The sequence below is a fragment of the Pseudomonas sp. 32A genome (assembly GCF_052682255.1).
This window is the reverse complement of the sequence record NZ_JBQYLY010000001.1, coordinates 6,050,590-6,108,260: the sequence shown is the minus strand read 5'-3', so window position 1 is coordinate 6,108,260 and position 57,671 is coordinate 6,050,590. Positions and strand designations below refer to the sequence as shown.

The window sequence follows — 57,671 nt, the reverse complement described above, 5'->3', positions numbered from 1 at the left end:
GCGGTATCGGATCAGCTGGCGGGTCACTTGTTGGTAATCGCCTGGGCGGCGCCACTGGCTCGACGATCGGTGCAGGTCTCGGCGGCGCCGCGGGTGGCGCGCTAGGGAACAACCTGGCGGACGATGAGAGCAATCATCGATCTGATGGTAAGAAGCACAATGGCAAGAACAAGCATAAACACAAGAACAAGCATCGTTAGTTTCTGACGCTATTACCTCGAAGCCCGGCCCAGCGCCGGGCTTCTTATTTCTGGCGCCAAAAAACGAAAAAGCCCAGCAATCGCGCCGGGCTCAGATGTGGAAACCAAGTAAAAAATATGAGCCGTGCTACTTAACCCTTGCAAAGCTTCTGTGGCGACAGCGTGCCCCCGACTTTTTTCGGCCATGCAATCGGCAGGTTAGGAACAGAGACAAGCTCGACTACGCCAAACATGCACACAATCACCGCATTTCCATCCGCGTTGGGTGCGCTGCTGAGTCCGACCAGAACCTCGTAGTCTTTTCCGGGCTCCAGTTTGAATACTTTCGCTTGGCCTGGGCACATAGCGTAAGTGCTGCCGTAGCTGCCGGCCGACGCGCCTAATGTCGCAACCTGAAAGGATGCATCTGTTTTAACGCGGTACTCAGCCACCATCTCGGTGTACAAACCTTCGGCCATCCGAACGGCTCCGATGTACTGCTGAAGTTTGGGTGAAACCCTTCCCGGCATTCCAAGATTGGCCGGCTTAAGTGGGTACTGAGGGTAGTTAATGCTCGGCTGGCCGTCCTCTGAGAAGCGACCCGCTTCAGCCATTTTGTGGCGAGTTTCCGGGGCACAGCTGCCAGTTACGCTGTCGCCAAACACGTTGGAATTGGTGATCACACGAACTCGGGCCGTATTGTCGGACTGAGGCGGATCGACATAGGGAACAGAGGGGATCCCGCCACAACCAGCAAGGGCGATGGACGAAACAAACAGCAGCAACCAGGTATTACGCATCTACTACATCCTTGAGTTTACCTAAGATCCATCGTGTTCGAATCAGACTAAGAACCCTCAGTAAAAAGCCTGACTGGGCATCCGCCAACCAAGTGAGTTGCGGAGCAACATTTGAAATTGCAGAGCGGAAACAAAAAAGGACCTGCCTGATAAATCACGCAAGTCCTTGAATATTGTGGTGCCCGAAGCCGGAATCGAACCGGCACGCCCTTACGAGCGGGGGATTTTAAGTCCCATGCGTCTACCAGTTTCGCCATTCGGGCGGTAGCGCTATACAGCGAGCCAAGCAGCTTCAAAAGCCCTTGAGCGTTGCAGCAGGCTAGGGAATATATAGATCCAGCCCCCTCGATGCAAGGTCGGGCGCGGGCTTTTTCAAACAAACAGGCCGCTCCCCGGCAAACAAAAAAGCTCGCCAGATCAGTGATCTACAGATTTCGGCCGCAGTGGTGGGCAATAGCAGCGCCGGCCGCTTGTGCAACGGCCGCACTCGCCACCAGGCGCATCAGGAAAGATAAGTCATTACCGCAATGACCACTGAAACCCAAATCAGAGTCATCAAAAACGACAGCGCAGCCAATGTTTTGCCCATTTGCCTACTCGCCCCGATGCAAACCGCTTCAGTGAATCAACTCTTTTGCCTTCTCCAGGCACTCGGTGGCGCTGTCCAATGCCTCGGCCGCCTTGGCTGAAGCGGTGTTGCCATCGTCGGCGCGATTGCCGGTGATGACAAACAACACATCGACACCGACCTTGGCAACCGCCGCCAGGTAATCTGCCCGTGGAAAACGCACGCCGTTTTCATAACGCCCCTGGGCATTGGTCTCAACGCCTCCGACCTTGCCCAGCGCCGCTTGAGAATAGCCAAGCCTGGCACGTTCTGCCTTTAACCTCGCCCCAATGCTCATGAAAAACGTCCTGTGTGGGATGGTGAATACGATACCCCGCACAAAAGGTTAGTTCCTTGACCGAACTGAGCCGCTATTTATTGCCTGATCCCTGAAAACCAGCGCCCCCCGTTTTACGGCACCTGCGGCGCCGGGGAGCATCTGATACGCTTTTTTCTTGTGCATCTGCCCCTGTATCGAAACCCGTCCTGCCCTGACAATACACCCACTCCCGACACGCCCGTGGAGCCCGACAGGAACCGTCCTGCCGGCCCGTTCATTTCGGAGGCCTTATGGCTAAGATGGCATTTTTCCTGTTCGGTTTTCTTGCGCTGACCATTGCGATTGGTCTGCTTGCCACCATCTCACCGGTCTAGGATCCCTCCCCTCGCCTGACGTCAGAGGGAGTTTCAGCCGGCAAAAAACATCGGATACAACGACAGCACCAACAATCCCGCCATCGACCAGTTGAACAGCCGCAACCAACGTGGCTCGCGCAACACATTGCGCAAGCCGCTGCCACAGCCGGCCCACACACAAACACTGGGCAGGTTCACCAGGGCAAACACCGCCGCAATCAACAGCACGTTGGTGACATAACCGTCGGCAGGCGTATAGGTGGTGATCGCACCCAGCGCCATGACCCAGGCCTTGGGGTTCACCCACTGAAACGCCGCCGCGCCGAGAAAGGTCATGGGTTTGCGCTTGTCATCGGTGTCATCGGACATCGCACTGGAGGTCGCAATCTTCCACGCCAGGTACAGCAAATACGCCGCCCCTACATAGCGCAATACGGTGTAGGCCCACGGCAACGCCTTGAACACTTCACCCAGCCCCAATCCCACTGCGATCACCAACAACATGAAGCCAATGCTGATGCCCAGCGCATGGGGAATCGAGCGGACAAAACCGAAGTTCACCCCCGACGCCAGCAACATGGTGTTATTCGGGCCAGGGGTGATTGAGGACACAAAGGCGAACAGCGCAAAGGCTGACAACAGGCTTGAAGACATAAGCATGGCGCGACATCCGAACGAGTACTGTGGCCGTGACAGTAGAACGTTGCGCCAGCCTGCGCCCCGTACAGCTACGGGCAGATAAAGGCATACACTTCGTCAGGCCTGCCAACAAGCGCCTTCCCACCAAACTGCCATTGGTTTGCCTTCATTGATCGGTATACTTGCGCACTTCTCTGCACCTGTGCCGAACACATCCTGAAAGGACACTCGATGAGCAACTACCTCGACCGCGCGCTGACTGGCCTGCGGACCCTGGGCATCAATCTTCTGCAGCCGGTTCCAGATGCACCGGTCCTGGTATTGCTGGACCGCGTGGCCCAGTACGACACCGCCAAAGTCACCGCTATCGCTGCCGTGCTGCAACAGTCGACCACCTTCAACAGCGTGGTTCGCGAACAGATCGCCGGGATGGATATCTCCACACGCTTCATGGACATCACCCAAAGCTTCACCTCGATCCGCGAAGACGCGGCCGCCATGGCCGGCTGGATGGATGACGGACGCCTGGATACGCTGGAGAAACTCAAGCTGAGCTGGATGAACCTGCGTCGTGGCTCGATCCCCAGCCGCTTCAGCGAGATCCGTGAAAAATACCTGCAGGTGTGCAAGTCGGCCAATGACCAGATCGCCCGGGAAACCGTGATTCTGGAGGCCTACCTGGACTTCCGCATGGCCATGAAAGCCGCCGAGGTCGATGCCCAGCAAGTGCTCGCCACGGCCGGCCAGGTGCTGGAGCAGCGGACCCAGGCCTTGAACGAGGCCAACGCCCAAGTCACCGCTGCCGAAACCCTGGCGCCGGCCGAGCGCGCGGCCCTGGAGCTGCGCCGCGACGAAGCCGTACGCGCCCTGCAGGACGAAGACAAGCGCTACCAGATCGTCAAGGACATCGCCGATGACCTCAAGGTCGGCTACAACACGGCCGAAATGGTCTTCGCCCGGATCAACCAGGTGCATGTGATCAAGGAGCGCCAGTACCAGCGCATGGTCTCGTTCTTCTCTACCAACGAAGTGGTGTTGACCGGCCTCGCCGTGTCGTTCACCAGCAACAGCGGCCTGGCCGAAGCCACCAACACACTGAATGCCACCACCGAAGGCATCAGCAAGGGTCTTGAAGCCCTGGGCAGCACCGGCAACACGCAACTGGAAGCGGCGGTCCAGGCCAGCTACGGCACCACGATCAAGGTCGACTCGGTGCGCGCCCTGGCCGACGCCACCCTGAGTTTCCAGACGGACATGCACGGCCTGACGGAAACCTACCGCGCTGAATCCAGCAACGCGTCCCGTGACATCGCCGAAGCTGTCGAAGAGGCCAAACGCAAGTTCGCCGCATTGCTGACCAAGGCTGCTTGATGAGCGACATTCTCCTCTCCGAGCAACTGGGCGCGATGGCGCTGGTGGATCAACTGCGCCACCAGCAGATGGCCGTGGAAAAGGACCTGAGCCTGCCTCAACGCCGTGCCGAAGTGGCGGCGCGCATCCGTGAGTATTACCAGAACAACGGCATTCAATTCACCGAAGCGCAGATCGACCAGGGCGTGCGCGAATTCTTTTCCAAACGCCTGGTGTTCGAGGCCCCGGAACTGAGTGCGCTTGACCGTTTCTGGAGCAAGGTACTGCTCAAGCGCCATCGCGGCATACTCGCCATTCAGCTCATCGCGGTCACCTTGCTGGTGGTGCAATGCAGCCGGGTGATGGTCGCCAGGCACGAAATCCAAGAGGCTCAACGAGCGGCCATCGCCGTTGAGACGAACGTGGCACAGAAACAGTCAGACATCGCCAGCCTGAAGGCTCGCCTGAGCGCCGTGCAACAGGATCCGGCCTATCTTGAGGGCAGCGATGTGTTCAGTGCCCTGCCCCGCCTGAACACCAAGGCCGAACATGCCTTGGCCATGGTCGATACCTCGGGGGTCGATTACGCCAACGAACAGATTGGCGTGCTGGAAGCGTTTTTGGCCAAGGTCAAGGCGGTCCAGCCGATGACCGACCAGCTCAACGAGTTGACCCGCAAGGTCGCCGACATTCACCTGCCCGCCGCCGACAGCAAAGCGACGCTTGGCATGCAGGCCGAATTGGTCATGATCAAAGACCTCATCGGGAAATTCGAGATCGAAAAAGCCGGCGGCCAACTCAGGGCCCTGCGTGCCAACACCGAACTGATCCCCAAGGAGGTAACCATCCGGGTTGTTGACCGGCCCGGCACACCGTCTGGTGTCGAGCGCTGCTACGACAAGGCGCTGTGTAATTCCAATCCTGGTTCGACCCAGGGCAAGAGCTGGTATTTGGTTGTTGAAGCCGTCGACCTGTCGGACAGGCCGGTGTTGCTGCCCACCGTCAGCACTGAGACCGGCACCGGCGCCTGGGCCAGCCAGTTCGCTGTGCGGGTGCCGCAGGCCGAATACCTGAAGGTCAAGGCCGACAAACTCGACGACGGCCACCTGACCCACCGCGTGATCGGCCGCAAGCCGGCGGGCAGAATGGAAGTCACCTATTTGAGCCAACGGACCACCGACCCGCTCGAAACGATATTGGAGTGGTGAAGACATGACGCCTGACACCCTGATCGGCATCACCGAACGTAACTCCCGCAACGCCGAGCTGAGGATTCGTACGGCCGAGCGACAACTGTCTGAACTGCTCGGCGAGCAACTGGCGCTGGAGCAGGATCTGACCCTGCGCCTGGGCCACATCGCCGCCCTGCACCTGCAACTGGGCGACACGCAGAACGTGCAAGTTGCCTCCGCCCTGAAAATGCGCCAACAGTCTCAGGACTTGCTCCACCGGGAGCTGCGTGAGGCTGAGCATGACGTGGCCCGGGCGTTGGCCAGCAAGGAAAAGCTGCAAGCACGGGCCGACTCTCTTGACCAACAAGCCCGGCTATCCCTGGAGCTGAACCCGGACTATGCGCGTCAGGTCGAGCAACTGGACCTGGCCCAAGCCGCCCACCGCGAACACATCAGCGGTTATGAGGAACTGCGCCAGGAGTGCGCGCTGAAGCGCCGTGGCTATGAAACGAACCTGGTCTACGTCTACCTGCGCGGGCACGCTTTCGGCACCGACCAATACCGGCGAAACCGACTGAACCGCTGGATGGACAACTGGCTGGCCACCAAGGTGAATTACCTCGCCAACCGCAAAAACGAGCTTAGCCTGATCGCCCTTGATGAGCGAAACGAAGCCTTGCAGGCCGAACGCAGCGATCTGATCAGCAACCTGAGCACAAGTGTCGATGCGCAACTGACTCAGGCACGAGACCAACTCGGGCAGTCCTCAATACAGCCCGAGCTCGACGCCCTGCAACAGGTGATCGACAACGCCAAGCGCCAGGCGAATGCTATCCAGGAAAAGCTCGGTAGCTACTTGCGCAACGAAGACCCGCAGTACCAGCGTGCTCGGCAGTTGCTCACTGACCAATTGAAAACCCGCAGCATCGGCGAATTGATTGACCTCGCCAGCCAGACTCCGGACGCGGCTGACGACCTGATCGTCGAGCGACTGCAAACTTCGCATCTGCGCTTGGTAATGGTGTTACAGAAGTTGGCGGAGGCCGAGGATGCAATCAAGCTGTATAAGAGCGACTACCAGCGCGCCAAAGATCTGGAGCGTAGAGTTCGCACCGATGACTTTACCGGTCGCGATGTTTACTTTGACCTGTCGACAGACTTCGAGCGGCTGGTAGCCGGCTACATGACGCAGGACGTGACACTTGGGCAAGTGGTGGATGTGCTTGGCCGGGGCCTTAAAATCGTGCGCCGCAGCCAGGTAGCCGCCGGCTCGACGCGGGGCTATGTCAGCGCATCGATCAGCCCTATCAGCTACGGCGTCATCACCGTCGACAGCAACAGCAATAACAACACCATCAGCCTTCCGTCGTCAGGCAGTACAGGCGGCGGCAACTTCAGGACGACCGACAGCTTCTAGCCTGGCGCAAAGCAAATCCGGGACTTCCTCGTTGCTAGCTGTCAGACAACGAGGAAGTAATCTGCGCAATCGCATCCTGATCCATCCCGTCCAGCGTGCGGTAATGGTTGATGATCAACGTTTCCTTGTCGCTGAGCGCGTCCAGATTGATAACCGCCCGCTCCCCCGTCAGCACGTAGAGTATGTCCACGCCTTTGCGCCGGATGGCTATCAGGTAATCGGACTTGGGCAGTCGAGCACCGCTTTCGTAATGCACCTGGGCATTCGCAGCGACACCGCCAATCGCGCCGAACTCCTGTTGGGAAAGCCCCAGGACCTTGCGTTCTTCTTTCAGGCGGGTGCCGAGCAGATCGTCCATGGTGGGTACCTCAATACGCGTGTTTAACACCTACCATACGCTTATGTGCAGGACGAGGGTCCATTCATTCGGATCGCTGCCTATTGCGTGCGCACGAAGGCGAACATATGCGGCACGTAATCGGCCTTGCCGAGCGGCACACCGTTATGGCGAAGGATGTTATAGGCGGTCATCAGGTGAAAATAGAACTGTGGAATCGCCCAATTGACCGCGTATTCGTGGGCAGTCATGTCGAAAACAGTGCCGTCGGGAAGCGCTATCGAGATAGTACGCTCGCTGCTATCGATGAGTTCGCGATCTGCCGAGGCGAGGGCTTGCAGAGTTTGCTCGATCAACCCACTCGCCTCGCTCAGGGTTGCGGGTGTACTCAGAACCGGCAGCGGTTGATGGGTGAGACGCTGGACCGACTCCTGGGCCTGGGTGCACGCAAACCGGACTTGCGTTGCGAGGGTGTGCATGTCGGGCGCCAGCCGCGCGCTCAGCAGGTTTTGCGGGTCGTAGCCCAACTCGCCGGCATGTGCCTCGCCTTTGGACAAAAGCCCCTTGAGCGAGCGCAACATCTGCGCAAAGCAGGGGGCCGTGATTGCATAGGTCGACATCGTTCTTCCTTGACTGGATGCTGAGCACGGGAGCATGCCATGGCCACGGTCTACGCGGCTACCCGGCAAGCTTCATGCAGCTTCACGTGACGTCGGTAGCGCGCCGACTTACCTTGGCCACCCGCCCCTTTCCAGGGTGCAGAGCGTAATGAAGCCTCGCTATCCTTGCACCGTCTACACCCATTGCTCAGGATAGCGTTCTTGAGCTCAACACCGGCAAGGACGCAGCAGGTTACCGAGGCCGAACGAACATGACGCTCCCTGAAGATAACCCGTTGAAGACAGAAGAGTCTCAGTGCCAGGCGAATCTTTGGTACTGGCTTCCTCTTGGTGTATTGGTGGTTTTTTTAACCATTACTTCGATGCTTTTCCTGGGTGCAAATCCACCTGAATGGATGTTTGTCGCACTCAACTTTGGTTGGGCAATCGTTGCATTGACGCTACTGACGCGGCTGTCGGGTGGGTACTGCGCCAAGTGAAGCGGCACAGTGCGTAGCCATTCAGGTACTTCTTCTCAAGTAAACGCCCGCCGTCTTAGCCCATCAATCTGCGAGAAACAACGTGAAACAACTCACATTTATGGCGTTTCGCTATTGAAGGTCAAAAACTGACCAAATATATTTCGCAGCACCCGAGCGCTCACTTCTATACGGATATTGTTCTGCGCTTGCTCGGGCCCCCGGATGTGCGCAGGCAATAAAACATTGAGGTTTGCCATGCGCTTTTCCAAACTCGCACCCGCCGCCGCCCTGTTCAGCCTGTTCACCCTCACCGCCCAAGCCGCCGACCTGACTGCCCTCACGGGCGCCCTGTCAGCTGCCCTGGGGGGCGCCAGCAACAGCAACAACACCGTCAACGCCAATAACGCCTCCTGCCAGCAACAGATCCGCGACCTGCAGACGAATATCAACGCGGCCAATGCCAAGGGCGATACCTTGCGCGCGACCGCGTTCCAGGCAGCGCTGACTCAAACCAACAAAAGCTGCAGCAACAGCACCTACAACGCTCAGGCGCAGGTGGATACCAATCCCCAACGCCAGCAAAACGTGAACAAGGCTGCGGATGCGATCAACGCCATTGGCGGCCTGTTCAAGTAAGTTGGGATGCAATGAGAAAGGCCCGTGATTGCGGGCTTTTTTTCGTCCATTGCACTTTCCAATAGGCAATAAAAACCCCGCAGACGTTAATCTGCGGGGCTATTTAGAGTCGGGGACGTAATCAGATAAATCCGCCCCCTTGACCTTGCTTCCTCTGTTTAAAATCTTCTCGGTTTTTTAATGGCCAGCAAGGCAAATCGCTTTAACTTGCGGGACGTTTCCTAGAGAATCTTTTGGCCTTGTGGCCGCTGGAATCACTGGCTAGTCTTCGCTCCGTCGCTGCATATCAGCGACCGGGTGTGAGAATCCGGAACCAGTAGGCGCCAAGCGCCACTACCGTCTGTAGCATGCTCTATGGCGGCTGTGTGCGGGCAGACTTCGGTCTGGCCGGAGTCCTACTGTCCGGTATTCTCACCCTGCACATAGCTGCCACCTTTTGTCGAGTGAGACCGACATCAGGATGGCTCACCACCAGTAGGAGCTTATGCATGGACAAGATCGTTCCAGACCCACCGCGTACCACCCGGGACCGCCAAGCCTTTGATCGCGCCTTGAGTCACTACCTCCAACCCGATCCCGTCTCCCACCCAATATTTACCGTTCACCAAGACGTCAGCTTTGAAGACGCAATCGCTCAAATCTCTGAATTGCTGCGCTGTGCAGCCGCAACGGCTGAAGGTGCAGTGCAGGGATCAACAGGAGAAAACCGGGGCATGGCGTGTTCCACCGTTCACCTGATAGACATGGCTAGAACGTTGGCAGATCAGGCGTTGGATTGTTTAAAACCGCACTAAGACAAAAAACATGGGGGCTGAACCACTTGAAATAAAATAAATCAGTCCCCTTTACCCGCCTTTACCCGGAATCCTGATCGCCGAACGCCTCGGCATGACGGTTGTGAATGCCCATGATCTGCCAGCGAGCGCTAGTGAGTCGGCGGCACCGGTTTATTCAAAGGTCTTTCGGGGGAGTTGAGGAAAGAGTTCCAAGCCTCGAAGGCATCGTGATGGCGTAGGGTCGCGGCGTCCCAGTCAGCCCCCGCTACTTCCTTTGCGGAAACCATCATCATCATTTTGCTGGTGGCTGCGTCGAGTTCGACTAAGAGCTGGTGAGATTTGAACCTGAAGTCATCTAATCCGCTCATACATTCGCCTTGCGACAGGTCTAGCCGGAAATTCCGTGTTGTACCCGTCTAACTGAGGACAAAGCGTTGATGCCAAACGTTCCGTAGCGTAGACGAGCTACCGCTTCGCTTGATTTGAGCCCGCTCGGGGAAGCTTCTCGGGCTTCGAGCTGGTAATTGTCCGGATAGCACTCGGGGCTTTCAGCCTCGCCAAATCAAGCCCCCTCGCCAAAGCCTCCGTCATGGTTTCGCCGGGCAGCGATTCAGGTGCCTCCTCAAAAAGCATCTTCTCATCCGCCCTATAAACACCTATGAACAACTCTGTCCTTCCAAGAAGTGACATACGGACTTGAACGTTTAACAGGGTGCCATCGGCCTGCCGCTCGTCCACGGACCGAGTGTTAAGCGAAGGATCCGCCCAATCATGGAAAACCTTGCCTCTTCGTCTCATCTGCATCGCCCTGATATTTAGGCGGCGATTATGCGACTTGTACGAATCTGAACGAAATACCACGCCACAAATATTTATTCGCCCTCTTCCCCCCAAAGTCAGCCGCTACAGCGGCAAGCAACCTTATGCGCGTGAAGAAAGCTGAGCGCGAGCAAGTGTGCCTGAAGTACGGCGGGCACTGCGCCTACTGCGGGCAACGTTTCTGGTACGCGTACCTTTTCCAGCTCCCAATAAAAAACCCCGTGGACGTTAATCTACGGGGTTTCTAAGAGTGGAGGCCGAGGTCGGAATCGAACCGGCGTAGGCGGATTTTCAATCCACAATATTTTACTTGTAAATCAGTAGATTGAATCGATTTAAATCCCGCATTACCGCTATTTTCTAGAGTTCGTAACGCAGGCAAACCAAGCAGATCGCTTTGGGTTGCGGAACTACTATTCGCCCACAATTAGAAATCTTCATCATCTAGTGCTTCCTTTGATTTTCGTTGACGTGCTATCGCAACTCGCGCGCTCTTGAGTAGTTCGTCGTATAACTCAAATGCAGGCTCGACTCGGCTGAGTGACGCGAGCATCTTTACGCAGTGTTGCTCCTGCCGCACGTCCTCGGGGAACGGCTCACCGGGTGCCCCTCCCCGCATGCCAGGGTGCACTGAGGCCTCTATTGATGAGCGAATATCAGATAACGCATCTTCGCCGATGAGCTCGGCCGCGTTAAGGATGTCTCGGATGAATTTGGGGTGATCATAAATGAAGGTCGGGTGGCGTTCGCGCAGCACTATGGCAACGATCCGAGCATGAGCTTGCGTACCCGATGACATCCACGCAAGGAGTAGATCAAGAAGTGGCTCGTCGTAATCGCCGCAGAGACCGGAAATAGCCTCACCAAAGCGTCTCACCCCAATAGTTTCTGGCGGTTCGTGGAGTGCCCAGTCAAGAAGCTCTCTTATCAAACGTGGCCCAGCTTCGACACTCATCAGTCCAAGGCTGTTTTCAGTACGCTCTTTGCTCAGGGGCTCATAAGACCAATCGTTCCGACGCGTCGCCTCGATGAGGCGAGCTTTGACTAACGCGACGACAGCGACAGGATCCTCTTGGATTGACGATGCGAGAAAATCCTGGACCCAGAAGCCGTCAAGCACCTTCAACCCTTCAAGTTTCTCCAATATCTCGCCTCGTCTGCTGATGACATCACCGTTCGGAATGCTGTTTCCGCGAGAGATCAAACTAAACAAATCTTGAGTCGCCGTAGAACTAACTTCGAAATCTGCCAAACAAATGAGTTCGACTGCCAGAGCTGGGCTTCTTACAGATACCCGGCGCGCGAGGCTCGACGCAGCTAGTAGTACACTCGGGGCTTTAGACTCAAAAATACGCTTGAACAACGTGATTTCTTGTTGAGTGTAGGGTCGTAACGGTTCAAATTTCGCGTATGCCTCGGCTAGCTGGGCCAATACCTCAATGGAATCCTTCGACCGATTGACGTATCCCACTAATAAATCTGAGTTTCCCGCCTCCACGGCCATACTTAGCGCTTTACCTATGTATGGGGCAAGTTGACCGACGCGGCCCTCGTTGTTCCTACAAAGCAATTCGATAGCAAGACCTGGTACAAAACTGAGGAGATGGTTCACGAGCAGGGAGGGAGAGCCATAACCCTTGGGGGCTATGCTAACAATTTCTTGCAAACAGTCATGCAGCTCATCGAAGAAGCTTCCTACTTCAGGGTACTCAGCCATTAGCTCGGTCGTCAGGACCTCACGATCTTTCTCATGCTCATCGCGCTCAAGCGACTCATTGAGTTTCCATGTTTCCGCTCCCCAGCCGTCAATAAGCGCACGGAGAAATCGCGTCCTCAAGTCTCGCTTCAACAACCCCATGATGGCGCGAGCCTCTTCAGAAGTATCCGGCCAGCCGTAAAACGCATGCCAGGAAACGGACTGTGCGAGTCGAACAAGTACCACGGGCGATACGTGTACTTCGCGCAGCACTACCTGAAGATCCCGCAAGAGCTTCTGGTGTGCTTTTTTCCATTCTTGCTCAGGAGTGTCGCCATGCATTGGACTACGCAAAGCTTGAGCAATCGTCTGTGCTGCGAGAAACGCTCTTCGAGGCGGGCCTTCCCGGAGGTACTTGAGAAGTCCTGCCATTATCTCATCCCTAACGATTTTTGCAGCGTTCAGAGAAAGTTGGTAGCGGGTTATCGTGAAGGTCGAGCGTGAATAACTTGTTGCCTGAATCTCGGTACCCAACGCTCCCTCAAGGATGGTGAACGGCGTATTAACATAGTTGAGCGAGTTTGGCCTTTCCAGAAGCGAAAATGCGAATCGAATAACCTCTCGCACGTATTCGACGGGCTTATTCAACTGAAAAGTGGCTAATTCCTTAAGGATGCGAATACCGTGGCTCGGTTGCTGGTTCAACGCGCGAGCATCGCCTCGACCTGCGGTCCATAAAAGGTGACATGCCTCTTGGACGTGGTCGTACGTATATGCTGCATTGCGCACCATATTACACACAGCCGAGCTGTCTCCATGCTTTTCCGCAATGAGCCGCTTTGCGAAATCCAGCGCGAACCTAGGCTGGTAGTAAGCAACGGCCTCTACTGCATCTACGTGCGGATTGTTGTACCGACTGCTCCAGCACAGCTTAGGGCTGAGACTGCTCAAAACCACACTATCGTCCGTTTTCCCCTCGCGTAAGCGCCAGTCCAATCGGCCAAGATTGACGAATAGGTGCTTCAGCTGGTCCGCATTCGCGAGGTCGAAGACCCGTGTAACTAGCGCGTTAGCTCCTCCATCCGCATTTAGGTAGTTGGAACGAATGATTTCATCTGCCAACAGGTCAGGAGCGAGCCTCGACCGAAGCCCGCGTTTGAACAGAACCCCTGCATCGCTTAGAAGGCGCATCAACCGACTAGCGTCTGATTCCTCAATCCTTTCTACATTCCACAAGATATTAAGCAGCCCCGGATCGTCCGGAATAATGGGCTGAAGTAGCGCGATGACCCGCAGGATAGCCCTTAGCTTCGCAACGTCCTGCCCCGAAACTAAGGTGACAGCAATTACGTCCTGAAGACGCGACAGCACATAGGTTTGAAACTCTTCCGAATTGCCCAGCAGTGTTAGCGGAACATCATCGCGCGCAACCAACTGCGCAGCCAAGACAGTGACCAGCGGCGTCGTGTAGGTTGCTCGGGCAATTTCGGCAGCGGCTGCGATAGGGCCATTGCACTCGGCGAGAACCGATTCCGCGAGTGCTTGCGCTTCCTCCGGCGTTTGCTGGTGCATATCGACACATTGGACCATAGGCCCCAATAGACTTACGTCAGCCGCTTGAAGACGCAATGCCTCCTTTCCGTAAGGACGAAGCGATAAAAGCAATCGCGTTCTGTTGTCCGGCACCGCCGCGTGTCTGAGGAGGATGCCGAGGTCTTCGCGCTCGTGAGCATCATCGACAACAAGCAGCGTCACGCCGCCGAGGCTGTCGCGCAATTTGTCCAGGTGGTGAGCCCTAACCTCCTCGGTAGGCGACACAAATCGAACTTGTAAGGTGGTATTTTCCGCCAGTCGCTGGGTAACTTCGCGAAGAACACGACTCTTTCCGAACCCAGGCGCCCCAACGAGGCAGGTAAGAAGTACTGACTCGTCTCGGACGTGTTCCAAGACCTCTGAAACCTCTGCGTCGCGACCAACAAGAGCCCAAGAATGATTAAAGAAGCGTTCAGGAACCAGGAACGGCTTGAAGAAGACCTCCTGAGTCTGAATGGGGCCCGGCTCATCAATTCCAAGTAGATCTAGTCGCCGACCATTGAAGTAGCGGTCCACCAGGTCCATACGGTCGTAGATCGAGAGGTCATGAAACTTTCGTGTGATGTCCTCACGATCCCACAACTCCCAGCCAGCATGTACAGCTATGGCATCACGTGCCCTTGGGCTTGCAACGCTAGACAGCAAAAGCACCTTCATATCTGCGACAAATGTCTGCTCAGACACTGCAGTATGGACCTTCTGGGCACCAAACTCATTAACTCGCTTGCACTGAAACGAGTAGGTCCCGAATGAGCCGGAGGCGACAATATCGATGCCATGCTGCTTATGACCTGTACCCCCATAACGATGCACGCTGCCTGCGTTTGGTCGATACATACGGTCTAAGAGTGCCGTGCAGAAACTTTCGAAAGTATCCGGCGGCAGCGCTGAGAGCGGGAGCGGGCGATCGTATGTGGTCGCCGTTTCGATACGAAGGCCTGCCTGCACCACTTTGTATCCGGCGGCCACTAACAGCTCGTTTTCCTTGGCGATAACCAGCCTCTCCAGCAAGGGGATATCCTTCGCTCGTGGGCGAGCGACACCTTTCTCCCAGCGACTTACTGACTGCTGGGTTTTTCCAAATGCTGTTGCTAGGTCTTGCTGCTTTGGAAAACCCGCTGCTATTCGGAGCCGAGCCAACACTTTGCCGAATTCTGCGTAAGGTACCAGCCCAGGAAGCGTTTTCATTTTTTGTACCAATTGAAGTACACACAATTGAGCGTATCACAATTTTCAACAAGTCAAAGCCTCCCCAACGCCCGTCTCCCGAAGACTTGATCACGCCTCAGCCGCCCTCCCCACCGCGTCCGATGATGGATCGGGCGTAGCCCTTCCCCAACGCTCTGGACACGTGGGCTAATCCGCTATAACCCCTTCGCGTTTTAGCAATTTCTAAACAAGTTGAAATCACTGCCTGACAGAGGCACTCCCAGTACCTATGCTTGTACTTTTCTCGGAAGGAGCCGACCCCATGCCAAGTGATTATTCGCTGCACGATGTACTGGAGAAGATGTACACCAACCAACTCGCCCTAGAGGCTGCCTTAATGGAGCTGACATTGCATGTCGAAAAGCAAGGCTCGTCAGAGGCTGGGAATAACGTCCGTGATGCACTTGAGACGATTGGCGAGAATGCGGGCCATATAAAACAGGGCCTGGCAAAGCTCAATAGGAGTAAAAATGGTTAACACAAATTACAATTAACCCAACTTTAAAAAACTAGCTTTCAGCCTTTTAACATGAGGGTTGTTAGTATTACCAATTCTTGACTTGGCGCATATAGCATGACTCGTGTATCCCCATCTGAATCACAGAGAACTCGTCTATTAGAAGCAAATGCATACCGTTGCTGCGTATGCAAACGGCCACATCTAGGCTTGCACATTCATCATATTGATAACAATTCCTCCAACACAGTTGACGATAATCTTGCTGTGCTGTGTGTCGAGGATCACGATCGCCATCACCGGCCAGGCCCTTATTCAGCGGCAGTAAATCACCTAGACCTCAAACCACAGGTGATAGCTAATTATAAAAAATCATGGGAAGCATTTGTCACTGAGGCTCAAAGCAAAACCCCAACGGTTGTTGCTACGCTTTCTACGTTCGGAACCGAGGAGTACATTCACTCACTGCAGTTAGTTATGCAGTGGCCCGATGAAAGAATCGAATACCAACGCTCTTTTCATCTTTTGGATGCGAATTTTGATCGCTTATCGACTGAAGTGATAGCGGAGGTGAAAGCTATTGGGCCACATGTGAAGCTAATTTTAGTAGACGCACCTCTCTCAATAGAACACTGTCCATGTTGCGGCACAGGTTTTAGTCGTACAGTAAAGCCGGCTTTAGTGACACGTTTGACTGATCCCACGTGGGAGACCGACTCCATCTGCTCTATTTACATCAATCCTAACCAGCCTTCACTAGCCATTTCCATAGGCTTACGTGATCAGTTCCTGTTCAGTGCTAGCCTACATTTATGCAACGGAACAAACCTTCATTACAGGAACGATTATTATACTGAGAGTATTCCGATAAGAAGCCACCCAAGCGTTCGCTCGCAGACATCGACTATTGTTCGCTCTGTTTTGACCGAGTGGGAACCCGCAAATATTTTTATTGGGACCGGTGACCCCGACCACCCCACACTTATCAATAAACTTGACTTACCTCCCTGCTGGGAAAATCAAGCTTCTGTGCAATCCAGCCCACCAACGCGAAAAGGTCGTAGGAAGGTATAGGGATTCGAACCCCTTTCTTATACATTCCACGCCGCTAGAGCCGCTTAAAATGGGTAATTCACTCCCCTTCACCAGCCGATAACGACCTACAACGGTCCCAGTTTTGCCCTAAATCTGCCCTAGAATTTTCATTAGGGACGGAGGTGACAAAACATGAAGAGTCGGCACGAAAAAAACCGACGCTAACGGCACCAAATAGGATTGCCAGAGCGATACCCCACCTCACAATCTTGGGTAACCTCCACATTGATTCAATCGAATTTTATGCTATTTCTAGTCTTCCTCATCCGGGACGAGCGGTCCGTCATAAATCGCAGCTAACCGTATCACAGCCTCTAAAACCTGCTCAGGCATCGCTCTTCCTTGTATATTTTGGAGAACTCTATCTCGAACTATAAACCTAGAAGGCTTATTGGCATCTGAAATATTATTCAAGCCTATTCGCGAAGAGGCTCTTAGTGCCTCATTAACTGCCTGATCAAGCTCGCCTGGATTAACTTCAATCTCAAAGGGAAGTTTTTCGAAAACCCCACCGTCAATTATCTCGTCTATTACAGACTGATGCCATACAATACCAACTTGTGGATCTGCTTTTTCAGTCACCCCCTCCCGCCCGACATAAATACCTGCAAGTATTGCAACGTCGGTTTGGAATCGATAAGTCATCCCGCCTACTTGAACGGCACCTTTTGGACTGTAATACAGAACAGGTGAACCAGACATACCACTCTTCGACGCAGAGTCGACAAGGTATTTTGCTTGGCCATCCCATCCATCTTGTACTGACGAGGCGATTGTCGCGCGCTTCCAAACGGGCTGGGAATAGTAGTCTTGAATATTATGAGGATAGCCTGGGATAAAAAGCTCCTCCGTTACCTCTACGTTGCTCAACCATGATTCCCTCACAGATGGATCCGGTACTAGGTAGCGCTGTATAGGGCAAAGATCAGCGGGAATATTGCTGACACTACTATCAAGAAGAGCAATAAATACCTCTTCAACCTCTTCACCAAAACGATGGAGCTCCATCTTTAGATTTTCCGTTGGGTCAAAAGGGATAGCTACTACATCCACTCTTGGCCATCCAGACGGATGAATAAGGAAAAGGCTTTTCTCCTCATCCATCAACGGGAGAACCACCGACATCCGTGACGCACCAAAACCTTCATAGCTAACGGCAAGGTTAACAACAATGTTGTTTGGTACTGCGTTTTGTTCGCTCTGAAACTTTAAATTATCAGGATGGCGACCTGTAAGATTATGCCAAGCGGTCACCACATAGAATTTCCCGTCGCGCTTGTAAACCAAACCCGTACCGATGGCAAGATTCGTTCTTTCAAATCGCATCGTTAAATGTACTACTGAATTACTTACGGCGGCCATATTCGCTCCCTGCTTGTCAAATAGTCACCAAAAGATAGCAATAAGCCACCACAATTCCCAGTGCTTTTTTTGAGGCTTTTTTAGACTTCTCGTCCATTTTTGACGGCCTCCCCTGTGTGCAATGTACGGTCTTTACGGAGCCCCTTTTCCTGTTCATTTTTTCAAAATTCCTAACGGTATCGAGATGCCAGAACCGCCAAGGTGAGGGCCAACCGAGAAATCGCGCTGTTGTCACACATGTTCACGATCGCGCGCGAGTGGGGACTGACCAACAATGCCAACCCTTGCTTCGGCGTACGCCGAAACAAGGAAAAACCGCGGGACTACTATGCCGGCGAAGTGGTTTGGAATGCGGTATATGGAGAGGCCGTGCAGGAATTAAAGGATGCCATGGACCTTGCCTACCTGACCGGCCAGCGCTCTGCCGATGTGCTGAAGGTGGCAGCTACCGACCTGGCCAACGGCTTCGTAGGGGTTCGCCAGGGCAAGGGCGGCAAACTTCTGCGTATTCGCCCGGACGATGCCCGCGAACAATCAGCGCTTAGTCTATTCCTAGACAACCTGCTCGAACGCAGATCGTTAAGTGGGATTAAGACCTCAACGCTTATCACGAACGCATCCGGCCTTTGGATGAGCCAGCAGATGCTACGCAACCGCTGGGATGAAGCCCGGGATAAAGCAGCCATCAAGGCCGGTGCCGACGGAGATCCCGCCCTGGCTGTACTAATCCGTCAGTTTCAGTTCAAAGACATCCGCCCCAAGGCTGCCAGCGAGATAGAACTTGCGCATGCAAGTCGGCTGCTCGGCCACTCCACTGAGGAGATGACGAAGAAGGTCTATCGGCGCGTCGGTGAGATCGTAAACCCCACGAAGTAACAGGCCAAACACACCCTCACTCTGCGCTGTTCTGCCCCCTCATTGCGATCAAAAACGCGTAGGGTTGCGGAACACATTCCAAAAGTTGCGGAACACTTCTCAAATCACAGGCAATAAAAAACCCCGTAGATCATTGATCTACGGGGCTTTAAGAGTGGAGGCCGAGGTCGGAATCGAACCGGCGTAGGCGGATTTGCAATCCGCTGCATAACCATTTTGCTACTCGGCCTCAAACGATCAATGCCTTACAACCGACATTCACCGCATACAAACTTGAGTGGGCTATGTGAAGCTTGCCTCTACTCTATCTCATTGAAAACATTGAAGTTTTTAATGCTTCAGTGCGTTCGATGGGCGCAATTATGTACTCATTTGCCAGGGCTTGCAACCCCTTGATTTCAAAAAATATTCTCTCAAGGGGCTTCGTTTCCTGGTGGGCTACCCTACCGCCCGGCTTCTTCCTTGTCACGGATAACCTGCAATTGGTACTGCGGGTCCGCCTTGATCTGCTGTTCGGTAAACGGCAATGGGCTGAGTTTTTTCTCGGAAAACGCCTGGGTCTGGTCCTTGTAGTATTTCGACGCCGGGTCGCTGGACAGGGAGAACGCCAGCACGCCTTCGGCATTGGGGCCCTTCTCGTCGAAGGTCACGATCTGCAAGTAGCTGCTGCCGCTGACCACTTCGCGCTTGCCGTCAGCCCTTGGCACGCTTTGCATGGCGTTGTAAACGCCGAGCTCTTGCGGCCCGCCGTGGATCGGGGTCTGGCCCGAGACCTGGATGTCACCCCAGCGGCTGTCGGCGGTCAGCCCGCGTTTGGCAACGTCGGCGGCTGAGGCAAGCATCGCTTCATGCAGCGCCTTGGCCACGCCTGCGCGTTCAATCGCCAGCCCACGAGGTGTGGTCAGTGGTTGTGCCGGGTCAAACCCCACTTTCCATGCATCGGGTGCTTGTGCCAGTTGTTCCGCCAGGTTGATGAAGTGCACCAGGCCCACGCCGCTGTCGAGGTTGGCGCGCTGGTCCCAGCTTTTGAGGCTGTCGCACACGGATTTCACGGCGGCGTCGGCACCCGCGCAGTACTTGAGCAGGTCCGGCATGACTTGGCTGGCAAGGTACACCTGGTTGTCCATGACCATGTTCTGCAAGTCGGCGGCTTTGATCGGTTGCTTGTCGAGTTCCTGCAAGCGCTGCAAGGCGAAACGGGCACGTGGGCCCAGGCCGATTTTCTCCTGGCTGATCACCGGCGAGAATCCGGTCAGCGGCGCTTTGGGGTTGGCCATCCACGCCGAGTCATTGGAGTGCTGCACGTAGTCGGTGCGCTGCAGTTGCGGCAGTTGATCGGCCGGGAAAATCCCAGACTGGGCGGCACGCGGGTCCACGTCCCAGGCGCAGGCGCTGCGGGAGCCGTCGAGCATGATGAACTGCAGGCCCACCCGGGGATCGCTGCACTGCGCAAGTTTTTTCGCGCTGACGTTCGGTACCACCGACAGGTTCATGTACAGGCTCTGGCCCTGGTCGTCCGCCGCCAGGGTGTTGACCCACGGGATACCTTGCAGGGTGTGCACCGAGTCTTGCAGTTCCTTGAGGTTGGCGGCGCGGTTCATCGCGTACCACTGTTGCAGAACGCGGTCGTTGCCCAGGTTGGCGTCTCGCAGGCTGAAGGCATATTTGTTATCCCAGTCGAGCTTGCCAGGCCATTGCACCACCGGGCCGAACTGCGAGCTGTAGACCGTGCGGGACTGTTCCTGGGTGCTGCCGTCGGCGGCTTTGACTGTCACCTTGATGCTGGTTTTATCCATGGGCAAGGATTTGCCATCCAGCAGATAGCGGGTCGGGTCTTTCGGGTCCAGGGTCAGTCGGTACAGCGTGAAGTGCTTGGAGGTATCAACGGTATGCGTCCAGGCCACGTGCTGGTTGAAGCCGATATTGATCACCGGCAGGCCCGGCAAGGCGGCGCCCATTACATCCAGCTGGCCGGGAATGGTCAGGTGCATCTCGTAGAAACGCATGCCGCCGACCCACGGAAAATGCGGGTTGGCCAGCAACATGCCGCGACCATTGAACGAACGGTCACGGCCGACGGCGACGGCGTTGCTGCCACGGTCCAGGGCGAAACGCTGTTGATTGGCGGCTGCGACCTCAAATGCCTTGGCATCCACCTGAGCCACGGTATTGGGCGGCGTGGCGCCCACCACCGCTTCGGCAAACTGCCCGACGCCACCTTCCACCAGCAGCCGACGGGTCACCTTGACCAGGTCTTCAGCCGTGATCGGCCGTACCCAAGCCGCCTGGCACTGCGCCGGCAAGCCTTGGGCGGTACGCTCCTTGAGGTAACGGTTGTAGCCGGCAACATACCCTTCGATGCGCTGCTGCATCGCCGGGGGTTGCGCCTTCCAGAATGCCGCAACGGCCTCGGGTGTGTTCAGCCACGTGAAGAACACGTCGTTGGTCAGGTTATTACGCCCTTCCTGGGTTGCCTGCTCGGGGCCAAAGTACTTGGCGCGCTCGCCGTTGACGGTCACCACTTCATTGGCCAGCAGGCACAGGTTGTCCTGGGCATAGGCATAACCGATGCCAAACCCCAGCCCACGCTCATCGTTGGCCCGGATATGCGGTACACCAAAGCTGGTACGCCGAATCTCCGCGGTGGTCTGTTGCTCCTGCACCCGCGCCGTGGCCGAAACACTCAGCCCCAGCAACGCCCCAACCACGCACACCCTGAACAACCCGTTGGAAATAATCACGCAGACTCCACAGCCAAATTAAATACCGTGACGAGGGATAGCTTCGCCAACACCTCAGTTAAGACGTAAATACCGAGAATAATTTATAAAATCGACAGGTTGAACTTGAGGTATTTATGTCTCGAAGATGTTACCGACAAAATTTCTACATCCCGCGCTTCATGATTTCGGCTGCTCGTACGTCTTATTAACTAAGAGCGCCATCATTTTCCTGATCAGGCTCTGATAAGGAGTTTTTGCATGTACAACCCGCAACTGCCCACGGAAGGACACTCATCCATGCATGACGGAGGCTTTGGCACCGGAAACCAGGCGTTCGGCAAAGCGCCGGAACATGGCAACCAGCGCATTCGTCATTTGCTCAAGTGTTTTGGCCTGCGCACCAGCCTGATCCGGCTGAAGGTCATCGACGCCCTGCTGACGGCCGCCGACAACCAGCGCACCCTCGGCGTGCGGGGCGTGCACAGCCATTTGCTGGAGCTGGGCATTCCGTTGTCGTTTCTCAGCGTGCGGGAGGTGCTCAAGCGCCTGTGCACCGAAGGCGTGATCACCCTGAACGCCGACAAGAGCTACAGCCTGCATGAGCAGGCTGCCAAAGTCCTGGAAGGCCGGGCCTGACTCAGAGGTTAGGCTTGACCTTGCGGCGCATCACACCGTTGATCACCACCACAGTAACCGCTACGGCAATCGCGATGTACTGGAACGTCTTTTCGCTGATGACCCCGTTGTTCTGCAGGTAGGACAGGCCAAACATGGTCCCCAGTACCACCAGGGAAATCAGAATCGAGTATTTCAAACGTTGCTTTTGGGTCATGACGGGTTCCTGAAGCTAAAAAATTGTATCCACTTTGTATCGACTGCCACACCAAGCACATACCCATTGGCGGGGATGGATTGGGGTCGGCGGGGTCTCATGTTACAGGCGATGAAAAACTTTGGCTTGCCCAACGCCTGATTGAACCTGTGAGTACCCTAGAGGATTTTGAAATGCTTCGTCGAATCACACTGCTGATTCCCTTGTTGATCATGTTGAGCATGAGCGGCTGCATTATTTTCCCCCACGGCGGCGGCGGTTGGCATGACCATCGCTACTACGACGGCGGACCAGGGTATTACCATCGCTGATCGTCATTCGCACATTTTCTGACAACTTGAACACTGTCCAGGCGGAGCCGCCACCCCTGTTTCCGACACTCAGGAAGAGCGTCCAGGAAGCAGGGAGGTTTTCCTGAAAGGCGCATCCCTGATGAGCGTGCCTCAAGGTGTTCACGATGACCTCAATAGTCCGCAACTCTGTTCTGTCCTCCACCCCTTATCCGTCACCTCCCCCACCTCCGATACCGCTCCCCGATATTCCGCCTTATTCCGATGAAACATTGCAACGCGCAACGGACGTTGAGGATCCCGCGGCTGACCCACCGCCCCCCGATGGCCCGAAAGCCCTGAAGACCGCGCTGGCTGACCGAAAAAACTGGCAGACACTGGCGCAGCAGCTCACTGATGTCGCCACGGTGGTAGGGCCAAACGCGCCTTTTTTGGCAGTGCAGTCTGCGCTGGCAAGCCGGCTGATGGACCTCGCCCCCAATGCGTCGTACACCCCCAATAGTGCTAACGCTGTCAGTCTGGCGAACTTTCTCAAGGCTAATGGCCTGCCCGAGCCAACCACCCATGACGAACTGCTGACCCTGGGGCGGGCATCGCTTGCACGCTCACACCCCCATCCATGGGGAAATCTGGGCGGTGGTTTGTCTTGGCCCCTGCCCTTGAGCACACATCAGCAAAGCGAATTGCTGACAGCCGCCAGAGAGCATGTCGGTAGTTTTCAGCAAGCAAGCCAGCAGCGGGGGCTCCTGGAGTTTCTGAACAGCAACCTGCCGCTCTCCGCCGAAGCCTCAAGCGATCCGGTCAAAGCCCTGGAAGCCCTCATCGGCTCCCCCCGAGGCCAAGCGTTGGGAGAGGCCTTGCAGAACAAGCTGGAGAGCATTTCGACTGATAGCAGTGTGAATGATCACGTACTGGCAGCCATCAATCTCGCTCTGGATCACGAGTCCATCACCCAACCGCATCGCAACAAGGTGGCCGGATTCGATCTGTCACATAAACAATATTGGGGCAAACCAATCTCGGCGATTGTCGCCGGCCTGCACCAGCATTTGATTGATACCGGTAAAACCTCACCCGCCAACGCCTCGCTGGGTACCCACCTGCTGTTGATGCGGGCGGCGCCGCAGTTGCTGATCAAGGATATTCCCGACAGCGTGGTATACGGCAGCCAGACCTGGGCCAACGTGTGCATCGCGGCGGCGGCTGTCGAAGCCAAGTCCCCTGGAAGCGTCGCGAACATGAGCTTTGCCGAGGTGATGATCGCCGCCGACTCAAGTGGTGCCGCTCCCGAGTCAGCGCAAACTGCAGCGCTGTTGGATTGGGCCGTGGCCAATGGGGTGCTTGAGGCGAAAGACGACAGGCTTTACGAAAAAGCAGACATTGATTCCGCCATGGACGCGTTCAACTATCAATTGGGCAAGCTGAAACACGCCTCCGCCCTGCTTGACGCCCCCATGCCCAGCCGTAAGCAGATGGCGCTGGACGCGCTCAAGGAAAAATTTGGCGAGGGCGTACCTTTTGAAGAAAAGGTGTTGCTCAAGCCCAACAAAACCGCCAACAAGACGATCCCCATCCGCGGCCCTTATTCCATGCTGGACCTGACCATGCAGGGCGAGAAAATAACGGCATCAGACTGGGCGCTCAAACCGGGAACGCACGGTATCGACCTTGACGCTTTCGCTGCCTTTACCCAGGGACCCGGCTTCAACGTTCCCGTCACCTTTGACAACGCCATAAGCCAGACCATAAGCGACTATAAAACCGTCAAGAAATATTCCATCTTGAATGCCCTCGCCAACCTTCCACCGGAGGACAAAGAAAACCTGCGGTTAGGAAAGCTGAACTTCTACAAAGAAAACTCCTACAGAATCAGCTGGACCCCATTCGCAGGAGAAACCCTCTTCCATACAAGCAAAAAAATTCTGGTAACCACACAACACCAGAACAAGCCGTCCACCTATGAGTTCGATACCGAAAAAGGCAGCATCAGAAAAGTCAGCAACGCCATCATCACGCGCCAGGACCAGAAGATCGCCAACGAAGTAACCCGAATAGAAGAGTTCTCCACCTTCGGTTCCAGGCGCGACTATGTAAAGCAAGAGAACCCGCTGGAGGGATCCAATCCCAACCTGTTCAGGAATTTCCGGGCGGAGTACCTCGCGGATTCAATTGTCGAGGGCCTTGACCTCGATGCGATTAAACAACGCGCCGCCGGAACCACCCCGGATGAGCATCGAAGGGCTGTCGCCGACACCATCGGCAACTTTTTCCTCGACCTTATTCCGCTCAGGTCAGCCATCGTCAACCTGAGCAACGGAAACTATAAAGACGGGTTCTCTGACCTGGCATTTGATGCGTTTGGCTTTCTCACGGCAGGCGCAGGCGTCGCCGCGAAGGTCGGGAAAACCCTGGGCACTGTCAGCAGCGCGGCCAGCAAAGCCCTCAAGCTGAGCAAGATTTTCGGGGTTACCGCACTCTCGGAACTCAATCCGCTGAGCGGCCTTGGCGACTTGGCAGTCGGCGCGGGAAAACTCGCCATCAGCGGCGCAAACGCTGCCACCCAGGGCTTGAAGACACTCAAAGGCACTGCGAACAGTCGGGAGCTCGTCGCCGCTGGTAATCGATATGAGGCAGCCGCCACCGGCTCGTTCCAGATGGGCGAGCAGACGGTCGAAGGCAGCGCCGTGCAGATCAAGGGCAAGTGGTACGCTTTCGACGCACAAAAGCACCAGCCGTACGGCAGCCCTCTGCAGACGTTCAGTGGCGCTGATACGCTGGAACCCTCCCCCAACACCTACGCCTCTTCGAGCAAGAGCACTCACCGGTTTAACCCGATGAACACCGTCAACCGCCCACCTCGAATCAGGAAGCCGTTACCCGAAGGCCAATACGTGGAAAGTTTGAAAGGAAGGCTCGAAGTCGACCATTTCAAGCCCGACACCCGCCAGGCAACGCTGGATAAGTTTCGGGTGGAAATGGAGGACTATTATGAGGCGATCAAGGATGGAGGCCTTCCGCCGCGCCCTGCCATCCCCGATGTCCCCGTACCGGTCCCCGCAGCCGAGCTGATCACAGAGGCCTTGAAAGCATCAAACGGCGTGGTATTTGGAGAGTTTCACTCCCAGATGGCCAGCTTCAAGCTGCTCTACGACAACGTGAGTACGCTGAAGAGCCAAGGAGTAAAGAAGATCTACTTCGAAGGGTATATCGACATGCCTGGTGGCGCGAAGGACGATGGTATCGGCATGCTCGGAAAATCCGGAGTTCCGCGCACGAACCCATCACTGGCGCAACTCAAGCAAAAACTGGAGGTTAACGGCATAGAGCTGTTACCGATTGATCATTATTATCTAACGCGACACAAACATGACAAGTCGCGCAGCTCGACACAGTCGGGCGTCAACTCGGAACAGCGGCTCAAGGAGTTCAACTACTACGCTGCCGAAACCATTCAGGCCAATTCCGGCACCGAAAAGTGGGTGGCGTTGGTGGGGCATGCCCACATGAACACCTCTGAAGGTGTTCCCGGCCTGGCCGAACTCACGGAAGGTATCGGCATCGGGATTTTCAACGACAGGAACAGGACCAATGGCAGCATCGGTCTTAAAGCAAAAAAGCACATTCCCGACCCAGCCAGGCCGTTACAACCCAACGACATTCCGGGCGATCTACAGATCTACGTAAAACCCTGAGCAAATCGCCAGGCCCCGGAAACGTCTCCGGGCCCTGGCGAAAGGGGCTTATCCCCCATGCACCCAACGCTGATGCAACCAGCGCGCAAACGCATCCAGGGCAAACCCCAACAGGCCGATCAGCAGCACCATCGCCATCAGCTCCGAGTAGGCCAGCCGGTCGCGAGTGTCGAGGATGTAATAACCCAGCCCGGCACTGACCCCGAGCATCTCGCACGGCACCAGCACGATCCACAGGATCCCGATGGCCAGGCGCACGCCGGTCAGCACGTGCCCCATCACGCCGGGAATAATCACCCGGCGCAAGGTTTCCCAGCGCGTGGCGCTCAGGCTCTTGCTCAGTTGCAACCAGCGCGGATCAAGCTGACGCACACCCGCCGCGGTATTCAGCAGAATCGGCCACACCGCGGCGAACGCCAGCAGGAAGTAGATCGGCTGGTCGCCCACGCCCATCAACATCACCACGATGGGCATCCACGACAACGGCGAGATCATCCGCAAAAACTGGAAAGCCGGCGTAGTCGCCGCCTCCAGTTTGCGCGAACTGCCCACCAGCAAGCCCAACGGCACGCCAATCAGTAACGCCAGGAACAGCCCGACGAAGATCCGCTTCAGACTCACGGCGATGTTCAGGTACAGCTCGCTGCGCCCCAGCAATTCCCAGAGGCTGGCGAGGGTCGCCGACAGCGAAAACCGCGCAGACAAACCGTCCGCACTGCCAAACACTTTCACCCCCAGCCACCAGAGCAACAACAATCCCGCCAGCCCACTCAAGCCAAGCAACCAGCCCGGCAAGCCCAAGGTTTTGCCGTTATTCAAACGCCAATCTCCTCGTGCCGCTCGAAGCCTTCCGGCAAGCCGAAGGTCTTCATGCCGCCCACCGCCGCAATGGCGTTACGCACGAAGCGGTCATCCACCAGGTCTTTGGCGACAAACGCCGGGTCCAGGTCGGCGAGGAATTTCTTGTCGCCCTCGATCAGCGTGTCTTTCAGGCGACGCACCAGTTCCTCGGTGTAGCTGGGGAATGGATACGGCTGGAAGTCGATACGGTGCTCGTCCCAGTTGGCGTGCTGGATCGCGCCGTCAGCCAGGTATGCCGCACGGTCGCTGGCAGCCGGCGCCAGGACTTTACGCAGTACCGGTTCGGCATGCGGCGTGTAGCGGTTCTCGCCGTCCTTGGACAGCAGCTTCACCGCCTCTTCACGGTTGTCGCGCGTCCAGACCTGGGCCTTGACGATTGCATTCACCACCTTCTGCGACCATTCCGGGCGGTTGGTCAGGTCATGCTCGTGCATGAACACCACGCAGCACGCATGGTTGCGCCACACGTCGCCGGTAAAGCGCTGCACCCGGCCCACGTTGAGGTTTTCCGCCAGGGCGTTGAACGGCTCGGCGACGATGTAGCCGTCGATGCGTTTGCTGGCCAGGGCCGGCGGCATGTCCGAGGGCGGCAATACGATCAGGTTGACCTCGTTGGCGGCAATTGCGCTACCCGCCGCACGCGCCACCGGGGTCAGGCCGTTGTCACGGAACAGCTGCTGCACCACCACGTTGTGGATCGAGTACCAGAACGGAATCGCCACCGACTTGCCGCCCAGTTGCTTCACATCAGTAATGCCCGGGGACACGGTCAAACCCGAGCCGCCCACATGGTTCCAGGCCACGACCTTGGCCGGGACCTTGCTGCCGTAACGCGCCCACACGGTCATCGGCGACAGCAGGTGAATCACGTTGACCTGGCCGGAGATAAACGCCTCGATCACCTGGGCCCAACTGCGCAGCAACACCGGGCGCTCGGCCTTGATGCCTTCGGCTTCGAACAGGCCGTTATTGTGGGCCACCAGCAGCGGCGTGGCGTCGGTGATCGGCAGGTAGCCGATGCGTACCGGTGCGTCCGGCTCACTGGCCGCGCGGGCCTGCAAGCTGCTCAGCAGCGGCAAGGCACCGGCGGCACTGAGCACGGCCGAGAGTTTGAGAAAATCACGGCGCGAGTGAGTGAGGTCATCCAGACACATGGCAAGGCTCCAGCAGTTCAGGGGGTTGGGGTTCGGTGCGGCTCGCCCGCCGTAGGGTTTTGAGAATCTCGATGCGCAGGGTGCCGATGGCTTCCACCTGTTCTTCCCGCGGTTGCGGCAGGTCGATGCGCCATTCGCCGAGGGTCCGCGCCGGGCGGTTACCCAGTAGCAGAATCCGGTCGGACAACAGCAGCGCTTCGTCGATGTCATGGGTGATCAGCACTGCGGCCGAACCTTGCTCGCGATTGACCTTGAGCAGCAGGTGCTGCATGTCGGCACGAGTCACTTCATCCAGGGCGCCGAAGGGTTCGTCCAGCAGCAAGACCTGCGGCTGGCGGGCCAGGCAGCGGGCCAGCGCCGTACGCTGGGCCATGCCGCCGGACAACGCCGCCGGGAACTGCTGCCGGGCGTGTTCCAGGCCTACGGCGTGGATCGCGTGGTCGACCCGGCTGCGACGCTCTTCAGGGCTGAGATGCGGCTGGCGGGCAAAATCCAGGCCGAAGGCGACGTTCTTTTCCAGGCTGAGCCACGGCAACAGGCTGGGGTCCTGGAACGCTACCGCCACCCGAGGATGCGGGCCATTCAACGGCTCGCCCAGCAGGCGGATGCTGCCCCCCTGGGGCGCCTGCAAACCGGCAAGCACCCGCAGCAGGCTGGACTTGCCAACACCGCTGGGGCCGAGGATCGACACCACTTCGCCGGGTTGCAATTGCAGGTCGAACCCTTCCAGCACCGAATTGCCCCCATAGCCCAGGCAAATTCCCTGGGCGTGCAATACCGCCTGGCTCATAGATTGGCCTGACGGTTCAACTCGGTGCGCAACTGCACCAGGCTCGGGGTCACGATCGGTACAAATGCCGACTCGCGCCAGCGCCGGGCAAAGCCGCTGCCGTGGGCGGTCAGGTAGGCCTTGCCGCCACTGGCTTGCAGCTCCAGTTGGACGGCGCTGGCAGCAATTTCCGCAAGGGCGATGCGCAGGCGGAACAACGGTACCGGCTCGGTACCGAAGCGGCCGCTCAGCAAGCCTTTCTTGAGGTCGTTGACCGCCTGTTCCAGCGAAGTGCGCAGCACTTCCAGCTCTTCACGCAACACGGTGCGGCTGGAACCCAAATGATTAGCCACTTCGGCCAGCGAGCGTCGCGCCAGGCCGATGGACATGCCGCATTGCAAACCGAGAAATGCCGGGCGCACGGCCGGCAGAAACTTGCGTGCATCATCATGCAGCAACCAGTCGCGGCTCAGTTCCACCGCTTCAAAGCCGAGGGCTGCGGTGTTGCTCGATTGCAGGCCCAACAGTTCCAGGTCACGGGAACGTTGCAGACCGGACACCGAATCGGGGATCGCCAGGATAAACGGCGCCCCGCCCTGGGCATGCTCGATAGCGGCGGCCACCACAAACCCGTTCTTGCGCAGGTTGGTCACCCAGTGCAGGCGGCCATTGAGGTTCCAGCCGTCATCGGTCGGCTCGGCGCTGATTTGCAGCGACTCGATACCCGACAAGAATTTCATCGCATTGGACAACCCGGTGGCCCCGGCCAGCTTGCCGCTCAGCAGGTCCGGCAGCAGTTGCTCACGCAGGCGCTGATTCGGGCTTTGCAGCAGATATTCGATAAACGAACGTTGGCCCCAGCACACAAACGCCGAGGCCAGGGAATGACTGGCCACATCGGCAATCGCCTCTATGGCGCCCGTGACGTCGCCGCCCAGGCCGCCGAGGTCCTTGGGCACACCGATACGTAATACATTGGCCTCTGCCAGCCGTGGCAGCACTTCCTGCGGATCGCAACTGCCCACATCCAGGGCCTGCGCTTGAACATCGAGCCAACGGCTCAAGATTGGGTCAAGCATTCATGTTTCTCCTTGTTACAGCATGTTTACCATCGCGAACGCTTGCGCGCCTTCAGCTTGCCGGTTTTTCCCAACGGTACTGCGCCAGCTCCGGGTTGAGCGGCGTGCGCGCAAACACGTTGGCGAAATTGCACAGGGTGGCCAGGCTGACGCCCAGAATAACCTCAAGCGCATGACCGTCGGTGTAGCCCGCCTCACGGAACGCGGCGTAGCCGGCGTCGCTGACATCACCGCGGGTGGCGATCACTTCACGGGTGAACGCGGCCAGTGTCTCATAACGCTCGTTGGGCAGTTCGCCACGCTGGCGCAGGGCGTCGATCACGTCTTCCGGCAGCTTGGCCTTGTTGCGCGCTACAGCAGTGTGCCCGGCGACGCAGAAATCGCAACCGTGGTTCGTGGCGGCAATCAGTTGCACCACTTCGCGGTCGGCCAGGCTCAGGTCGGACTTGGCGTTCAGGCCCGACACGGTGATGTAGGTTTCCAGTGCTGCCGGGGCATTGGCCAGCACCGCCAACAGATTGGGGATGAACCCGGAACCCTTCAGGGCAGTTTCCAGAAAGGGCTTGGCCGCTTCAGGGGCGGTTTCCAGGGTTAGCATCGGTACGCGGGACATGGAGTGGTCTCCTCATGGAATCGTGTACCAAGTCTGTTGGTTATAAAAAATCCGCTCAATAGTCTAAAGTAGCGATTACTTGCTCTAGAGTCTTTCCGTTAGATGAATTCGTCCAGTTCCCTTGTCGATTGGTTATTAGATAGCCTCGAACTCAACACCAGTCTGTTTCACGTCGGGCGTTACTGCGGCGACTGGCACGCCAGCACCCACGGTCTGGCGAGCGCGAGTTTTCACCTGGTGGTGCAAGGGCAGTGCTGGATGCACATCGATGGCGACCCGACCCCTTACCCACTGAACAACGGTGATGCGGTTTTCCTGCTGCGGGACCTGGCATACCGCTTGTCCAGCGATGGCACTGCCGCCGGCGCCCAGGAATGCCCGCGCAAGCCAATGGTGCCGCTGGACAACCAGGCGAGTGACGGCGTGGGTTTGGTGTGCGGGTTCTTTCATTTCCAGTCCGGGCTGTCGGCGATGATTGTCGACACCCTGCCCGCCTGGATCATCCTGCGGGCCGGTGACCCTTCGCTGACCGCTGCGCGCAACCTGTTCGAATTGATCCTGCAGGAATGCGAGCGCACGCCAGCGCCCTCGCCCGCCTTGCTGGAGCGCCTGTGCCACCTGCTGTTTCTGTACGTGCTGCGCCAACAGGTGCTGGACAACACCGACCTCGGCGGGCTCGCGGCGCTGGCCCGGCAACCGGCGTTTGCCAACCTGCTGGAACAGTTGATTGCACGCCCCGCCGATCCCTGGACCCTGGAAAGCATGGCGGCCTGCACCGGCTTGTCGCGGTCGGCGTTCTTCAAGCGCTTCAATGAACTCTGCGGCCAGTCGCCGGGGCAAGTGCTGCTGATGATGCGCGTGCGCCACGCCTGCCAGCTGTTCAAGCAAGACCAGACGGTGGCGGACGTATCCCTCGCCGTGGGTTATCAATCGGTCGCCGCCTTTACCCGCGCCTTCCATAAAGTCACCGGCATCCAGCCCGGCGCCTACCGCAAGGCTCAAGGCTGACGCTGCAACCCGTTGCCCGGCCGGGCGCAAAGCTCCACCAGCCAATCTACAAATACCCGCACCCGTTGCGACAGTTGCCTATGGGGCGGGTACAACGCAGTGAGCGGCAACTTCGGCGGGGGCTCATGCGCCAGCACCTCCACCAAGGTGCCCGCTTCCAACTGGCGAACGGCGTGGTAGTAAGGCGTCTGCACCAGGCCGTAACCCGCTTCACAGGCCGCCAGGTAGCCATCGGCACTGTTGACCGCCACTTGCTTGGGCAGGTCGACCAAACGGATATCGTTGCCGATCTGAAACTCCAGGCCATAACGCTTGCCGCTGGTGCTGGAGAAATATTCCACTACTTGATGGCCGGCCAGGTCATCCAGCGTCGATGGCATACCGAACTGCTGCAAGTACCCGGGACTGGCGCAGGTCACTTGATCCATCATTGCCAGCGGCCGGGCCACCAGTGACTCATCCAGCGCCAGGCCGCCGCGCAACACGCAGTCAACGCCTTCGCGGATCAGGTCCACCGGGCGGTCGTTGAGGCCGATTTCCAGATCAATCTGCGGGTAACGTGTGGTGAACTCGGGCATTGCCGGAATCACCAGGAAACGCCCGATCCCGGACGGCATATCGATACGCAACGTGCCGCGCGGGTTTCGTCGGCTGGTGGAGAATACCGCCTCGGTTTCCTCAAGGTCCGCCAGCAGGCTCACGCAACGCTGGTAGTAGGCGGCACCGTCCAGGGTCGGGCTGACCTGGCGCGTGGTGCGCTGCAACAGTTGCACCCCAAGGTGTGCCTCCAGTTGCTTGATCAGGATGGTGACCGAGGCGCGCGGCAGTTGCAGGCTGTCAGCCGCCTTGGCAAACCCGCCCAGTTCGACAATCCGCACGAACACTCGCATCGCATTAAAACGGTCCACGGGCCGGTTTCCTTCAAGGATTATTTAGAATTTCATAATAGTGATAGCGGTTTTAGCCGGTTTATCCCGCTTTTGTCGAGGGCAACAATGGAGCCCTTCCCACACAGGAGCTGGACCCATGCACACACGTCAACTCGGTAAAAACGGTCCCCAGGTGTCCGCCATCGGCCTCGGCTGCATGGGCATGACCGATTTCTACACCACCGGCACCGACACCACCGAAGCCATCGCCACTCTGCACCGCGCCCTGGAACTGGGGATCAACCTGCTGGACACCGCCGACATGTACGGCCCCCATACCAACGAAGAACTGATTGGCAAAGCCATCGCCGGCAAGCGCGACCAGGTGTTTCTCGCCAGCAAGTTCGGCATCGTGCGTGACCCGGCGAACCCGGCGTTGCGTGGGGTGAATGGCCGTCCCGAATACATTCGCGACGCCATCGACGGCACCCTGAAACGCCTCGGCGTGGAAACCCTGGACCTCTACTACCAGCACCGCATCGACCCTGAAGTGGCGATTGAAGAAACCGTCGGCGCCATGGCCGAGTTGGTCAAGCAAGGCAAGGTGCGTTACCTGGGCCTGAGTGAGGCCTCGGCGGCCACCCTCGAGCGCGCTCATAAAGTGCATCCCATCAGCGCCCTGCAAAGCGAATATTCGCTGTGGAGCCGTGATCAGGAGGACAACGGTTGCCTCGCCGCCTGCGAACGCCTGGGGATCGCGTTTGTGCCTTACAGCCCACTGGGTCGGGGCTTCCTGACCGGCGCGCTGAAAAGCCCGGATGATTTTGCGGCGGATGACTACCGTCGGTTCAGCCCGCGTTTCCAGGGCGAGAACTTTGCGAAGAACCTGCTGCTGGTGGACCAGGTACAAGCCCTGGCTGCCGACAAGGCCGTGACGGCCGGGCAACTGGCGTTGGCCTGGGTGCTGGCGCAAGGGGATTACCTGATCCCGATCCCGGGGACCAAGCAACGCAAGTACCTGGAAGAAAACGTCGCGGCATTGGAGGTCAAGCTCAGCCCGGCCGAGCTGGCGGCGCTGGAGGCGATCTTCCCGGCCAATGCGACAGCCGGTTTACGTTATCCGGAAGCGGTTATGCAGATGCTGGACAAATAATCCTGCCACGCTGGACCGGGGCTGGCTCGCCAGCTCCGCTCCTTAAATCCTTGCCCTGGATTTTCTTGCACGACAGTGCCTCAAGCTCGCCCTTCCCAAGCCGATAGCCCTTCGAAGCTCTAACAAAGCCGCGTCGCACAATAACGCTTCGTAAGGACGACCCCATGCCCTCATTGCGCTCTATCCAAGCCCGCTACACCCTGTTTCTGGTGCTGTTCGTCCTGTTGTTATTCGTCTTGACGGTCGTGGGCATCGGACAGTTGGTGGCCCCCAAGCTGCGCCACACCGAAGAACAGGTGGCCCTCAATCGCATTGCCGAAGTGGCCGAGCAGATCCAGGGCGAGTTGAACAAGGTTCAGGCCCAGCAACGCAGCATCACCCAAACCATCCCGCTGCTGGACAGCGACGCCATCGACAAGGTGCTGCCCGGCCTGGTGGACCAGTACGGCGAATTGAAAGTGTTCGGCGGCGGCATCTGGCCCCTGCCCAACCAGCGCACGCCGGGCCGCAACAAGCACAGCACCTTCTGGCACCGCGATGCCTCGGGCAAGCTGGCGGTCAATACGTTCTGGAACAGCGACGCGGCCCCCAACTACTACGACCAGAGCTGGTACAAAGGCGGCCTCGCCTCGCCCCGCGGCCAGTGCGCCTGGGCGGCGGCCTACAAGGATGACGCCAGTCAGGAACCGCGCACCAACTGCGCCATGGCGATCCAGCGTGACGGCGCCGCGTATGGCGTCGCCACCATCGACGTGACCCTGGGCTTCTTCAACGACCTGGTGGCCGGCAAGGAAAAAGACCTTGACGCGCAAATGCTGATTGTCGAAGGCGACGGCAAGATCATCAGCAACAGCACGCGTATCAGCGGCCCGGTGGTGTTGAAAAACATCAGCGAACTGGTCGGCACCTCGGCCTTTGCCGCCCAGGTCAGCGCCGGCCTGGCCCATCGCGACCAATCCCTGCAGCGCAGTGAGTTCGACAACCAGGGCGTGGCCAGCACCTTCTTCATGCGCCCGATCGAGGGCACACCATGGTTCCTCGCTACTGCGCTGCCGACTTCGCTGATCACCGCCCAACGTGATGATGTGCTGGGTACGCTGGCGATGCTGCAAATCCCGATGATTCTGCTGCTGGTGCTGTTGCAGGTGTACGCCATCCGCCAGCTGGTACACCGGATGACTGCGCTGAAAACCAACATCGACGCGCTGTCCAACGGCGACGCCGACCTGACCCGGCGCATCACCATCCGTGCCGAGGACGAACTGGGCGCGATTGGCCATTCGGTGAACCGCTTTATCGTCTACCTGCAGAACATGATCGGTGAAGTGACGCAGGCGACCGGCGCCATGTCGTCGAGCCTGGCGCAGTTGCAGCAGACCTCGGCCCAGACCAACCAGATCCTGGTGCGTCATGCCTCGGAAACCGACCAGACCGTCACCGCTATCACCGAGATGAGCTCTACCGCCGATACCGTGGCCGAGAACGCCGCCGAAACTGCTGCGTTCACCCAGCGCGCCAATGAGCACGCCGACCGTTCGCGGGTGGTGGTCGGGGAAGCGTCCCGCAGCGTCAGCGCGTTGATCGGCGAAGTCTCCAGCGCCACCCACACCGTGGAAAACATGCGCCAGGATGCCGCGCGCATCACCGAAACCCTCGGCGTGATCGGCGCCATCGCCGGCCAGACCAACCTGCTGGCACTCAACGCGGCCATCGAAGCCGCCCGGGCCGGCGAACAAGGCCGCGGGTTTGCGGTGGTGGCCGACGAAGTCCGCGCCCTCGCCGCCCGCACCCAGGCCAGCACCTCGCAGATCAATGAGATGCTGGCGCGCCTGACCACGGGCGTGAGTTCCTCGGTGACGGCCATGGAAGCCACCCAGGCCAGCTGCCAGTCTGCGGCTGACGCCACGGCCCGGGTGAACACAGGGTTGGACGAGATGGCCGGCTCCGTCAGCCATATCAACAACCTCAGCACCCAGATCGCCACCGCCGCCGAACAGCAAAGCGCGGTGACCGAGGAAATCAACCGCAGCATGGTGCACATCCGCCATATGGTTGAAGAACTGGTGCAAAGCGGCCACGCCACGGAGCACAACACCCAGAGCCTGCTGGATGCCAATGGCCGGGTTATTGCATTGATGGGTCGCTTCAAGGTGCGTTGAAAAAATAGCCTGAAAGCTCTCGTGCAATGCGCGGGAGCCGGACTATTCTGACAGTTCGCTCCGCCACACAGGAGGTGTGTCATGCACGCAGTTGAGCATCCGATCCGTCTGGAGCGGATCAGTCAGGAACGCTATATCCAGGCCCCTATCGAAACCGTTTACGACTATGTCACCCAACCGGATCGCTGGCATGAATGGCATCCGACATCCCTGGGCGCCGACACCGGCACCACGGGCTCATTGCCCACTGGCCACCGTTTTACCGAGACCATCGACCTGCTGGGTGTGCAGGTACCCATGAGCTATCGCGTGCAGGTTGCGCAGCCACCGCGGGAGTTCAAGACCGCATTCACTTCCCTGGCAGTCGACGGCTGCATTCACTATTTCTTGCAGGCCCAAGGCGACGGCACTTTGTTTACCCGTGTGCTTACCTATGAAACCGAACTGCAACTGACCACCCTGCATGAGCGCATGATCGCCCTGTCCAACCAAGCCCTTGACCAGCTCAAGCAGCGCCTGGAATCCCCGTCTTCCTGACAAAACCGTCATCTCCCTCTCAGTTTTCCGACAGCACCAGGCCGTTATTCTGGTGCTGTCGGCGTTTCGTAAAACCTCGTAACACTCCCGGAAAACCCTTTTGTAAAAAGCGCGGAGAATGCCCGGCTGTTGCCCTTTATCTGACGAGATGATGATGAAAACTACCCTACGACTGGCCGTGCTGGCGGCGCTGCTCATCAGCCCCTTGGCCCAGGCTGCCGAGCTGATCCCGATTGATGTGCACCGCGATGCCAACTGCGGTTGCTGCAAAAAGTGGATTGCCCACCTGGAAAGCAACGGCTTCAAGGTCAACGATCACGTGGAAACCAATATGAGCGAGGTCAAGCAACGCCTGGGCGTGGCGCCGCGCCTGGCGTCGTGCCATACGGGCGTGATCGACGGCAAATTCGTCGAAGGCCATGTACCTGCCGATCAGGTGTTGGCCCTGCGCAAGCGCGACGACCTGCTGGGCATTGCCGCACCGGGCATGCCTTTAGGCTCGCCGGGCATGGAGATGGACGGCAGCAGCGATGCCTATCAGGTGATCGGCCTGACTCGCGATGGCAAAGACGTGGTAGTGGCTGACTATCCGGCACGCTGATTGATGCTTGCCGGTTACCTGGGACTGTTTTTCGCCGCCTTCGGCGCCGCCACGCTGTTGCCGATGCAATCAGAGGCGGTGCTGGTGGGGCTGTTGATCAGCGGGCATTACAGCCTGTGGCTGCTGCTCGGGGTAGCAACGGTTGGCAACGTAGTCGGCTCGGTGGTGAATTGGCTGCTCGGGCGCTCGGTGGAGCGGTTCAAGGAGCGGCGCTGGTTCCCGGTGAGTCCGAAGCATCTGGAAAAGGCCCGTACCCACTATCAACGGTGGGGCCATTGGTCATTGTTGCTCAGTTGGGTGCCCATCATCGGCGACCCCCTGACCCTGGTGGCCGGGGTCATGCGCGAACCATTCTGGCGTTTCCTGCTGCTGGTGACCCTCGCCAAAGGGGCGCGCTACGGGGTGTTGGCCATGCTCACCCTGCACTGGATTTAATCTCCCGTTAATCCCCTCGCCACAGCATCCGGGCACTGTTCCCGGAGCCTGTACCCATGTCCAAAATCCGCTCACTCTGCGTCGCCAGCCTGCTGCTCGGCAGCGCCCTTCCCGCATTCGCCGCCACCGAGGGCCCGACCTACGGCCCCGAACTGCAAGGTTTCAAATACCCTTACCCGGTGGAACACTTCACCTTCCAGTCCCAGGGCAAATCCCTGCAGATGGGCTACATGGACGTGCCGGCCAAAGGCAAGGCCAACGGACGCAGCATCGTGCTGATGCACGGCAAAAACTTCTGCGGCGCCACCTGGGAGGATTCGATCAAGGCTCTGAGCGACGCCGGCTACCGGGTGATCGCCCCTGACCAGGTCGGGTTTTGCACCTCCAGCAAGCCGGACAATTACCAGTACAGCTTCCAGCAACTGGCGATCAACACCCACCAACTCCTGGAAAAACTCGGCATTCAGAAAGCCACCCTTCTCGGCCATTCCACCGGCGGCATGCTTGCGACGCGCTACGCCCTGCTCTATCCGCAGCAAACCGAACAGCTGGCACTGGTGAACCCTATCGGCCTGGAAGACTGGAAGGCCATTGGCGTGCCCTATCGCAGCGTGGACCAGTGGTACGAGCGCGAGTTGAAACTGACCGCCGAAGGCATCCGCAAGTACGAACTCGACGCCTACTACGTCGGCCGCTGGAAGCCTGAATACGACCGCTGGGTCGATATGCTCGCCGGCATGAACAAAGGCCCCGGCCACACCCAGGTGGCGTGGAACTCGGCGCTGATTTACGACATGATCTTCACCCAACCGGTGTACTACGAGTTCAAGGACCTGCAGATGCCCACCCTGCTGCTGATCGGCACGTCCGACAACACCGCCATTGGCAAAGACCTGGCGCCCCCGGCGGTCAAGGCGAAGCTCGGCAACTATGCGGTGTTGGGCAAGCAAGTGGCCAAGCTGATTCCCCACGCCACCCTGGTGGAATTCCCGGGCCTGGGCCATGCCCCGCAAATGGAAGAACCGGCACAGTTTCACAAGGCGCTGTTGCAAGGGCTGAACGCCCTCTAATCCAACCTTTTTCGAGGCACGCGTGCATGTCGGTACAGATCGCAGTGATAGATGATTGGCAGAATGTGGCCCGTGGCATCGTGGACTGGTCAGTCCTGGCGTCGGTCGGCCAGGTACACTTCCTCCACGACTACCCGGCGGACACCGCCACGCTGATCGAACGCTTGCAGGGCTTCGAGGTGATTTGCGTGATGCGCGAGCGCACCCCTTTCGATCAGGCCCTCCTGGAAGGTTTGCCCAAGCTGAAGTTGCTGGTCACCGGTGGCATGCGCAACGCCGCCCTCGACATCCCCGCAGCCAAGGCCTTGGGTATCCAGGTGTGCGGCACCGACAGCTACAAGCACGCCGCTCCGGAACTGACCTGGGCGCTGATCATGGCGTCCACCCGCAACCTGCTGGCCGAAGCCAATTCCCTGCGCGCCGGCGGTTGGCAGGTGGGCCTGGGCGGTGATCTGCACGGCAAGACCCTGGGGATTCTCGGCCTGGGCAGCATTGGCCAGAAGGTCGCCAAATTTGGTAAGGCGTTCGGCATGCGCGTAATTGCCTGGAGCGAAAACCTGACACCGGAACGCGCCGCCGAAGCCGGCGTGACCTGGGTCAGCAAGCGCGAGCTGTTCGAGCAAGCGGATGTGTTGTCGATTCACCTGGTACTCAGCGACCGCAGCCGCGGGCTGGTAGACGCCGAGGCGTTGGGCTGGATGAAACCTACAGCGCATCTGGTGAACACCGCCCGTGGGCCGATTGTCGACGAAGCGGCCTTGATTGAAGCCCTGACCAATGGTCGACTGGCGGCCGCGGCACTCGATGTGTACGCCCAGGAGCCGCTGCCAGCCGGTCATGCGTTCCGAAAGCTGCCCAATGTACTGGCAACGCCCCATGTCGGTTATGTCAGCGAACAGAACTACCGCCAGTTCTACCAGCAAATGATCGAAGACATCCAAGCGTGGGCCAAAGGAGTGCCCCTTCGCGCACTAAGCTAGTGCACACATTTCACCTCCCACTCCCCCCGTAGCAGCTGTCGAGCCCCAGCGAGGCTGCGTCGGGCGCACTGCCGATCTTGAACCGGAGCGCGCCCGACGCAGCCTCGCTAGGGCTCGACAGCTGCTACGCCGCTCATGAAAAAAATTTGTCCTACAAAAATACCCTACAGACCCCACAGGCTCTGGGATCTGTCCTAGACTCATGACCGATGGGTCCGATCCAAAACAAAAACCCCGCAAAAAATCGAAACTTTCCAACTCTGCCACAGGTCAGGTTTAAGGTAAGGCGAGCGCTGACGGTTCATACCGAATGCCCGCCCATCCACTCTATTTAAGACTCCAGCACAACTGGCATAAGCCTTGCCAGTCTGTGTAGCGCTTGTGCGCCTGGCCGCAGGATGCGGTCAACCTTCGCTGATTGCCATATGCCATCAGCCGACCAAAATACGGGAGAGAACCATGATCAGTGCCGCTGTAGATACTCAGGGAGAGCGTTTTAGTCAGCCGGTTGGCGGGCCGACCTCTTTGGTTGACCTTCCCAACGCGGTGCGGCCAGTACCACGTGTCAATCCCAATCGCAAAAAAGTGCTGTTTGTCACGTCCGAAATTGCCGACCTGGTGAAAACCGGCGGCCTGGGCGACGTGTCCGCCGCCCTGCCCCGCGCCATGGCGCACCTGCACGATGTGCGCGTGCTGATCCCCGGCTACCCGCAGGTGCTGGACAGCGACAACCCTATCCATATCATCGGTGAACTGGGCGGCCACGCGGCATTGCCACCGTGCAAGATCGGGCGCATGGACCTCAAGGACGGCCTGGTCATCTACGTGCTGATCTGCCCCGAGCTCTATGAGCGCGAAGGCACGCCCTACGGCGCCAACAACGGCCGTGACTGGCCCGACAACCATATCCGCTTCGCCCGCCTGGGCCTGGCCGCCGCCGATATTGCCGCCAACCTGGCGCAAATCCACTGGTGCCCGGACCTGGTGCACGCCCATGACTGGCCCGCCGGCTTGGCCCCTGCCTATATGCACTGGCGCGGGTCACGCACCCCGACGTTGTTCACCATTCATAACCTCGCCTACCAAGGCGTGGTCAGCCTGGCCTCGTGCCCGGAGCTGGGGATTCCCGAACACGCCTTGCAACAGGAAGGCATGGAGTTCTACGGCAAGTTGTCTTTCCTGAAGGCCGGCATGGCGTATTCCAGCCACATCACCACAGTCAGCGCGACCTACGCCCAGGAAATCACCACCCCCGAATTCGGCTGCGGTCTGGACGGCTTCCTTGCCAGCAAGACCCAGCAAGGCCTGCTCAGCGGCATTCCCAACGGCATTGATGAAAGCTGGGAATCGTCCACCGACCCGCACCTGACTCACCCCTTCAACATCGGTGACTGGGAAGGCAAGGCACAGAACGCCGCCCATGTACGCAACCTGTTCGGTCTGGATGACTCCACCGGCCCGCTGTTCGCCGTGGTATCCCGACTGGTCTACCAGAAAGGCCTGGACCTGACCGAAGCGGTCTCCAGTTTTATCGTCGAAAACGGCGGCCAGATCGCGATCATCGGTCGTGGCGAGCCGGAAGAAGAGCAAGCCATGCGTGCCCTGGCCCTGCGCTTTCCCGGCCAGATCGGCGTGCGCATCGGCTTCAACGAGACCGACGCCCGACGCATGTTTGCCGGCAGCGACTTCCTGTTGATGCCGTCCCGCTACGAACCCTGCGGCCTGAGCCAGATGTACGCCCAGCGCTTCGGCTCGTTGCCGGTTGCCCGCAACACTGGCGGCCTGGCCGACACCATCGAGAATGGCGTCACCGGCTTCCTGTTTAACGAATCCACTGTCGAAAGCTACAAAGCGGCCCTGAGCCGCGCGTTCAAGGTTTTCGCCTTCCCAGGCTTGCTCAACGCCATGCGTTGCCGGGCCATGGCCGCACCGTTCAACTGGTGCCAGGCAGTGGAACCCTATGCCGAACTTTATGAGCAACTGGTAGCGAAAGCGCTGGGAAGATCGGGGAAACAGTAAAAAAGAGGTCTTCATAGATGCCGTCACGGACTCTGGAAACCTGGCCCCACGGCGCGATCATGCTGGATGCGGAACACACCCGTTTCGCCTTGTGGGCGCCAGACGCGTTTTATGTCAGCGTTGAATTTGAAGAAGGTAAATCGGTAGCGATGCTGCCCCAGGCCGATGGTTGGTTTGTGGTGCAGCTGCAATGCCCACCGGGCACACGCTACCGCTACAACATCGACGGCGAACAGGACGTTCCCGACCCGGCTTCCCGGGCACAGGCCACGGACGTTCACAGCTTCAGCGTGGTGGTCGACCCGCTGGCCTATCAGTGGCGCCAAAGCCACTGGCAAGGCCGGCCCTGGCACGAAGCGGTGATCTACGAGTTGCACGTGGGCGTACTGGGGGGCTACGCCGAGGTCGAAAAACAACTGCCGCGCCTCGCCGAACTGGGCGTCACCGCCATCGAATTGATGCCCATCGCGCAGTTCCCCGGCGAACGTAACTGGGGCTACGACGGTGTCCTGCCCTACGCCCCCCAATCTTCCTACGGTTCGCCCGAGCAACTGAAACAGTTGATCGACAGCGCGCACCACCATGGCCTCGCGGTGATCCTTGATGTGGTCTACAACCACTTCGGCCCCGACGGCAACTACCTCGGCACCTACGCCAAAGGCTTCTTTCGCGAAGACGTGCACACGCCCTGGGGTGCCGGAATCGACTTTGATCGCCGGGAAGTCCGGGATTTCTTCATCGACAACGCCCTGATGTGGCTGCTGGAATACCGCTTCGACGGCCTGCGCCTGGACGCCGTGCACGCCATCAACGATCCCGAGTTTCTGGAGGAGCTGGCGCAAAAAGTGCGCCAGCAAGTCGACACCGGGCGCCATGTGTGGCTGGTGCTGGAAAACGAATTCAATCAGGCCGGCCTGCTGGAGCGTGGTTTCGATGCGCAGTGGAACGATGACGGCCACAACGCGCTGCACGTGCTGCTCACCGGCGAAACCGACGCCTACTACACCGACTTCGCCGAAGACCCCACCGGCAAACTGGCCCGCTGCCTGAGTGAAGGTTTTATCTACCAGGGCCACACCACGCGCCATGGCCACGCACGCGGCGAGCCCAGCGGCCACCTGCCGCCCAGCGCCTTTGTGCTGTTCCTGCAGAACCATGACCAGATCGGCAACCGCGCTCTGGGCGAGCGCCTGCATCAACTGTGTTCCCCCCAGGCATTGAGTGCTGCGACGACCTTGTTGCTGATGTCGCCGATGATCCCGTTGATGTTCATGGGCGATGAAGTCAACGCTGAGGAGCCGTTCCTGTTTTTCACCGACCACCACGGCGAACTGGCCGAGGCGGTGCGCGAAGGCCGGCGTAACGAGTTTGCCGACTTCGCCGCGTTCAGCGACCCCGAACGCCGCGAGCGGATTCCCGACCCCAACTCCCTGCAAACCTTCCGCCGCTCTGCGCCCGCCCTCGCCGACTGCGGCGACTCGCAACTCTACCGCCAGCTACTGAGCCTGCGCCACCAGCATATCGTGCCGCACCTGCCGGGCAGCGTGGCCCTGGGCGCGCAAGTGCTGGCAGCGGGCGCGGTCACGGCGCGCTGGCGCCTGGGCAACGGTAGCCTGCTGCAAATCGACCTCAACCTGAGCGCCGATTCTCTGAACTACCCGGCCGCCGAGCACCTCCTATTTGTGACGCAGGCCAGCGGGGCCGAACAATTGGCCCCCTTCAGCGCCCGCGTCAGCCTCACCCATTCCCCTGTTGGAGAGCACCCTTGAGCGACGCGCAATTGGAAATACTCGCCAGCCGAGCGGGCCTGGCCGTCGATTGGATCGACGCGAATGGCCGCCCGCAACATGTCAAAGCCGACGCCCTGCGCGCCGTGCTCAAAGGCCTGGGCCACCCGGCCGACAACGACGCCGAGATCGAAACCAGCCTGCAAGACCTGGAACGCGTGCAGCAAGACAAGCACCTGCCGCCCCTGATGACCGTCGACAGCGGCGCGGGCCTCGACCTGGCGCGCTACTTCGCCCCCGGTACGTCGTGCCAGATTCACCTTGAAGACGACAGCGTGCTGGACCTGCGCCTGGACGATAATGCGGTGCTGCCCGGATCGATTCCGGTGGGCTACCAACACGTGCATATCGACGACCAGCATTTCACCCTGGCCGTGGCACCGACGCATTGCTACACCGTTGCTGAAGCGGTCGACACCGAGACCGCCCGCGCCTGGGGCCTGAGCGCCCAACTGTATTCCCTGCGACGCAGCGGCGACGGCGGCTTCGGCGACACCCAGGCCCTGGAGCAACTGGCCCGCGCGGCTGCCGAACGCGGAGCCGATGCCCTGGCCATCAGCCCGATGCACGCGATGTTCAGCGCCGACACCGAACGCTTCAGCCCATATTCCCCGTCCAGTCGCCTGTTCCTCAACAGCTTGTACGCGTCCCCCGGCTGCATCCTCGGTGAGCGCGCGGTGCAAATCGCCATCGAAGCCAGCGGCCTGGCCGACGAACTGCATGACCTTGAGCAGCAATCACTGATCGATTGGCCAGCCGCGGCCAAAGCCAAGCAACGCCTGATGCGCACGCTGTATGAAGACTTTCGCCGGGGCGACCACCCGCAACACGCCGACTTCCTGAGCTTCCGTCAGGCCGGCGGTGAAGCCCTGGAAAATCACTGCCGCTTTGAAGCGGTACAAGCCAAACGTGCGGCCGATGGCGAAAGCCTCGACTGGCGTCACTGGCCCGAGGACTGGCAGAGCCCGCAAAGCCCGGCGCTGGTGCAGTTTGCCGAAGCCAATCGGGATGAAATCGGCTTCTACGCTTTCAGCCAATGGTTGATCGCCCGTTGCCTTGAACGCGCGCAACAAGCGGCCCGCGGCAGCGGCATGGGCGTGGGTTTGATCGCCGACCTGGCGGTGGGCGCCGACGGCGGCGGCAGCCAGGCCTGGAGCCGCCAGGATGAACTGTTGGCGGAACTCACCGTGGGCGCGCCACCGGACATCCTCAACCGCGCCGGCCAGGGCTGGGGCATTTCCGCGTTCTCTCCCGAAGGCCTGAAACGCAATGGCTTTCGCGCGTTCATCGAAATGCTGCGGGCCAATTTCGCCCATGCCGGCGGCTTGCGCATCGACCATGTGATGGGCCTGCAACGCCTGTGGGTGATCCCGATGGATGCCTCGCCGCGTGAAGGGGCGTACCTGTATTACCCGGTGGACGACATGCTGCGCTTATTGGCGCTGGAGTCGAGCCGCCATCAGGCGATCGTCCTCGGTGAAGACCTCGGCACCGTACCCGACGGCCTGCGGGAAAAACTCATCGCCCGCTCGATCCTTGGCATGCGTGTGCTGCTGTTCGAGCAAGGCCACGACGGCCAGTTCAAGCCGATTCTGGATTGGCCGGACAACGCGCTGGCCACCACCAGCACCCACGACCTGCCAACCCTCAACGGCTGGTGGCACAGCCGCGATATCGACTGGAATATCCAGTTGGGGCTGATCGACGCTCCCACCGTCGAACAATGGAGCGAACACCGCCTGCAGGAACGCCAGGCGCTGCGCCAGGCCTTGAGCCAGGACCCGCAGAACTTCACCGATGAAGTGCGCAACGAAACCGACCACGTCATCGACGCCAGCGTGCGCTACCTGGGCCACACCCGTGCGCCATTGGTTTTGCTGCCGCTGGAGGACGCCCTGGGCGTTGAAGAGCAATCCAACCTGCCCGGCACCACCGACACCCATCCGAACTGGCGGCGCCGCCTGGCGGGGGATGCAGCCACCCTGCTCGATGATGAAAACGCCGCCCGCCGCCTTGAACTGCTGGCCGTGGCGCGCATCCAGGCCTACGAGCGTGACCGATGAAGCCATTAACGCTACGGGCCACCCAGCGCCTGCAATTTCATAAGGGCTTCACCCTCGACGACGCCGTGCCACTGGTGCCGTACTTTGCCGAACTGGGCATCAGCCATCTCTATGCGTCACCGCTGCTGAGTGCCCGTGCCGGCTCCATGCACGGCTATGACGTGGTCGATCCCACCACCGTCAATCCCGAGCTGGGCGGCGAACCGGCGCTGCGCCGATTGGTAGCAGCGCTGCGCGAACATGACATGGGGCTGATCCTCGATATCGTCTCCAACCACATGGCCGTCGGCGGCGCCGATAACCTGTGGTGGCTGGACCTGCTGGAATGGGGCCGCCTGAGTCCCTACAGCGAGTTCTTCGACATTCAATGGCACTCGCCAGACCCGCTGCTCAAGGGCCAATTGCTGATGCCGTTTCTCGGCAGCGACTACGGCGAGGCCCTGCAAACCGGCGCCTTGCCCCTGCGTTTCGACCCGCAGCACGGCAGCTTCTACGTCGAGCATTACGAACATCGCTTTCCGATCTGCCCAAGAGATTACGGCGAACTGCTGCCGATCAAGATGCTGGCTGACCGCTTCAATGGCCTGGCCCACCAGCCGGACGCTTACCTCCAGGCCACTGCGCTGAAACAGGAGTTGGTCGAAGCTGCCCGCGATCCGCAAACCTTGAAGGCCATCGAAGACAACCTCAGCCGCTATGACGCGCGTCAGCCCGAAGGGTTTGCCCGCCTGCACAACCTGCTGGAACAACAAAGCTACCGCCTCGCCAGCTGGCGCACGGCGGCGGACGATATCAACTGGCGGCGCTTCTTCGACGTCAACGAGCTGGGCGGCCTGCGGGTTGAGCGCAGCGCGGTGTTCGAAGCGACCCACGGAAAAATCTTCCAGTTGATCAGCGAAGGCCTGATCGATGGCCTGCGCATCGACCATATCGACGGCCTCGCCGACCCGCGCGGTTACTGCCGCAAATTGCGCCGCCGGGTGGACTCCCTGGCGGGCGGGCGGCACTTGCCGATCTTCGTCGAGAAGATCCTCGGCGAAGGCGAAACCTTGCGCGAAGACTGGCAAGTGGACGGCACCACCGGCTACGAATTCATGAACCAGCTGTCGTTGCTGCAACACGACCCGGATGGCTTCGAGCCCCTGGCCGAGTTATGGACGCGCCACACCGAACGCCCGTCGTCGTTTATCGAAGAAGCCTGGCTGGCCCGTCAGCAGATCCTCAACGGTTCCCTGGCCGGCGACTTTGAAAGCGTGGCCCGGGCCCTGCTGCAAGTGGCCCGGGACGATGTGATGAGCCGCGACCTGACCCTGGGTGCGATTCGCCGCGCGTTGCAGGAACTGATCGTGCACTTCCCGGTGTACCGCACCTACATCAGCGCCCGGGGCCGCAGCGAACTGGATGACGTGTTTTTCCTGCAAGCCCTGGCCGGTGCCCGCAGTACCTTGAGCGAAGGCGACTGGCCAGTGCTCGACTACCTGGAAAAATGGCTCGGAGGCCAACCCTGGCGCGACCGCCCCTTGGGCCGCGAACGCAAGATGCTCAAGCACGCCTGCGTGCGCTTCCAGCAACTGACCTCGCCGGCAGCGGCCAAGGCCGTGGAAGACACCGCGTTCTATCGCTCGGGCGTCTTGCTGTCGCGCAATGACGTGGGCTTCAGCACCGAACAGTTCAGCGCACCGCTGGAAGACTTCCACGCAGTGAATCAGCAACGCCTGCGCACCTTCCCCGACAACCTGCTGGCCACCGCCACCCACGACCACAAGCGCGGCGAAGATACCCGTGCGCGCCTGGCCGTGCTCAGCGAATGCGCCGAGTGGTATGCCGAACAGGTAGAGCAATGGCGCCCCCTCGCCGCCCGCCTGCGCAGCGATGCCAGCACCCCTTCGGCGGGTGATGAGTTGATCCTCTATCAGGTGCTGTTGGGCAGTTGGCCCCTGGACCTGCATCGTGACGATACCGAGGGCCTGGCGGACTATCACCAGCGCCTCTGGCAATGGCAACAAAAAGCCCTGCGCGAGGCCAAGCTGAACAGCAGCTGGAGCGCCCCCAACGAGTTGTACGAACAAGGGGTCGAAGCGTTCCTGTCACGGCTGCTGCTGGATGATTCCGGCAAGGCCCTGCGCGACGCCATCGGCGAAGCCGCCCAGGCCATCGCCCCGGCGGGCGCCCTCAACGGGCTGGCGCAATCCTTGCTTCGCCTCAGCGTGCCGGGCGTGCCGGATCTGTATCAGGGGGATGAGTTCTGGGACTTCACTCTGGTAGACCCTGATAACCGCCGGCCGGTGGATTATCCCGCACGGCAACAGGGGCTGCACACGCCGCCGGACATCGGTGAGCTGGTGTTCAACTGGCATGACGGGCGTATAAAACAGGCGTTGATCAGCCAGGTCCTGGGGTTGCGCAAGGCGCATCCACAGCTGTTTCGCCAGGGCACCTACGAGCCTCTGGAAGTGGTGGGCGAACACGCCGAACGGGTGGTCGCTTTCTACCGGGAATACCAGGGCAAACAACTGCTGGTGGTGGTGCCGCGCTGGCCTCATCGGCTGCTTGGAAACGGTGTATCCCCGCTGATCAACGCGCAAATTTGGGGCGATACCCGGGTCCTTTTACCGTTCGCCGCACCAACTCAAAATTGGAAGGGACTTTTCCGAACAGGCGCAGTCACACCAAACAAGGAGCTCATGATCAGCGCTGCCCTGGGGGACTTCCCGGTCAATGTCTTTATCAATCCTGATGATCAAGAAAGCTGAAATTTTCTGTGAGGAGCATTGCGATGAGTACTGAAGACAAACGCATACGCGAACTGGCGCATCAGATCTGGGAGTCGGAAGGCAAACCCCACGGCGAGGACGCGCGACACTGGGAGATGGCGCGCAAACTGGCGGAAGCCGAAGCGTTGACGCCCTCCAAAGCGCCAAAGGCCGCCGCCAAGCCCAAGCCTAAAGCCAAGCCCCCAGCGCCAGCGCCCAAGCCGGCAGCCAAGCCAAGCGCTGCGCCAGCAGCGAAGAAACCTGCTGCGAAGAAGCCCAAGGCACCCTGACCCAAAGATCCTCCTGCGCGTGCGCCCGCACCGCAGGAGGCTATCCAACCACCGATTTCTCTCCGGCTTCACGCCGGCAAGGCCCCGTTCGGCCCGGAAAAACCCTTTTGCAGGAGCATCTCAATGAGCAAACCCAACAAGCCCAACTCGACGCCGGAACACGAGCCGTCGCGGATTCGTGAAGGTTTGCCCTTCCCCCTCGGTGCGACCTGGGACGGTCTGGGGGTCAACTTCGCGCTGTTCTCGGCCAACGCCACCAAAGTTGAACTGTGCATCTTCGACGACAGCGGCGAAGTCGAGCTGGAGCGTATCGAACTCCCCGAATACACCGACGAGACCTTCCACGGCTACCTGCCCGACGCCCATCCGGGGCTGATCTACGGCTATCGCGTGTACGGTCCATATGACCCGGCCAACGGTCATCGCTTCAACCACAACAAATTGCTGATCGACCCCTACGCTAAACAGCTGGTGGGCGAACTCAAATGGTCCGAAGCCCTGTTTGGCTACACCATCGGCCATCCGGACGCCGACCTGAGTTTCGACGAACGCGACAGCGCGCCCTTCGTGCCCAAGTGCAAAGTCATCGACCCGGCCCACACCTGGGGCAATGACCAGCCGGTGCGCACGCCGTGGGACCGCACGATCATTTATGAAACCCACTTGCGCGGCATCACCATGCGCCACCCTTCGGTGCCTGAAGAAGTGCGCGGTACCTGCGCCGGGCTGATGGTGGACGATGTGCTCAAGCACATTCGCCAGTTGGGGGTGTCGTCGGTGGAACTGCTGCCGGTGCACGCCTTCGTCAACGACCAGCACCTGCTGCAAAAAGGCATGACCAACTACTGGGGCTATAACAGCATTGCGTTCTTTGCCCCGGACCCGCGCTACCTGGCCAGCGGCAAGATCGCCGAGTTCAAGGAGATGGTTGCGCACCTGCATGAAGCCAAGCTGGAAGTGATTCTGGACGTGGTCTACAACCACACCGCCGAAGGCAACGAGCAAGGCCCGACGCTGTCCATGCGCGGCATCGACAACGCCTCGTACTACCGCCTGATGCCCGATGACAAGCGCTTCTACATCAACGATTCCGGCACCGGCAACACCCTCGACCTGAGCCACCCGTGCGTGCTGCAGATGGTCACGGACTCGTTGCGTTACTGGGCCACCGAAATGCACGTCGACGGTTTCCGCTTCGACCTGGCAACCATCCTTGGCCGCTACCGCGACGGTTTCGACGAGCGCCACAGTTTCCTCGTGGCCTGCCGCCAGGACCCGGTGCTGCGCCAGGTGAAAATGATTGCCGAGCCGTGGGACTGCGGCCCCGGTGGTTATCAGGTCGGCGGCTTCCCGCCGGGCTGGGTGGAATGGAACGACCGTTTCCGCGATACCGTCCGTTCGTTCTGGAAAGGCGACGACGGCCAACTGGCGGACTTCGCCGGGCGCATGACCGCCTCGGGCGAGATGTTCAACCAGCGCGGCCGCCGGCCGTACAGCTCGGTGAACTTCATCACCGCCCACGACGGTTTCACCCTGCACGACCTGGTGTCCTACAACGACAAGCACAACGAAGCCAACGACGAAAACAACCAGGACGGCAGCAACAACAACCTGTCGTGGAACCACGGCGTCGAAGGCCCCACCGACGACCCGGAAATCAACGCGCTGCGCCTGCGCCAGATGCGTAACTTCTTCGCGACGTTGCTGCTGGCCCAGGGCACGCCGATGCTGGTGGCCGGTGACGAGTTCGCCCGCACCCAGCACGGCAATAACAACGCCTATTGCCAGGACAGCGAAATCGGCTGGATCAACTGGGAGCTGGATGAAGACGGCAAGGCCCTGCTCAAGTTCGTCAAGCGCCTGATCAAGCTGCGCCTGGCGTACCCGATCCTGCGTCGCGGACGCTTCCTGGTGGGCGACTACAACGAAGACATCGGCGTCAAGGACGTCACCTGGCTCGCGCCGAGCGGCGATGAAATGACCATCGAGCAATGGCAGGACAGCCACGGCCGCTGCCTCGGCATGTTGATGGATGGCCGCGCCCAGGAAACCGGGATTCGCCGCCCAGGCGCCGATGCCACCTTGTTGCTGGTGGTCAACGCCCACCACGACATGGTCAATTTCCGCCTGCCACCGGTGCCGGATGGCGGCTTCTGGACCTGCATGCTCGACACCAACCAGCCAGCGGTGCGTGGCCAGGAGCGCTTCGATTTCGATCACGAATACGCCGTCACCGGGCGTTCGCTGCTGCTGTTTGAATTGCAGCATGAGGACGAGGTGTGACATGGCCTTGCATGAGTTTCTTCGCGGCTACCGGGATTACCCGGACACCCAGGCCCTTGGCGCTGCGCTGAGGGCTTTGGTGGAGGAAGGCCTGGACCAGTTGCCCTTGCCGGGCAGCGGGCAAACGTTGGAACGCTTCAGCCGGCTGGCGCAAGTCGCCGGCCATGACCTGCGGTTGTGCAAGTTGTTTGAAGGCCACACAGACGCCCTGGCGATCATCGCTGAACTCGACAGCCCCTTGCCGCCGGTTGGTAGCACGTGGGGCATGTGGGCGGCCGAGCCGCCCACCGCCAGGGTGCGGATCCGGCGTGACGGTCAACGGGTGCGGCTGGAGGGCCGCAAGGCCTGGTGCTCGGGCGCGGCGGTGGTCAGCCACGGCTTGCTCACGGCGTGGGATGAAGAGGATCGCCAGCAACTGGTTGCAGTGGAAATGCACCAGCCCGGCGTAACCGTCACCGATGAGGGCTGGGCGGCCGTGGGCATGGCCGCTACGGGGAGTGTTGAAGTGCTTTTCCAGGACGCCGTTGGCCTGGCCATCGGCAAGCCTGGGGACTATTTGGCGCGCCCAGGCTTCTGGCAAGGCGGCATCGGCATCGCGGCCTGCTGGTACGGCGCGGCACAACGCCTGGCCGAGGCCTTGCGTGAGCAGTGCGCAAAACGCGCGGAGCCCCATGCCCTGGCGCACCTTGGCAGCGTCGACAGTGCCTTGCACAGCGCGGCCTGTGTGCTGCGCGACAGCGCCACTCACATCGACCGGCAGCCCAAGGCCGATGCCCGGCTGCTGGCACAACAGGCACGGGCCTGTATCGAAGAAACCGTCGACCAGGTGATTCACCATGTCGGCCGAGCACTGGGCGCCGGGCCGTATTGCAAGGACCCGCATTTTGCGCAGTTGATGGCCGACTTGCCGGTATACCTGCGGCAAAGTCACGCCGAGCGCGACCTGGCCGCCCTTGGTCAACAAGTCGCCGATGAGCGCCCAGGGAGATGGGAACTATGAAGATCAATCCAATCGTCGGCCAAGGCACGCCCTTGCATTTGTGGCAAAGCTCGTCGCGCCTGGCCGAGCTGCCTTGCGTGGACATTGCCGAACTGGTGCCTGAAGGCAGCCGCGCCGTGATCATCGCGCCACATCCGGATGACGAAGTCCTTGGCTGCGGCGGCCTGTTGCAAGGCCTTGCCGCGCTGGATCGCCCTATTCTGCTGATCTCCGTCACCGACGGCAGCGCCAGTCATCCCGGCTCACGCCGCTGGCCGGTGGAACGCCTGAGCGTGGTGCGGCCGCAAGAGTCGGCGCAGGCCCTGCACCGGCTGGGGCTGCCGTTGCACAGCCTGAAATGGTTGCGGGCCGGGTTTAGCGACAGCCAGGTCGCCGCAGGTGAAGAAGACCTGAGCCGCTTCATCGAGCGTTACCTCAAGCCCGGCGACGTGGTCTTCACCACTTGGCGCGAAGACGGCCATTGCGACCACGAGGCCGTGGGCCGTGCCAGTGCCAAGGCGACCCGGGCGGTGGGCGCCACCTTGCTGGAGCTGCCCGTGTGGACCTGGCATTGGGCAACCCCGGAAGACAGCCAGGTGCCCTGGGATCGTGCTCGCAAAATCCTCCTGACACCTGAAGCCGTGGCCCGTAAACGGCACGCCATCCACGCCTTCGCCAGCCAGTTGGAAGGCGACCCGCAGATCGGCCTGCCGCCGGTGCTCGCGCCCTTTGTGCTGGAGCGCCTGTTGCAACCTTTTGAAGTGGTGTTTGTATGAGCGTTGCCACCCCCTACTTCGACGAGCTGTTTGCCGGCAACGACGACCCATGGGCCTTTCGCCAACGCTGGTACGAGCGGCGCAAGCGGGCCCTGACCCTGGCGCTGTTGACCCGGCCCCGCTACGCCTCGATTTTCGAGCCTGGCTGCGCCAACGGTGAGCTGAGCTTCGAACTGGCCCCGCGCTGTGACCGCCTGCTGTGCTGTGACACGGCGCAAGCGGCGGTCAGCCTGGCACAGGCGCGGCTGCGCGGCTTCAGCCACGCCACCGTGCAGCAGAGCCGGCTGCCGGAGCAATGGCCCAGCGAGACCTTCGAGCTGATCGTGCTCAGCGAGCTTTGCTACTACCTAGACCCGAAGGACTTCGATGGGCTGATCGATCGCGCCCTCGCCTGCCTGACGCCTGACGGACAAATCCTCGCCTGCCATTGGCGCCCGCCCATCGACGGTTGCCCGCAGACCGCCGAACAGGTGCACGCGCGCCTCGCCCAGCGACTCGACATGCCACACCTGGTGCAGCACCACGAAAGCGATTTTCTACTGGACCTGTGGAGCCGGGACGGCACTACGGTCGCCACCCTGGAGGGACTGCGATGATCGGCATCCTGATACCCGTGCATAACGAAGAAAAACTGCTGCCTGAATGCCTGAAAGCCGCAATGGTCGCGGCCAGTCATCCAGGCCTGCTGGGTGAAGAGGTGCAGATTCTGGCGGTGCTCGACAGTTGCAGCGATCGCAGCGCGATGATCGCCCGTGAATACCAGGTACAAACCCTGGAAGTACAGGCGCGTAACGTGGGCCACGTGCGCGGCGTAGGTGCGCGGCACTTGCTCAACAACGGCGCGCGCTGGATTTCCTGCACCGACGCCGACAGCCGTGTAGCCCCCGACTGGCTGGTGGCGCAACTGGCCCTGGGTGTGGACGCGGTATGCGGCACGGTGACGGTGGATGCCTGGAGCGAAGGCTTCGACCCGGCGGCGCAAATCCGCTATCTCCAGGCCTATGAGGCCCGGGACGGGCATCGGCATATCCACGGCGCCAACCTGGGGGTCAGTGCCGGTGCCTACGTGCGGGCCGGCGGTTTCGAGCCCCTGCCCTGCCATGAAGACGTGGAACTGGTGCGCCAGCTGGAGCGCTGCGGGGCTTCCATCGCCTGGAGCCACTCGCCCCAGGTGATTACCAGTGCCAGACTGGACTGCCGCGCACAGGGTGGTTTCGGTGACTACCTGAAGAGCCTGATGCAAGCGTCCTGAAAAAATTGCGACACCCGGCGGTGTTAAAGCGGCGATTCATAACTATCATCACTATTCCTTGCACGGCAATCCAGGGTTGGAACGCCGTCGCGCCGCGAGCGTGCATTGGATGACGCTCGCGTACCACAAGAGCCGTCCCGTCAACGGGGTACGGCCTGCACCACCGATGAACAAGGACGTGACACCCATGAAGCCTGCACCGTTAAGTGACAACCGCCGGGGCCCCGCGCAAATCTGGAACAGCGCCCCGCAACTCGCGCAAATCCCTGCCATCAATCCCGCAACCCTGGTGCCCGCTGGCGCTCGCGTGGTGGTCATCGCCCCGCATCCCGGCGACGAAGTGATCGCCTGTGGCGGTCTGCTGCAATTGCTCAGCACCCTTGAATATCCTCTGCAACTGATCTCGATTACCGACGGCAGCGCCAGCCACCCGGGGTCCAGCGTGTGGCCGGCCAAACGCTTGAGCGTGGTGCGACCTCAGGAAAGTGTCGAAGCCCTGCGCCGCCTGGGTGTGCCCCTGCACAGCCTGAAGTGGATTCGTGGCGGCTTTGCCGACAACGCCCTGGCCGCCCGCGAGCAGCAGATGAGCCAGTTCATCGCGCGCTACCTGCAACCCGGCGACGTGGTGTTCACCACCTGGCGCAACGACGGCAATGACGACCATGACGCCGTCGGCCGCGCCGCTGCCAAAGCTTGCGCAGTCAAGGGCGTGCGCCTGCACGAACTGCCGATCTGGGCGTGGCATTGGCCGCTTCGGGAAACCGCTGCCATCCCCTGGCAGCGCGCACGCAAGGTGCGGCTCGACACCTGGAGCGTCGCCCGCAAGCTGCACGCCGCCCACGCCTATGCCAGCCAATTGGCGGGCGACCCGGAAATCGGCCTGGCGCCGATCCTGGCGCAGGTGCTGCTGGAGCGCATGCGTGAACCCTATGAGATTGTTTTTTTGTAGGCGCACCCACTCGTCTATACCTGTAACTTCTGACAGTAGCGAACGCTCTCTCTGTGTGGCTAGCTTGGAACACCGGCTTGCAGGGAGGGCGAATCATGAGCACACGGTTTTCATCAGTGACGTACCTGAGCGTCTGCAGCGTGACGACGCTGTTGCTCAATTGGCCCCTCCCCGCGCACGCCGCCTGTACGCTGGTCATAACCGCAGGCAACGACACCACCCTGTGCAGCGATGGCAGTGCTGGCGCGCTGACGGATTTACAAGGAAGCAACGTCCTGGAGTTTCCCGTCGGCGGCACCGGCATCATCGTCGGCAACGTGACTTATGGTGCGGGAGATGATCGGGTCACGATGGATTCCGGCGCGATCAACGGTGCGATCAATCAAGGTGACGGAAGAAATATTTTCCAGCTGTTCAATGGCAATGTTTCCGGCACGGTGACGCAAGGCGCGGGCGGTGATATTGCGCAAATCAGCGGGGGCAGCTCCGGTGCAATCTCCCAGGGTGACGGGGTTGACCAGTACTTCCAGAGCGGTGGCACTGTCACCTCACTGGCTCAGGGCGACGGTCATGACGAATTCACCATGAGCAGCGGAAAGATCATCGGTGCGTTTGAAGACGGCGATATTGCGCTGATGACCGGTGGCAGCATCGGACGGGTCGACATGAAGCTCGACAACAACCTGTTCGACCTGAGGGGTGGAGAAATCTTTGGCAACCTGGTCACCGGCTTCGGGAACGATACCATCCTGGTATCCGGAGGAACCGTGGGTGGCAATATCAGCGTCAGCGGCGGCAACGACATCATCAACGTCAGCGGCGGCGAGATAGGTGGGCAGATCCTCGCCAGCTTTGGCAACGATGAGTTCACTTGGGAAGGCGGCGGTCTGATCCATAAGGAAATCCTCATGGGCGACGGCGCTGACAAGGGTTTCCTGCTCAACCTGACCGAAACCACCCTGGCCTCCACGCCACTTCTGGATGGTGGTTTGGGTAATGACACCCTGACCTTCGACAACAGCCGATCCGCCACGCCAACCCGCTATGTCAACTGGGAAACCGTCAACCTGGACAACAATTCGCGCCTGACCTTGGGCGGCGACTTCAAGCTCGGTGACAGCGCTACGGCCACCGGCACCCTGAACATTTTTGGCAGCGCCGCCCTGCAGGTAACACAGGGCAGCATCAGCCCCTTCACGGCCGGGCAACAAGCCAACCTGAACAACGGCGGCCTGATTGACATGACCACCGGCAGCTCCAGCGCCACCGACAGCCTGACCGTCAACGGCAACTACACCGGCAATGGTGGCGAACTCGCGCTGCAATCGGTACTCGGCGCCGACGGCTCGGCCAGTGACAAGCTGGTAGTCAGCCAGGGCACGCTGCAAGGTGGCACCACCATCACCGTCACCAACCTTGCCGGGCCTGGCGCCATGACGCTGCAGAACGGCATCCAGGTGGTTGAAGCACTTAACGGTGCAACCAGCAGCGACCTCGCTTTTACCCTGCGCGGTGGCGCTGTTTCCGCTGGCGCCTACGAGTACTATCTGTTCAAAGGTGGCGTAACGCCGGGCACCGGGCAAAACTGGTTCCTGCGGTCCTCGGTGGTGGCGCCGCCGCTGCCCAACCCTGGCGAACCTGAGAATCCCGGGAATCCTGGGAATCCCGGTAATCCCGGTAATCCTGAAAACCCGGTGGGCATCTTGCCCCCCGTTCCTGCCGATGGCACGCCAGAGCTCCCGGGGATCTTCCCGGGCGAAGACCCGATACCGATCTATCGCCCGGAAGTCCCGGTGTATGCCGTGCTGTTTCCCGCCGTACAGCAGATGGTCCAGGGCATGCTGGGCACCTACCACGAACGCATGGGCGACCAAAGCCTGCAACGCCAACCTGGCGCTTTGGCGGCCGGTTGGAGCCGGGTGTATGGCAGTAGCACGCGGCAATCATTCGCCGGCACCGTCAGCCCGTCGCTGAACAGTTCCCTGTCCGGTTTCCAGGTTGGCACTGACCTGTATGCCTGGACCAACGACGCTGGCCTGACCCAACGCTTCGGCTTCTTTGTCGGCCACAGCCGCCTGACCGGCAATGTGGCGGGCTTCAATGGCGGTTTTCAGGGCAAGGACGCCGGCAACACCACCTTGCGCGGCGACAGCCTGGGCGCGTATTGGACGCTCATCGGCGCCAACCGTGCCTATATCGATTTCGTGCTGATGGGTACACGGTTCGATGGCCACAGTGAATCCGACCGGGGCGTCAAACTCCCAACCAAGGGCCACAACGTGCTGGGGTCTGTGGAGGTGGGAATGCCGTTTGCGGTGTCTGAACAGTGGGAGGTTGAGCCGCAGGCCCAGGTGATCGTCGATCGAAGCTATCTGGACAGCCAGAATGACGGGATTTCAGATGTGTCATTCAGCGCCGACACTAACGTCGTCACCCGTCTCGGTGTTCGCCTCAAGGGCAGCTACAGCGTGAGCGGCATGCCCCTGCTGCCTTACATGCGTACCAACGTGTGGCACGCCAGCGCCGGGAATAACACCATCACGTTCAATGACAGTACGAACATCCATACCGAACAGAAATCCACCACGCTGGACGTCAGCGCCGGGGCAACGATGCAGGTATCGAGCACGGTCAGTGTGTATGGCGAGGTGGGGTACAACAGCAATCTGGACAGCAATCAGTTGAATGGGCGCAAGGGCACCATTGGCATAAGGGTCGACTTCTAACCTGTAGGAGCGAGCTTGCTCGCGAAAAACATCAAGACACCGCGCTCATCCAGATTAGCCGCGTTATCGTTAACGATCTTCGCGAGCAAGCTCGCTCCTACAAGAGGCTTGTCAGGCGTCCGGTCGCAGGATCAGCACACCCAATGGCGGCAGGTTCAGCGACAGCGACATCGGCTGCCCATGCTTGGGCTCTTCCTCCGTAAACGCCCCGCCACCGTTGCCGAAGTTGGAA

The 57,671-nt window shown here is 59.5% G+C and carries 48 protein-coding genes, 2 tRNA genes and 1 pseudogene (2 of these 51 only partly in view); 32 read left to right on the top strand and 19 right to left on the bottom strand.

The features are described from left to right. Positions 1-200, top strand: partial view of a hypothetical protein gene (locus ACUN0G_RS28060; protein ID WP_421551721.1) — the 3' portion only. 232 nt of this gene lie to the left of the window's left edge; only the last 200 of its 432 coding nucleotides appear in the window; the start codon falls outside the window, past its left edge; it ends in the stop codon at positions 198-200. A 131-nt stretch (positions 201-331) separates the two neighbouring features. Here the strand turns inward: ACUN0G_RS28060 and ACUN0G_RS28055 are convergent, their stop codons facing one another. The 4 genes from ACUN0G_RS28055 to ACUN0G_RS28040 all read right to left on the bottom strand — a co-directional run bounded on the left by ACUN0G_RS28055 (position 332) and on the right by ACUN0G_RS28040 (position 2,882). Beyond that, a complete protein-coding gene (locus ACUN0G_RS28055; protein WP_445574927.1) occupies positions 332-979 on the bottom strand; it encodes a hypothetical protein in 648 nt (215 codons plus the stop codon). Between the two features lie 176 nt (positions 980-1,155). Further along, a tRNA-Leu gene (locus tag ACUN0G_RS28050) sits at positions 1,156-1,242 on the bottom strand. Between the two features lie 354 nt (positions 1,243-1,596). After that, complete coding sequence (locus tag ACUN0G_RS28045; protein ID WP_258346249.1) at positions 1,597-1,884, bottom strand: helix-turn-helix domain-containing protein; 288 nt, start codon at positions 1,882-1,884, stop codon at positions 1,597-1,599. A gap of 389 nt (positions 1,885-2,273) precedes the next feature. Beyond that, a complete protein-coding gene (locus ACUN0G_RS28040) occupies positions 2,274-2,882 on the bottom strand; it encodes a LysE family translocator (protein WP_076013962.1) in 609 nt (202 codons plus the stop codon). 210 nt (positions 2,883-3,092) lie between these two features. On the opposite strand from ACUN0G_RS28040, the gene ACUN0G_RS28035 reads away from it, so the two are divergent. Genes ACUN0G_RS28035 through ACUN0G_RS28025 form a run of 3 tightly spaced genes read left to right on the top strand, consistent with a single transcriptional unit; the run spans position 3,093 to position 6,800 of the window. Next, positions 3,093-4,232: a merozoite surface protein 3b gene (locus ACUN0G_RS28035; RefSeq protein WP_445574926.1), complete on the top strand. Its 1,140-nt coding sequence runs from the start codon at positions 3,093-3,095 to the stop codon at positions 4,230-4,232. Then, a complete protein-coding gene (locus tag ACUN0G_RS28030; protein ID WP_445574925.1) occupies positions 4,232-5,419 on the top strand; it encodes a DUF6384 family protein in 1,188 nt (395 codons plus the stop codon). Before ACUN0G_RS28035 ends, ACUN0G_RS28030 begins: the two co-directional genes overlap by 1 nt. Before the next feature lie 4 nt (positions 5,420-5,423). Beyond that, positions 5,424-6,800, top strand: coding sequence for a hypothetical protein (locus ACUN0G_RS28025; RefSeq protein ID WP_445574924.1), 1,377 nt, complete (start codon positions 5,424-5,426; stop codon positions 6,798-6,800). 34 nt (positions 6,801-6,834) lie between these two features. Here the strand turns inward: ACUN0G_RS28025 and ACUN0G_RS28020 are convergent, their stop codons facing one another. Then, positions 6,835-7,158, bottom strand: a complete 324-nt coding sequence (locus ACUN0G_RS28020; protein WP_421551804.1) for a helix-turn-helix domain-containing protein — start codon at positions 7,156-7,158, stop codon at positions 6,835-6,837. Between the two features lie 80 nt (positions 7,159-7,238). Beyond that, the gene (locus tag ACUN0G_RS28015) at positions 7,239-7,757 is read right to left on the bottom strand and encodes a DUF1993 domain-containing protein (RefSeq protein ID WP_445574923.1); all 519 of its coding nucleotides are present in this window, start codon (positions 7,755-7,757) and stop codon (positions 7,239-7,241) included. A 251-nt stretch (positions 7,758-8,008) separates the two neighbouring features. Here ACUN0G_RS28015 and ACUN0G_RS28010 point away from each other — a divergent pair, with 251 nt between their 5' ends. From ACUN0G_RS28010 to ACUN0G_RS28000, 3 genes are all read left to right on the top strand, one after another. Further along, on the top strand, positions 8,009-8,236 hold the full coding sequence (locus tag ACUN0G_RS28010) for a hypothetical protein (protein ID WP_258346256.1): 228 nt from the start codon (positions 8,009-8,011) through the stop codon (positions 8,234-8,236). A 237-nt stretch (positions 8,237-8,473) separates the two neighbouring features. Then, positions 8,474-8,854 (top strand): DUF1090 family protein, encoded by a 381-nt coding sequence (locus tag ACUN0G_RS28005; protein WP_258346257.1) that lies wholly within the window; start codon positions 8,474-8,476, stop codon positions 8,852-8,854. A 488-nt stretch (positions 8,855-9,342) separates the two neighbouring features. Beyond that, positions 9,343-9,648, top strand: a complete 306-nt coding sequence (locus ACUN0G_RS28000) for a DUF6124 family protein (RefSeq protein WP_445574922.1) — start codon at positions 9,343-9,345, stop codon at positions 9,646-9,648. Positions 9,649-9,779: 131 nt separating this feature from the next. Here the strand turns inward: ACUN0G_RS28000 and ACUN0G_RS27995 are convergent, their stop codons facing one another. Together ACUN0G_RS27995 and ACUN0G_RS27990 are read right to left on the bottom strand one after the other, a co-directional pair. Next, positions 9,780-9,998 carry a hypothetical protein gene (locus ACUN0G_RS27995; protein WP_445574921.1) on the bottom strand — a complete coding sequence of 73 codons (219 nt, stop codon included), beginning with the start codon at positions 9,996-9,998 and terminating at the stop codon, positions 9,780-9,782. 878 nt (positions 9,999-10,876) lie between these two features. Then, complete coding sequence (locus tag ACUN0G_RS27990) at positions 10,877-14,926, bottom strand: helix-turn-helix domain-containing protein (RefSeq protein ID WP_445574920.1); 4,050 nt, start codon at positions 14,924-14,926, stop codon at positions 10,877-10,879. 283 nt (positions 14,927-15,209) lie between these two features. Here ACUN0G_RS27990 and ACUN0G_RS27985 point away from each other — a divergent pair, with 283 nt between their 5' ends. Further along, positions 15,210-15,425, top strand: a complete 216-nt coding sequence (locus ACUN0G_RS27985) for a hypothetical protein (protein ID WP_445574919.1) — start codon at positions 15,210-15,212, stop codon at positions 15,423-15,425. 1,326 nt (positions 15,426-16,751) lie between these two features. Here ACUN0G_RS27985 and ACUN0G_RS27980 read toward each other — a convergent pair. Next, on the bottom strand, positions 16,752-17,861 hold the full coding sequence (locus tag ACUN0G_RS27980; protein ID WP_445574918.1) for a hypothetical protein: 1,110 nt from the start codon (positions 17,859-17,861) through the stop codon (positions 16,752-16,754). A gap of 174 nt (positions 17,862-18,035) precedes the next feature. Here ACUN0G_RS27980 and ACUN0G_RS27975 point away from each other — a divergent pair. Next, positions 18,036-18,737, top strand: a pseudogene (locus ACUN0G_RS27975) (tyrosine-type recombinase/integrase); the annotation flags it as partial. A 155-nt stretch (positions 18,738-18,892) separates the two neighbouring features. Here the strand turns inward: ACUN0G_RS27975 and ACUN0G_RS27970 are convergent. Both ACUN0G_RS27970 and pvdQ read right to left on the bottom strand, forming a co-directional pair. Further along, positions 18,893-18,966, bottom strand: a tRNA-Cys gene (locus ACUN0G_RS27970). 214 nt (positions 18,967-19,180) lie between these two features. Next, positions 19,181-21,478, bottom strand: a complete 2,298-nt coding sequence (gene pvdQ / locus ACUN0G_RS27965) for a bifunctional acylase PvdQ (RefSeq protein WP_445574917.1) — start codon at positions 21,476-21,478, stop codon at positions 19,181-19,183. 240 nt (positions 21,479-21,718) lie between these two features. Between pvdQ and ACUN0G_RS27960 the strand changes: the two genes are divergently transcribed. Then, positions 21,719-22,096 carry a fe2+ zn2+ uptake regulation protein gene (locus ACUN0G_RS27960; RefSeq protein ID WP_093197443.1) on the top strand — a complete coding sequence of 126 codons (378 nt, stop codon included), beginning with the start codon at positions 21,719-21,721 and terminating at the stop codon, positions 22,094-22,096. Between the two features lies 1 nt (position 22,097). On the opposite strand, the gene ACUN0G_RS27955 is transcribed toward ACUN0G_RS27960, so the two are convergent. After that, on the bottom strand, positions 22,098-22,292 hold the full coding sequence (locus tag ACUN0G_RS27955) for a hypothetical protein (RefSeq protein WP_010171562.1): 195 nt from the start codon (positions 22,290-22,292) through the stop codon (positions 22,098-22,100). Positions 22,293-22,465: 173 nt separating this feature from the next. On the opposite strand from ACUN0G_RS27955, the gene ACUN0G_RS27950 reads away from it, so the two are divergent. Together ACUN0G_RS27950 and ACUN0G_RS27945 are read left to right on the top strand one after the other, a co-directional pair. Further along, positions 22,466-22,603, top strand: coding sequence for a hypothetical protein (locus ACUN0G_RS27950; RefSeq protein WP_010171564.1), 138 nt, complete (start codon positions 22,466-22,468; stop codon positions 22,601-22,603). Between the two features lie 146 nt (positions 22,604-22,749). Continuing rightward, positions 22,750-26,274 (top strand): membrane-targeted effector domain-containing toxin, encoded by a 3,525-nt coding sequence (locus ACUN0G_RS27945; protein ID WP_445574916.1) that lies wholly within the window; start codon positions 22,750-22,752, stop codon positions 26,272-26,274. 48 nt (positions 26,275-26,322) lie between these two features. Here the strand turns inward: ACUN0G_RS27945 and ACUN0G_RS27940 are convergent, their stop codons facing one another. The 5 genes from ACUN0G_RS27940 to ACUN0G_RS27920 are packed head-to-tail and all read right to left on the bottom strand — an operon-like array spanning position 26,323 to position 30,750. After that, entirely contained in the window at positions 26,323-27,075 is a 753-nt protein-coding gene (locus ACUN0G_RS27940) for an ABC transporter permease (RefSeq protein WP_172834573.1), read from the bottom strand. Between the two features lie 14 nt (positions 27,076-27,089). After that, a complete protein-coding gene (locus ACUN0G_RS27935) occupies positions 27,090-28,289 on the bottom strand; it encodes an ABC transporter substrate-binding protein (RefSeq protein WP_063030691.1) in 1,200 nt (399 codons plus the stop codon). After that, the gene (locus ACUN0G_RS27930; protein WP_445574915.1) at positions 28,276-29,079 is read right to left on the bottom strand and encodes an ABC transporter ATP-binding protein; all 804 of its coding nucleotides are present in this window, start codon (positions 29,077-29,079) and stop codon (positions 28,276-28,278) included. The genes ACUN0G_RS27935 and ACUN0G_RS27930 overlap by 14 nt, the downstream gene beginning before the upstream one ends. Next, positions 29,076-30,137 carry an acyl-CoA dehydrogenase family protein gene (locus ACUN0G_RS27925; RefSeq protein ID WP_076013902.1) on the bottom strand — a complete coding sequence of 354 codons (1,062 nt, stop codon included), beginning with the start codon at positions 30,135-30,137 and terminating at the stop codon, positions 29,076-29,078. The genes ACUN0G_RS27930 and ACUN0G_RS27925 overlap by 4 nt, the downstream gene beginning before the upstream one ends. A gap of 52 nt (positions 30,138-30,189) precedes the next feature. Beyond that, positions 30,190-30,750: a carboxymuconolactone decarboxylase family protein gene (locus tag ACUN0G_RS27920; RefSeq protein ID WP_445574914.1), complete on the bottom strand. Its 561-nt coding sequence runs from the start codon at positions 30,748-30,750 to the stop codon at positions 30,190-30,192. A 102-nt stretch (positions 30,751-30,852) separates the two neighbouring features. Here ACUN0G_RS27920 and ACUN0G_RS27915 point away from each other — a divergent pair, with 102 nt between their 5' ends. Next, positions 30,853-31,758: an AraC family transcriptional regulator gene (locus ACUN0G_RS27915; protein WP_330208426.1), complete on the top strand. Its 906-nt coding sequence runs from the start codon at positions 30,853-30,855 to the stop codon at positions 31,756-31,758. Here the strand turns inward: ACUN0G_RS27915 and ACUN0G_RS27910 are convergent. Then, positions 31,749-32,666, bottom strand: a complete 918-nt coding sequence (locus tag ACUN0G_RS27910; protein WP_445574913.1) for a LysR family transcriptional regulator — start codon at positions 32,664-32,666, stop codon at positions 31,749-31,751. The two genes, ACUN0G_RS27915 and ACUN0G_RS27910, sit on opposite strands and share 10 nt — an antisense overlap. Positions 32,667-32,784: 118 nt before the next feature. Between ACUN0G_RS27910 and ACUN0G_RS27905 the strand changes: the two genes are divergently transcribed. From ACUN0G_RS27905 to ACUN0G_RS27815, 19 genes are all read left to right on the top strand, one after another. After that, entirely contained in the window at positions 32,785-33,780 is a 996-nt protein-coding gene (locus tag ACUN0G_RS27905) for an aldo/keto reductase (protein WP_445574912.1), read from the top strand. 164 nt (positions 33,781-33,944) lie between these two features. After that, entirely contained in the window at positions 33,945-35,939 is a 1,995-nt protein-coding gene (locus tag ACUN0G_RS27900) for a methyl-accepting chemotaxis protein (RefSeq protein ID WP_421551829.1), read from the top strand. A gap of 81 nt (positions 35,940-36,020) precedes the next feature. After that, entirely contained in the window at positions 36,021-36,476 is a 456-nt protein-coding gene (locus tag ACUN0G_RS27895; protein WP_421524068.1) for an SRPBCC family protein, read from the top strand. 154 nt (positions 36,477-36,630) lie between these two features. Further along, a complete protein-coding gene (locus tag ACUN0G_RS27890; protein ID WP_445574911.1) occupies positions 36,631-37,077 on the top strand; it encodes a DUF411 domain-containing protein in 447 nt (148 codons plus the stop codon). 3 nt (positions 37,078-37,080) lie between these two features. Then, positions 37,081-37,512 (top strand): YqaA family protein, encoded by a 432-nt coding sequence (locus tag ACUN0G_RS27885; protein ID WP_445574910.1) that lies wholly within the window; start codon positions 37,081-37,083, stop codon positions 37,510-37,512. A 56-nt stretch (positions 37,513-37,568) separates the two neighbouring features. Further along, a complete protein-coding gene (locus ACUN0G_RS27880; RefSeq protein ID WP_445574909.1) occupies positions 37,569-38,582 on the top strand; it encodes an alpha/beta fold hydrolase in 1,014 nt (337 codons plus the stop codon). Positions 38,583-38,608: 26 nt separating this feature from the next. Then, positions 38,609-39,562, top strand: coding sequence for a D-2-hydroxyacid dehydrogenase family protein (locus ACUN0G_RS27875; protein WP_445574908.1), 954 nt, complete (start codon positions 38,609-38,611; stop codon positions 39,560-39,562). A 459-nt stretch (positions 39,563-40,021) separates the two neighbouring features. Next, positions 40,022-41,581: a glycogen synthase GlgA gene (glgA, locus tag ACUN0G_RS27870; protein ID WP_063030711.1), complete on the top strand. Its 1,560-nt coding sequence runs from the start codon at positions 40,022-40,024 to the stop codon at positions 41,579-41,581. Positions 41,582-41,598: 17 nt separating this feature from the next. After that, complete coding sequence (gene treZ, locus ACUN0G_RS27865) at positions 41,599-43,350, top strand: malto-oligosyltrehalose trehalohydrolase (protein WP_445574907.1); 1,752 nt, start codon at positions 41,599-41,601, stop codon at positions 43,348-43,350. Then, positions 43,347-45,431: a 4-alpha-glucanotransferase gene (gene malQ / locus ACUN0G_RS27860; protein WP_445574906.1), complete on the top strand. Its 2,085-nt coding sequence runs from the start codon at positions 43,347-43,349 to the stop codon at positions 45,429-45,431. The genes treZ and malQ overlap by 4 nt, the downstream gene beginning before the upstream one ends. Further along, positions 45,428-48,184, top strand: a complete 2,757-nt coding sequence (locus ACUN0G_RS27855; RefSeq protein ID WP_445574905.1) for a malto-oligosyltrehalose synthase — start codon at positions 45,428-45,430, stop codon at positions 48,182-48,184. The genes malQ and ACUN0G_RS27855 overlap by 4 nt, the downstream gene beginning before the upstream one ends. A gap of 23 nt (positions 48,185-48,207) precedes the next feature. Beyond that, a complete protein-coding gene (locus ACUN0G_RS27850; protein ID WP_258346323.1) occupies positions 48,208-48,474 on the top strand; it encodes a DUF2934 domain-containing protein in 267 nt (88 codons plus the stop codon). A gap of 123 nt (positions 48,475-48,597) precedes the next feature. After that, on the top strand, positions 48,598-50,757 hold the full coding sequence (gene glgX, locus ACUN0G_RS27845) for a glycogen debranching protein GlgX (RefSeq protein ID WP_258346324.1): 2,160 nt from the start codon (positions 48,598-48,600) through the stop codon (positions 50,755-50,757). 1 nt (position 50,758) lies between these two features. Beyond that, a complete protein-coding gene (locus ACUN0G_RS27840; RefSeq protein ID WP_445574904.1) occupies positions 50,759-51,757 on the top strand; it encodes an acyl-CoA dehydrogenase in 999 nt (332 codons plus the stop codon). Next, positions 51,754-52,512, top strand: coding sequence for a PIG-L deacetylase family protein (locus tag ACUN0G_RS27835; RefSeq protein WP_258346326.1), 759 nt, complete (start codon positions 51,754-51,756; stop codon positions 52,510-52,512). Before ACUN0G_RS27840 ends, ACUN0G_RS27835 begins: the two co-directional genes overlap by 4 nt. Next, positions 52,509-53,108, top strand: a complete 600-nt coding sequence (locus ACUN0G_RS27830; protein ID WP_318304700.1) for an SAM-dependent methyltransferase — start codon at positions 52,509-52,511, stop codon at positions 53,106-53,108. The genes ACUN0G_RS27835 and ACUN0G_RS27830 overlap by 4 nt, the downstream gene beginning before the upstream one ends. Then, the gene (locus ACUN0G_RS27825) at positions 53,105-53,764 is read left to right on the top strand and encodes a glycosyltransferase (RefSeq protein ID WP_258346328.1); all 660 of its coding nucleotides are present in this window, start codon (positions 53,105-53,107) and stop codon (positions 53,762-53,764) included. Before ACUN0G_RS27830 ends, ACUN0G_RS27825 begins: the two co-directional genes overlap by 4 nt. 187 nt (positions 53,765-53,951) lie before the next feature. After that, positions 53,952-54,713, top strand: a complete 762-nt coding sequence (locus tag ACUN0G_RS27820; protein WP_258348536.1) for a PIG-L deacetylase family protein — start codon at positions 53,952-53,954, stop codon at positions 54,711-54,713. 95 nt (positions 54,714-54,808) lie between these two features. Next, a complete protein-coding gene (locus ACUN0G_RS27815; protein ID WP_445574903.1) occupies positions 54,809-57,439 on the top strand; it encodes an autotransporter family protein in 2,631 nt (876 codons plus the stop codon). A 111-nt stretch (positions 57,440-57,550) separates the two neighbouring features. Here the strand turns inward: ACUN0G_RS27815 and glgB are convergent, their stop codons facing one another. After that, on the bottom strand, positions 57,551-57,671 hold the 3' portion of the coding sequence (gene glgB, locus ACUN0G_RS27810; protein ID WP_445574902.1) for a 1,4-alpha-glucan branching protein GlgB. Its footprint extends 2,114 nt past the window's final position; the window shows 121 of its 2,235 coding nt (coding positions 2,115-2,235); the start codon falls outside the window, past its right edge; its stop codon occupies positions 57,551-57,553.

Coding starts and splice junctions, on each gene's coding strand:
- ACUN0G_RS27840 (WP_445574904.1), top strand. CDS start 50,759: ATGGCCTTGCATGAGTTTCTTCGCGGCTACCGGGATTACCCGGACACC.
- ACUN0G_RS27960 (WP_093197443.1), top strand. CDS start 21,719: ATGTACAACCCGCAACTGCCCACGGAAGGACACTCATCCATGCATGAC.
- ACUN0G_RS27875 (WP_445574908.1), top strand. CDS start 38,609: ATGTCGGTACAGATCGCAGTGATAGATGATTGGCAGAATGTGGCCCGT.
- ACUN0G_RS27890 (WP_445574911.1), top strand. CDS start 36,631: ATGAAAACTACCCTACGACTGGCCGTGCTGGCGGCGCTGCTCATCAGC.
- ACUN0G_RS27980 (WP_445574918.1), bottom strand. CDS start 17,861: ATGGCCGCCGTAAGTAATTCAGTAGTACATTTAACGATGCGATTTGAA.
- ACUN0G_RS27855 (WP_445574905.1), top strand. CDS start 45,428: ATGAAGCCATTAACGCTACGGGCCACCCAGCGCCTGCAATTTCATAAG.
- ACUN0G_RS27905 (WP_445574912.1), top strand. CDS start 32,785: ATGCACACACGTCAACTCGGTAAAAACGGTCCCCAGGTGTCCGCCATC.
- ACUN0G_RS28040 (WP_076013962.1), bottom strand. CDS start 2,882: ATGCTTATGTCTTCAAGCCTGTTGTCAGCCTTTGCGCTGTTCGCCTTT.
- ACUN0G_RS28015 (WP_445574923.1), bottom strand. CDS start 7,757: ATGTCGACCTATGCAATCACGGCCCCCTGCTTTGCGCAGATGTTGCGC.
- ACUN0G_RS27955 (WP_010171562.1), bottom strand. CDS start 22,292: ATGACCCAAAAGCAACGTTTGAAATACTCGATTCTGATTTCCCTGGTG.
- ACUN0G_RS27935 (WP_063030691.1), bottom strand. CDS start 28,289: ATGTGTCTGGATGACCTCACTCACTCGCGCCGTGATTTTCTCAAACTC.
- ACUN0G_RS27950 (WP_010171564.1), top strand. CDS start 22,466: ATGCTTCGTCGAATCACACTGCTGATTCCCTTGTTGATCATGTTGAGC.
- ACUN0G_RS28005 (WP_258346257.1), top strand. CDS start 8,474: ATGCGCTTTTCCAAACTCGCACCCGCCGCCGCCCTGTTCAGCCTGTTC.
- ACUN0G_RS28035 (WP_445574926.1), top strand. CDS start 3,093: ATGAGCAACTACCTCGACCGCGCGCTGACTGGCCTGCGGACCCTGGGC.
- ACUN0G_RS27830 (WP_318304700.1), top strand. CDS start 52,509: ATGAGCGTTGCCACCCCCTACTTCGACGAGCTGTTTGCCGGCAACGAC.
- ACUN0G_RS27825 (WP_258346328.1), top strand. CDS start 53,105: ATGATCGGCATCCTGATACCCGTGCATAACGAAGAAAAACTGCTGCCT.
- glgA (WP_063030711.1), top strand. CDS start 40,022: ATGATCAGTGCCGCTGTAGATACTCAGGGAGAGCGTTTTAGTCAGCCG.
- ACUN0G_RS27895 (WP_421524068.1), top strand. CDS start 36,021: ATGCACGCAGTTGAGCATCCGATCCGTCTGGAGCGGATCAGTCAGGAA.
- ACUN0G_RS27995 (WP_445574921.1), bottom strand. CDS start 9,998: ATGAGCGGATTAGATGACTTCAGGTTCAAATCTCACCAGCTCTTAGTC.
- ACUN0G_RS27850 (WP_258346323.1), top strand. CDS start 48,208: ATGAGTACTGAAGACAAACGCATACGCGAACTGGCGCATCAGATCTGG.
- ACUN0G_RS27900 (WP_421551829.1), top strand. CDS start 33,945: ATGCCCTCATTGCGCTCTATCCAAGCCCGCTACACCCTGTTTCTGGTG.
- ACUN0G_RS27925 (WP_076013902.1), bottom strand. CDS start 30,137: ATGCTTGACCCAATCTTGAGCCGTTGGCTCGATGTTCAAGCGCAGGCC.
- ACUN0G_RS27880 (WP_445574909.1), top strand. CDS start 37,569: ATGTCCAAAATCCGCTCACTCTGCGTCGCCAGCCTGCTGCTCGGCAGC.
- treZ (WP_445574907.1), top strand. CDS start 41,599: ATGCCGTCACGGACTCTGGAAACCTGGCCCCACGGCGCGATCATGCTG.
- ACUN0G_RS28045 (WP_258346249.1), bottom strand. CDS start 1,884: ATGAGCATTGGGGCGAGGTTAAAGGCAGAACGTGCCAGGCTTGGCTAT.
- ACUN0G_RS28030 (WP_445574925.1), top strand. CDS start 4,232: ATGAGCGACATTCTCCTCTCCGAGCAACTGGGCGCGATGGCGCTGGTG.
- ACUN0G_RS28010 (WP_258346256.1), top strand. CDS start 8,009: ATGACGCTCCCTGAAGATAACCCGTTGAAGACAGAAGAGTCTCAGTGC.
- ACUN0G_RS28000 (WP_445574922.1), top strand. CDS start 9,343: ATGGACAAGATCGTTCCAGACCCACCGCGTACCACCCGGGACCGCCAA.
- ACUN0G_RS27990 (WP_445574920.1), bottom strand. CDS start 14,926: ATGAAAACGCTTCCTGGGCTGGTACCTTACGCAGAATTCGGCAAAGTG.
- ACUN0G_RS27930 (WP_445574915.1), bottom strand. CDS start 29,079: ATGAGCCAGGCGGTATTGCACGCCCAGGGAATTTGCCTGGGCTATGGG.
- ACUN0G_RS27920 (WP_445574914.1), bottom strand. CDS start 30,750: ATGTCCCGCGTACCGATGCTAACCCTGGAAACCGCCCCTGAAGCGGCC.
- ACUN0G_RS27885 (WP_445574910.1), top strand. CDS start 37,081: ATGCTTGCCGGTTACCTGGGACTGTTTTTCGCCGCCTTCGGCGCCGCC.
- ACUN0G_RS27820 (WP_258348536.1), top strand. CDS start 53,952: ATGAAGCCTGCACCGTTAAGTGACAACCGCCGGGGCCCCGCGCAAATC.
- ACUN0G_RS28055 (WP_445574927.1), bottom strand. CDS start 979: ATGCGTAATACCTGGTTGCTGCTGTTTGTTTCGTCCATCGCCCTTGCT.
- ACUN0G_RS28025 (WP_445574924.1), top strand. CDS start 5,424: ATGACGCCTGACACCCTGATCGGCATCACCGAACGTAACTCCCGCAAC.
- ACUN0G_RS27915 (WP_330208426.1), top strand. CDS start 30,853: ATGAATTCGTCCAGTTCCCTTGTCGATTGGTTATTAGATAGCCTCGAA.
- ACUN0G_RS27835 (WP_258346326.1), top strand. CDS start 51,754: ATGAAGATCAATCCAATCGTCGGCCAAGGCACGCCCTTGCATTTGTGG.
- ACUN0G_RS27985 (WP_445574919.1), top strand. CDS start 15,210: ATGCCAAGTGATTATTCGCTGCACGATGTACTGGAGAAGATGTACACC.
- ACUN0G_RS28020 (WP_421551804.1), bottom strand. CDS start 7,158: ATGGACGATCTGCTCGGCACCCGCCTGAAAGAAGAACGCAAGGTCCTG.
- ACUN0G_RS27945 (WP_445574916.1), top strand. CDS start 22,750: ATGACCTCAATAGTCCGCAACTCTGTTCTGTCCTCCACCCCTTATCCG.
- glgX (WP_258346324.1), top strand. CDS start 48,598: ATGAGCAAACCCAACAAGCCCAACTCGACGCCGGAACACGAGCCGTCG.
- ACUN0G_RS27815 (WP_445574903.1), top strand. CDS start 54,809: ATGAGCACACGGTTTTCATCAGTGACGTACCTGAGCGTCTGCAGCGTG.